General features: G+C 43.4%; 60 protein-coding genes (2 of these 60 cut by a window edge). 28 read left to right on the top strand and 32 right to left on the bottom strand.

Annotated elements, in window-relative coordinates:
• Positions 1-1,015, top strand: the 3' portion of a protein-coding gene (locus ITG10_RS17400; RefSeq protein ID WP_248386579.1) for a hypothetical protein. Its footprint begins 206 nt before the window's first position; the window shows 1,015 of its 1,221 coding nt (coding positions 207-1,221); its start codon lies off the left edge, out of view; it ends in the stop codon at positions 1,013-1,015.
• 79 nt (positions 1,016-1,094) lie between these two features.
• On the opposite strand, the gene ITG10_RS17395 is transcribed toward ITG10_RS17400, so the two are convergent.
• Both ITG10_RS17395 and ITG10_RS17390 read right to left on the bottom strand, forming a co-directional pair.
• Positions 1,095-1,697: a DUF2971 domain-containing protein gene (locus tag ITG10_RS17395; RefSeq protein ID WP_248386578.1), complete on the bottom strand. Its 603-nt coding sequence runs from the start codon at positions 1,695-1,697 to the stop codon at positions 1,095-1,097.
• Positions 1,698-2,034: 337 nt separating this feature from the next.
• Positions 2,035-2,634: a porin family protein gene (locus tag ITG10_RS17390; RefSeq protein WP_017629979.1), complete on the bottom strand. Its 600-nt coding sequence runs from the start codon at positions 2,632-2,634 to the stop codon at positions 2,035-2,037.
• A gap of 1,001 nt (positions 2,635-3,635) precedes the next feature.
• On the opposite strand from ITG10_RS17390, the gene ITG10_RS17385 reads away from it, so the two are divergent.
• On the top strand, positions 3,636-4,004 hold the full coding sequence (locus tag ITG10_RS17385) for a regulator (RefSeq protein WP_248386577.1): 369 nt from the start codon (positions 3,636-3,638) through the stop codon (positions 4,002-4,004).
• Between the two features lie 220 nt (positions 4,005-4,224).
• Here ITG10_RS17385 and ITG10_RS17380 read toward each other — a convergent pair whose 3' ends face one another.
• From ITG10_RS17380 to ITG10_RS17330, 12 genes are all read right to left on the bottom strand, one after another.
• Positions 4,225-6,672, bottom strand: a complete 2,448-nt coding sequence (locus ITG10_RS17380) for a S8 family peptidase (RefSeq protein WP_248386575.1) — start codon at positions 6,670-6,672, stop codon at positions 4,225-4,227.
• A gap of 21 nt (positions 6,673-6,693) precedes the next feature.
• Positions 6,694-7,686: an ATP-binding protein gene (locus ITG10_RS17375; protein ID WP_248386573.1), complete on the bottom strand. Its 993-nt coding sequence runs from the start codon at positions 7,684-7,686 to the stop codon at positions 6,694-6,696.
• Positions 7,687-8,198: 512 nt separating this feature from the next.
• Entirely contained in the window at positions 8,199-8,768 is a 570-nt protein-coding gene (locus tag ITG10_RS17370) for a DUF2726 domain-containing protein (RefSeq protein WP_248386571.1), read from the bottom strand.
• Positions 8,769-8,856: 88 nt separating this feature from the next.
• Positions 8,857-10,002 (bottom strand): zonular occludens toxin domain-containing protein, encoded by a 1,146-nt coding sequence (locus ITG10_RS17365; protein WP_248386569.1) that lies wholly within the window; start codon positions 10,000-10,002, stop codon positions 8,857-8,859.
• Positions 10,002-10,316: a DUF2523 family protein gene (locus ITG10_RS17360; RefSeq protein ID WP_248386568.1), complete on the bottom strand. Its 315-nt coding sequence runs from the start codon at positions 10,314-10,316 to the stop codon at positions 10,002-10,004. Before ITG10_RS17360 ends, ITG10_RS17365 begins: the two co-directional genes overlap by 1 nt.
• A gap of 3 nt (positions 10,317-10,319) precedes the next feature.
• A complete protein-coding gene (locus ITG10_RS17355; protein ID WP_248386566.1) occupies positions 10,320-11,927 on the bottom strand; it encodes a methyl-accepting chemotaxis protein in 1,608 nt (535 codons plus the stop codon).
• 154 nt (positions 11,928-12,081) lie between these two features.
• A complete protein-coding gene (locus tag ITG10_RS26350) occupies positions 12,082-12,216 on the bottom strand; it encodes a membrane protein (protein WP_016786325.1) in 135 nt (44 codons plus the stop codon).
• Positions 12,217-12,228: 12 nt separating this feature from the next.
• Positions 12,229-12,471, bottom strand: a complete 243-nt coding sequence (locus ITG10_RS17350; protein ID WP_248386565.1) for a single-stranded DNA-binding protein — start codon at positions 12,469-12,471, stop codon at positions 12,229-12,231.
• 18 nt (positions 12,472-12,489) lie between these two features.
• A complete protein-coding gene (locus tag ITG10_RS17345) occupies positions 12,490-12,828 on the bottom strand; it encodes a DUF1293 family protein (RefSeq protein WP_248386564.1) in 339 nt (112 codons plus the stop codon).
• Positions 12,816-13,928 (bottom strand): replication initiation factor domain-containing protein, encoded by a 1,113-nt coding sequence (locus ITG10_RS17340; RefSeq protein WP_248386563.1) that lies wholly within the window; start codon positions 13,926-13,928, stop codon positions 12,816-12,818. The genes ITG10_RS17345 and ITG10_RS17340 overlap by 13 nt, the downstream gene beginning before the upstream one ends.
• Positions 13,918-14,118 (bottom strand): hypothetical protein, encoded by a 201-nt coding sequence (locus tag ITG10_RS17335; protein ID WP_248386562.1) that lies wholly within the window; start codon positions 14,116-14,118, stop codon positions 13,918-13,920. Before ITG10_RS17335 ends, ITG10_RS17340 begins: the two co-directional genes overlap by 11 nt.
• Before the next feature lie 2 nt (positions 14,119-14,120).
• Complete coding sequence (locus ITG10_RS17330; protein WP_248386561.1) at positions 14,121-14,417, bottom strand: hypothetical protein; 297 nt, start codon at positions 14,415-14,417, stop codon at positions 14,121-14,123.
• A 124-nt stretch (positions 14,418-14,541) separates the two neighbouring features.
• Between ITG10_RS17330 and ITG10_RS17325 the strand changes: the two genes are divergently transcribed.
• Positions 14,542-14,910, top strand: a complete 369-nt coding sequence (locus ITG10_RS17325) for a DUF3693 domain-containing protein (protein ID WP_248386560.1) — start codon at positions 14,542-14,544, stop codon at positions 14,908-14,910.
• Positions 14,911-15,060: 150 nt separating this feature from the next.
• Here the strand turns inward: ITG10_RS17325 and ITG10_RS17320 are convergent, their stop codons facing one another.
• From ITG10_RS17320 to ITG10_RS17310, 3 genes are all read right to left on the bottom strand, one after another.
• Positions 15,061-16,785: an ATP-binding protein gene (locus ITG10_RS17320; protein ID WP_248386559.1), complete on the bottom strand. Its 1,725-nt coding sequence runs from the start codon at positions 16,783-16,785 to the stop codon at positions 15,061-15,063.
• On the bottom strand, positions 16,785-17,969 hold the full coding sequence (locus tag ITG10_RS17315) for an FIST N-terminal domain-containing protein (protein WP_017632468.1): 1,185 nt from the start codon (positions 17,967-17,969) through the stop codon (positions 16,785-16,787). The genes ITG10_RS17320 and ITG10_RS17315 overlap by 1 nt, the downstream gene beginning before the upstream one ends.
• A 115-nt stretch (positions 17,970-18,084) precedes the next feature.
• Positions 18,085-18,450 carry a hypothetical protein gene (locus ITG10_RS17310; protein ID WP_017632469.1) on the bottom strand — a complete coding sequence of 122 codons (366 nt, stop codon included), beginning with the start codon at positions 18,448-18,450 and terminating at the stop codon, positions 18,085-18,087.
• 258 nt (positions 18,451-18,708) lie between these two features.
• Between ITG10_RS17310 and ccoN the strand changes: the two genes are divergently transcribed.
• The 10 genes from ccoN (at position 18,709) to uspE (ending at position 27,687) form a co-directional block, all read left to right on the top strand.
• Positions 18,709-20,136 carry a cytochrome-c oxidase, cbb3-type subunit I gene (gene ccoN, locus ITG10_RS17305; protein ID WP_050645360.1) on the top strand — a complete coding sequence of 476 codons (1,428 nt, stop codon included), beginning with the start codon at positions 18,709-18,711 and terminating at the stop codon, positions 20,134-20,136.
• 11 nt (positions 20,137-20,147) lie between these two features.
• Positions 20,148-20,768 (top strand): cytochrome-c oxidase, cbb3-type subunit II, encoded by a 621-nt coding sequence (ccoO, locus tag ITG10_RS17300; RefSeq protein WP_004742292.1) that lies wholly within the window; start codon positions 20,148-20,150, stop codon positions 20,766-20,768.
• Positions 20,769-20,777: 9 nt separating this feature from the next.
• Positions 20,778-20,954: a CcoQ/FixQ family Cbb3-type cytochrome c oxidase assembly chaperone gene (locus tag ITG10_RS17295; protein WP_004742291.1), complete on the top strand. Its 177-nt coding sequence runs from the start codon at positions 20,778-20,780 to the stop codon at positions 20,952-20,954.
• Positions 20,954-21,928 carry a cytochrome-c oxidase, cbb3-type subunit III gene (gene ccoP, locus ITG10_RS17290; protein ID WP_017632471.1) on the top strand — a complete coding sequence of 325 codons (975 nt, stop codon included), beginning with the start codon at positions 20,954-20,956 and terminating at the stop codon, positions 21,926-21,928. Before ITG10_RS17295 ends, ccoP begins: the two co-directional genes overlap by 1 nt.
• Before the next feature lie 85 nt (positions 21,929-22,013).
• On the top strand, positions 22,014-22,493 hold the full coding sequence (locus ITG10_RS17285) for a FixH family protein (protein ID WP_248386558.1): 480 nt from the start codon (positions 22,014-22,016) through the stop codon (positions 22,491-22,493).
• A 5-nt stretch (positions 22,494-22,498) separates the two neighbouring features.
• Positions 22,499-24,871 carry a heavy metal translocating P-type ATPase metal-binding domain-containing protein gene (locus ITG10_RS17280; RefSeq protein ID WP_017632472.1) on the top strand — a complete coding sequence of 791 codons (2,373 nt, stop codon included), beginning with the start codon at positions 22,499-22,501 and terminating at the stop codon, positions 24,869-24,871.
• Positions 24,871-25,107: a cbb3-type cytochrome oxidase assembly protein CcoS gene (gene ccoS, locus ITG10_RS17275; RefSeq protein WP_017632473.1), complete on the top strand. Its 237-nt coding sequence runs from the start codon at positions 24,871-24,873 to the stop codon at positions 25,105-25,107. Before ITG10_RS17280 ends, ccoS begins: the two co-directional genes overlap by 1 nt.
• Complete coding sequence (locus ITG10_RS17270; RefSeq protein WP_086711448.1) at positions 25,097-25,771, top strand: sulfite exporter TauE/SafE family protein; 675 nt, start codon at positions 25,097-25,099, stop codon at positions 25,769-25,771. The genes ccoS and ITG10_RS17270 overlap by 11 nt, the downstream gene beginning before the upstream one ends.
• 86 nt (positions 25,772-25,857) lie before the next feature.
• Entirely contained in the window at positions 25,858-26,604 is a 747-nt protein-coding gene (locus tag ITG10_RS17265) for an FNR family transcription factor (RefSeq protein WP_017632474.1), read from the top strand.
• Between the two features lie 132 nt (positions 26,605-26,736).
• Positions 26,737-27,687 carry a universal stress protein UspE gene (uspE, locus tag ITG10_RS17260; RefSeq protein WP_017632475.1) on the top strand — a complete coding sequence of 317 codons (951 nt, stop codon included), beginning with the start codon at positions 26,737-26,739 and terminating at the stop codon, positions 27,685-27,687.
• A 121-nt stretch (positions 27,688-27,808) separates the two neighbouring features.
• Here the strand turns inward: uspE and ttcA are convergent, their stop codons facing one another.
• From ttcA to ITG10_RS17240, 4 genes are all read right to left on the bottom strand, one after another.
• Complete coding sequence (ttcA, locus tag ITG10_RS17255; protein WP_017632476.1) at positions 27,809-28,702, bottom strand: tRNA 2-thiocytidine(32) synthetase TtcA; 894 nt, start codon at positions 28,700-28,702, stop codon at positions 27,809-27,811.
• A gap of 311 nt (positions 28,703-29,013) precedes the next feature.
• The gene (locus ITG10_RS17250) at positions 29,014-29,664 is read right to left on the bottom strand and encodes a DUF2987 domain-containing protein (protein WP_017632477.1); all 651 of its coding nucleotides are present in this window, start codon (positions 29,662-29,664) and stop codon (positions 29,014-29,016) included.
• 120 nt (positions 29,665-29,784) lie between these two features.
• A complete protein-coding gene (locus ITG10_RS17245; protein ID WP_017632478.1) occupies positions 29,785-30,636 on the bottom strand; it encodes a glucosaminidase domain-containing protein in 852 nt (283 codons plus the stop codon).
• A complete protein-coding gene (locus ITG10_RS17240) occupies positions 30,629-31,444 on the bottom strand; it encodes a hypothetical protein (RefSeq protein WP_017632479.1) in 816 nt (271 codons plus the stop codon). The genes ITG10_RS17245 and ITG10_RS17240 overlap by 8 nt, the downstream gene beginning before the upstream one ends.
• Before the next feature lie 329 nt (positions 31,445-31,773).
• Between ITG10_RS17240 and potA the strand changes: the two genes are divergently transcribed.
• From potA to ITG10_RS17210, 6 genes are all read left to right on the top strand, one after another.
• Entirely contained in the window at positions 31,774-32,889 is a 1,116-nt protein-coding gene (potA, locus tag ITG10_RS17235) for a spermidine/putrescine ABC transporter ATP-binding protein PotA (protein WP_017632480.1), read from the top strand.
• Entirely contained in the window at positions 32,873-33,730 is an 858-nt protein-coding gene (potB, locus tag ITG10_RS17230) for a spermidine/putrescine ABC transporter permease PotB (RefSeq protein WP_017632481.1), read from the top strand. The genes potA and potB overlap by 17 nt, the downstream gene beginning before the upstream one ends.
• Complete coding sequence (potC, locus tag ITG10_RS17225) at positions 33,730-34,500, top strand: spermidine/putrescine ABC transporter permease PotC (RefSeq protein WP_008217945.1); 771 nt, start codon at positions 33,730-33,732, stop codon at positions 34,498-34,500. Before potB ends, potC begins: the two co-directional genes overlap by 1 nt.
• Before the next feature lie 147 nt (positions 34,501-34,647).
• The gene (locus ITG10_RS17220) at positions 34,648-35,682 is read left to right on the top strand and encodes an extracellular solute-binding protein (RefSeq protein ID WP_017632482.1); all 1,035 of its coding nucleotides are present in this window, start codon (positions 34,648-34,650) and stop codon (positions 35,680-35,682) included.
• Positions 35,683-35,908: 226 nt separating this feature from the next.
• On the top strand, positions 35,909-36,946 hold the full coding sequence (locus ITG10_RS17215) for an extracellular solute-binding protein (RefSeq protein WP_248386556.1): 1,038 nt from the start codon (positions 35,909-35,911) through the stop codon (positions 36,944-36,946).
• Between the two features lie 85 nt (positions 36,947-37,031).
• Positions 37,032-37,832: a GGDEF domain-containing protein gene (locus ITG10_RS17210; protein ID WP_026084250.1), complete on the top strand. Its 801-nt coding sequence runs from the start codon at positions 37,032-37,034 to the stop codon at positions 37,830-37,832.
• Positions 37,833-37,953: 121 nt separating this feature from the next.
• On the opposite strand, the gene cobB is transcribed toward ITG10_RS17210, so the two are convergent.
• The 11 genes from cobB to ITG10_RS17155 form a co-directional block, all read right to left on the bottom strand.
• Positions 37,954-38,688 carry a Sir2 family NAD+-dependent deacetylase gene (cobB, locus tag ITG10_RS17205; RefSeq protein WP_017630927.1) on the bottom strand — a complete coding sequence of 245 codons (735 nt, stop codon included), beginning with the start codon at positions 38,686-38,688 and terminating at the stop codon, positions 37,954-37,956.
• A 257-nt stretch (positions 38,689-38,945) separates the two neighbouring features.
• Complete coding sequence (locus tag ITG10_RS17200; RefSeq protein WP_248386555.1) at positions 38,946-40,166, bottom strand: ammonium transporter; 1,221 nt, start codon at positions 40,164-40,166, stop codon at positions 38,946-38,948.
• Between the two features lie 377 nt (positions 40,167-40,543).
• Positions 40,544-40,960, bottom strand: a complete 417-nt coding sequence (locus ITG10_RS17195; RefSeq protein ID WP_017630926.1) for a hypothetical protein — start codon at positions 40,958-40,960, stop codon at positions 40,544-40,546.
• Positions 40,944-42,017: a formate dehydrogenase subunit gamma gene (locus ITG10_RS17190; RefSeq protein ID WP_248386554.1), complete on the bottom strand. Its 1,074-nt coding sequence runs from the start codon at positions 42,015-42,017 to the stop codon at positions 40,944-40,946. The genes ITG10_RS17195 and ITG10_RS17190 overlap by 17 nt, the downstream gene beginning before the upstream one ends.
• A gap of 13 nt (positions 42,018-42,030) precedes the next feature.
• A complete protein-coding gene (gene fdh3B / locus ITG10_RS17185; RefSeq protein ID WP_004742271.1) occupies positions 42,031-42,639 on the bottom strand; it encodes a formate dehydrogenase FDH3 subunit beta in 609 nt (202 codons plus the stop codon).
• 11 nt (positions 42,640-42,650) lie between these two features.
• A complete protein-coding gene (locus tag ITG10_RS17180) occupies positions 42,651-45,506 on the bottom strand; it encodes a formate dehydrogenase subunit alpha (RefSeq protein ID WP_017630658.1) in 2,856 nt (951 codons plus the stop codon).
• Positions 45,507-45,516: 10 nt separating this feature from the next.
• A complete protein-coding gene (locus ITG10_RS17175) occupies positions 45,517-45,717 on the bottom strand; it encodes a twin-arginine translocation signal domain-containing protein (RefSeq protein WP_017630659.1) in 201 nt (66 codons plus the stop codon).
• Positions 45,718-45,795: 78 nt separating this feature from the next.
• Positions 45,796-46,434, bottom strand: a complete 639-nt coding sequence (locus ITG10_RS17170; RefSeq protein ID WP_017630660.1) for a molecular chaperone TorD family protein — start codon at positions 46,432-46,434, stop codon at positions 45,796-45,798.
• 9 nt (positions 46,435-46,443) lie between these two features.
• Positions 46,444-48,111 (bottom strand): 4Fe-4S dicluster domain-containing protein, encoded by a 1,668-nt coding sequence (locus ITG10_RS17165; RefSeq protein ID WP_248386553.1) that lies wholly within the window; start codon positions 48,109-48,111, stop codon positions 46,444-46,446.
• Between the two features lie 301 nt (positions 48,112-48,412).
• The gene (locus ITG10_RS17160; RefSeq protein WP_017630661.1) at positions 48,413-49,081 is read right to left on the bottom strand and encodes a DUF3306 domain-containing protein; all 669 of its coding nucleotides are present in this window, start codon (positions 49,079-49,081) and stop codon (positions 48,413-48,415) included.
• On the bottom strand, positions 49,071-49,535 hold the full coding sequence (locus tag ITG10_RS17155; RefSeq protein WP_017630662.1) for a DUF3305 domain-containing protein: 465 nt from the start codon (positions 49,533-49,535) through the stop codon (positions 49,071-49,073). The genes ITG10_RS17160 and ITG10_RS17155 overlap by 11 nt, the downstream gene beginning before the upstream one ends.
• A 398-nt stretch (positions 49,536-49,933) precedes the next feature.
• On the opposite strand from ITG10_RS17155, the gene ITG10_RS17150 reads away from it, so the two are divergent.
• The 9 genes from ITG10_RS17150 to cydX all read left to right on the top strand — a co-directional run.
• A complete protein-coding gene (locus tag ITG10_RS17150; RefSeq protein WP_248386552.1) occupies positions 49,934-50,758 on the top strand; it encodes a formate dehydrogenase accessory sulfurtransferase FdhD in 825 nt (274 codons plus the stop codon).
• A 372-nt stretch (positions 50,759-51,130) separates the two neighbouring features.
• A complete protein-coding gene (locus tag ITG10_RS17145) occupies positions 51,131-52,072 on the top strand; it encodes an MBL fold metallo-hydrolase (protein WP_017630664.1) in 942 nt (313 codons plus the stop codon).
• Between the two features lies 1 nt (position 52,073).
• Complete coding sequence (locus ITG10_RS17140) at positions 52,074-52,388, top strand: hypothetical protein (protein ID WP_017630665.1); 315 nt, start codon at positions 52,074-52,076, stop codon at positions 52,386-52,388.
• Positions 52,389-52,471: 83 nt separating this feature from the next.
• Positions 52,472-53,338, top strand: coding sequence for a DUF692 domain-containing protein (locus ITG10_RS17135; protein ID WP_026084224.1), 867 nt, complete (start codon positions 52,472-52,474; stop codon positions 53,336-53,338).
• On the top strand, positions 53,331-54,098 hold the full coding sequence (locus tag ITG10_RS17130; RefSeq protein WP_017630667.1) for a DUF2063 domain-containing protein: 768 nt from the start codon (positions 53,331-53,333) through the stop codon (positions 54,096-54,098). Before ITG10_RS17135 ends, ITG10_RS17130 begins: the two co-directional genes overlap by 8 nt.
• A complete protein-coding gene (locus ITG10_RS17125) occupies positions 54,095-54,703 on the top strand; it encodes a DoxX family protein (protein ID WP_017630668.1) in 609 nt (202 codons plus the stop codon). The genes ITG10_RS17130 and ITG10_RS17125 overlap by 4 nt, the downstream gene beginning before the upstream one ends.
• A 108-nt stretch (positions 54,704-54,811) precedes the next feature.
• Complete coding sequence (locus ITG10_RS17120; protein WP_017630669.1) at positions 54,812-56,428, top strand: cytochrome ubiquinol oxidase subunit I; 1,617 nt, start codon at positions 54,812-54,814, stop codon at positions 56,426-56,428.
• A 9-nt stretch (positions 56,429-56,437) separates the two neighbouring features.
• Positions 56,438-57,574, top strand: coding sequence for a cytochrome d ubiquinol oxidase subunit II (gene cydB, locus ITG10_RS17115; RefSeq protein WP_017630670.1), 1,137 nt, complete (start codon positions 56,438-56,440; stop codon positions 57,572-57,574).
• 25 nt (positions 57,575-57,599) lie between these two features.
• Positions 57,600-57,671 carry the 5' portion of a cytochrome bd-I oxidase subunit CydX gene (gene cydX, locus ITG10_RS17110; protein WP_128644359.1) on the top strand. 39 nt of this gene lie beyond the right edge of the window, so the window shows 72 of its 111 coding nt (coding positions 1-72); its start codon is at positions 57,600-57,602; its stop codon lies off the right edge, out of view.

Below are 57,671 nucleotides of genomic sequence, written 5' to 3'. Positions count from 1 at the left end.
ACGTATTTTATTACGTTGCGAACAAGACCGAGTGAATGCACGTCGCGAGAAGGTGGCAGCTAAACAACAGACATTGCGATATGTGATTGACGATGTCAGCGATGCGGCATCGGCATTAATGTTAGAAAAGCTGCAAGGAACCTTAATCAGTTCATTGTTTTCAGAATTACCAGACTACAATCAGTTCGCTAGTGTTGCCTATTCACCGTCTTTAAACTTTTCTAAACTCCATGAAATATCAGCGAAAAGTAGACCGCTGAGCTCAAGTTTAATCGAGTTTGTTTCTAACCGTGAGTTTACTGAAAAGTACGGCAAGAAGTCTAAAGTTATTCTCGATCCTAAAGTGGCAGCACGCCAAATTGGCATTGAGAATTGTCGCTTATTATTCCCTCTGTTAATGAGCCAGCAATTGATTAAGTGGAACGATGGCAACATCAAACACATCACGCCAAAGGTGTGGCAACACTTAGTCGTTACCTCCAATGCAACACGAATTCGTCTTCAAGAAACATCGGTTAAAGAACCCAATGTAGGGATTCTGCTTGGTGTCTTGAGAGTTCTACCTTTATTTTTGATTTGTAACCATTTTTCTTCGACGTTTGAAGATGCACTGGTGAAAACCATGATCGGGTACCGAGATGCAAGTGACAAGCATGATGAATATTATGCTTGTACTGAAATTCTTCCCAACACTCAGTTTCTTGAGTCCATGGTAGAGCAGTTAGAACTTAAACTACTTAAGAAGCTCGTTGAATTCATAGATTGGAGCCCAAGTAATCAATTTATTAAGAGGGCACTTCTTGAGGAAGTGAATGACATTCCTGTACTTGAGAGAACAATCTATGGTGCGGCTTTGGCCCAGGGAAGAAAGTTCTCTATTTTCGAAGCTTTAGATAACAGCGAATTATTTAACGTTAAGCACCGGCCTTACTGGTTTTCTACCGTTCAAATGTCTTTGGCAACGATCGAAAAAATGCAAGATCGAGTGTTGGGAAAGTTGACGAATACTATGTAGTTAAGAGAGCCGCATTGAAAGTGTGGCTCTCTTTTGTTGCACTGTCACTTTCTAGTGCTCTGAATTACATAGATTAAGTCTAACTGAGGACTTCGAACGTACATGAATCTTGCTTGGCTACAGCCTGTTTAACGGGGATTCCAAGGCTTTGACATGTCATCAGGACCTTGAGCTTTCTGTCTGCAGGGGCGTGCTCAGAAAGGATAACTGCGCTTAAACACTCTTTATTTAGATACAACTTGTTTCCGGTGATCTCTTCATCGGGTAACACCCAACGAAACTCCTTTTCGTAACACCAGTTCGAATGTTTAACTTTGAAGATGTCCGTACCCAGTTTTGCAGTTCTTGACTCACTTAATGATGCTAAGCTGAATATGCTTGGGTCGTCTTCATATTGGACCTTAAAGCAGTTGAGGTTCAGATCTCCGTTATAGTGATTGAGGTCATACTCGATACACATACCTTTAAAGTTGTCGCCGTATTGCGACCAAAGTATTGGGTGGTTATTCGATTGAGAGAAGCACATAACCTTGAAATTATTCTGAAGTTTTGTGTCGCGCAGGAGGTTGAATTCAAACGGGTTATTAAAGGTTTTAGCGTAATCAAACCATAACGAGCACTCAGATATCGACTGTATATTTCTATCGTGGAGCGATCTGAACTTATAAAGTTTAGGCAACATATCAAACACCTAGTTTACAAAATTGCCTGATGTTAACACTTTAACCCACAATAGAAGCCTGAACGCATAGCATTTGATTGCTTAATCACTTAATTTATTCGTATAACTGTTTGATAGATCAAAATTTAAACACTAAATGGTGGTCTGTTTAAGTCTTTGTTTTACTGTGTGGAACTAGGCTATAAATCTCTCGGATCTTTCGAATAAGATACAACGTAACGTTATTTATGGAGAAAGTTAGTCTATAAAGTCGAAGTCGAGTAGGGAAAGTGAACGTTTAAAAGCCGAACTCAAAATATCGGCTTAATTTGAAATAAAGCTTAGGATTGAATCCAGATTAGAAATGGTACCTTGCACCGATGTAAGCCGTTTGAGATGAAACATCGACGGAGTCTATTTCAACACGCGCATTTCGGTAACCAAGATGAATATCGATATGGTCTGTAATGATCGCACCAAGCTCACCGCCAACCTGATAAGCCGCTTCAGATTCCGAACCTGACATTCCGAACGCTTTTGCTTCCATATCCATAGAACCAACGCCAGCTAATAGAGACACATACAGATCTAATACGTCACCTTTAACAATAAACTTAGGCTTAATATTTACAAAGAAAGCTTGTCCTTCAACATCCATTACATCGCTATAGTTAACTTTTCCGATTTTGCGGTACTCGGCCTCTAATCCCAGTTTAACAACATCGTGGGTATTGAATTCGTAGCCGCCAACTAAGTTATAGCTGAAGTCTGATAAGTCAGATGAATCTTCAATTGCGCTACCACGGTATTCTAATTCCGTTTCATTATAAAAGCCGACGTCAACACCTGCATAAAAATGACCATTTTCCCTAGAAGAGTTCTCGTTGTCACTTGCAAACGCGTGTGAGCTGACACCAAAAGCGGTGAACAAGGATAGGGCGATCATACTGATTTTCATATTAAGCCTTTTAGATAATGAGTTATTTTTAATTCCAGAAGATGTTAACAAACAAAAGAGACACTAGTTAATGAGAACCTGTCTAAATGTCTGATTTTAAAGAATTAATGGTAATAGATATGTCAGTATCTCAGTTGTAAGACAAGTTATGTTAGTCTAGAAAGTGCGAATAGGATTCGTGTTGCGTTGTAACTTTTTAACTGAGACCGAAAGCTTAGGTCGAAATGGAGTTACTTAATTAGGCTTGTTACTAACAACAAGGCTTAGCAAAAACTAGGAAGCTACTGATCATAAATGATGCTGGTTGATAGAACTTGGTAGTTAACACAGTCTTCATAGAAGCTTGCTAAAGAATCGTTGGGTTTTCTCGAGTACTTATTAGCTCTGTGAAAAGAAGTAGCCAGCTTTCTTAGTTCGTTTGTAATAAGGGTTCAGTAAGCAATTTTTGATCTGAGTAATTAGTTTTAGAAATAGAGTTTATTTTTTGTTGTTGGCGTTCAACGTATCGATCTAAGTTCCGGACTAATTTGAATCGGCTATGGTGGTTGGACGCTGCAGAATGATTGTTCGTTAGAAAATATAACTGGATGATGGACCGGTCAAAACAGAATTCAGCGTGTGGAGTTAGCAAGAAACACGGTCGCGTGTGTGAAATCTGGAATAAAACCAAGAGCGATGTACACAAGATTGGCGTACAGTACCGCGAGTGATAGGTGTAAACAGAAGCAGCCGTAAGTTAGAACATTCAGAACAGATGTTCTCGATGATATAGTTTGTGTTCCAAATGAGATAGTCGTTGGCCAGACATATAATTATTAGCTTAAAGGCCTCATAGAGAATACAGGCGATTATAAGAAGCTGATTTACCAAATTTAAAGGAGAAACGATGATAACAATTCCCTTAGAATTGACCACATACCACTGCGTATTATGTCTGATTATGTTTAATGGTGCATATCTTATAAAATCAGTGCAACCTCTTGTATTTAGAGGTTTTATCATTGAAGTATCGCGAAATGAGTAAGAATTACATTTTTCGAGAGTTAGAGTGCCAAATGACGAGGGAAGAGGTCGCTGAACTGTGTTTTAAAACTGTGAGAACCGTCACAGGTTGGGATGAGGGAAAGCCAATACCTCCCGAGTGTAAACGACTTATGCGGATGGCCAAAGGTAGAGAACTTAGCGTTAGTGAAGATTGGATGCAGTTCAAAATGTTGTACGACAGTATGGAGCTGCCAACAGGCCAAGTGGTGAGGCCACAACAAATATTGGCAGGGATTGCATTATTGGGTATTCAATCAGAGTTAGAGATTAAGACTTCAACACACTTACTTAGCCTTGCTAGAGCGATAGCCAACATAAAGAAATAGCATTAGAAAAGTATGGTTCTGATGAAGTAAGTTCAAAGCTTAATTAATGAAAGCTAATGTGATGTGACTTTTATTGGTATTGTGATTGTGACTGGGGCGCAACGTTCCTTGTCTAAGTATCCAGTCCTCCTTTTTGGTCATATCAAGGAGAAAGAAGCCGAACCTTTATCGAGAGGGTTCGGCTTTTTTATTTGACCTAAGCTATCACTAAAACAGCTTTCTATGTTTGGATTAGGTTTGTAATCTGATTATCAATGCTGATGAGGTTTTGAATCTCGTTATAAATAGCAAGATTGTTTTCCGGTGTTTCAATTGATACCACCAAACTATACTTGGCCACACTCAATTGACGATTTTCAGATTTTAGTTCTTTCCACCAACCAGAAACAGGGAAGATAGCTAAATATTTTTTCTCTGATAGTTCTCTTGCTGTTCCAGACCATGTATCTGAGTGAATAGAGCCATTGCTTCTTAATCTTTGGCCCAACATCCATTGCGATGAATCACTTTCAGTTTTGTCTATGTGAGGATTATCATCTCGGTACTTCTTATTGATACGTGATGCAAACTCTTCCTGATTTTCCTCAGCAGAATTTAGTTCGAACCTCAACCCATGAGAACAGTATTTATACTTATTTGCCCATCCTCTTTCTCCGGGGTTCGGCTCGATGAAATAAGACAGAGTGACTTTTAGTTTTACATCCTCATCATCGAGTTTCGAGAGTTCATTTGAAGGCCAAGGTAATGAATACAATGCCATTTCATTCATTTTGCCGTCAGACGTGTACGGTTGAATCGTATCTTCTATGATTAAGTTAACATTTCGGTCGCCACTACGTAGGGCCTTGGTCAAATTTGGATACCCGTACCCACCTAGCCTCAGCAGCGATTCGACATCAGACTTATTCTTAAATGGACTAAAACGTGATTTTAGTTTTTCTGGCCACTCTGCACTATGGACTATTAGGGCACGTATTGTTTCCGGCCAGTAGTCAGGATATTGTGACCAGACCTTTGAAGTAAAGTTAGTTGCGAGGGCAGTGGCGGCACTGGTTTCTCCAAAATAACTAAAATAGTCACCATTAGAAAAGTCATGTGAAACTGCTAAGATACTGAGGTCTTCGAACTCAGAGCTGAAATCCATTACCGGATCATATCCAAAGTTTCCTCCCTCAAACACAACCTCTGGTTTTAGTGGAGATGTCTTATGCCAAGAGTGGCTTGAGGTTGACGTAGGCCCTATATCAGAAAGTTCACTAAACAACTCGTAACCAGGCTCATTCAACAATGCTTCACTTGACCAATATCCAACAGTTAAAGCGTTATAAGCATTTGCGGGTTCTTGGATACTGGCATTTTGGTTCGTTGTTGGCAGATCTCTTGGAGAGTCCAATAGTAAGTTACCAGCAGAAACAACAAATAGCCTCCTCGTAGAGTCATCAGGACACTCTGATGCCAATTCGTCGACTTTCGCAGACCAACTAGAAGGGGCCCCTAATAATGAGTAATCTGCGGATGTTGTCGCTAACGTATAAATACGATTTTTAGAGGGGTTAATAGAATCAATGTTATAAACAACATCACTTGTAATGAGTCCATATAAGTCTGGGTCATTTTGAGAAAACCCCGAGATAATCTTCCCTGACTCTATTTTCCCCGTAATTTCTATAGAAGAATTGTTCAGTTGATGCTTCAAATCTCCTAATACGGATGTACCTGCCATCCATGTACCATGTCCAAATTGATCGCCCGCTGGCCAATTTGGATCGTATGAGACTTGTGAATTAGGGTCAGAAATAGCGACCAACAGAGGATGCTGAATATTAACACCGCTATCTAAAATACAAATTGGCACTGCATTGGGAGACACTTTGTATGAAAGATTCTGTTGCCAACTTAATTGCTCTGTGACGGGTGCGGATAGATAATCAGAACAAACAGTTGCCGCAGGTCTCACTTCAACTATCAGATTACTTAGTCGATGAAACAACTCTAATTGTTCGATCGTGCCCGTTACAATCTTAACCACTCGGTCTTTAAAAGTAATACACCCGTTCCCGACTGTTAGAGAAGCAGCTCTATTTGCTATCTCAATTTTCTTTTCAATTTCGTTGATATCGGATTCTTTTGAACTAAACCAAAGTTCAAAGTTAAAGACACCGTTTACGTCGGTAGGTAGAGGCTTCGTACTAAACCAAAGTTCTTTAATAGAGGTTGAAGAAATTTCTGAGATAGATTCAATTAAAGGTTGATTCTTTGGACGGTTTGACTTCGAAACCTCATGGCCATACTGCGTTATTTTTTCTGAAAACTTCTCAAGGTTTTTTAGTGGTAAAGATATGTTTGCAGTACACACACCATCGATAGTGTTTACGGATAATAGCTCAATTGATTTATTATCTAGCGACTCTAGCTTTAGGCGATTTTTGTTTCGTACGTTCTCTTTGATAGATAGCAACACATTTTCAGGTGTGTTTTCTTTACCAACTATGACCTCAGCTTTTGCTAATAAATCTTTACTAGACACAACAGCATTGTCGAAGGAACTTCTGATTTGTTGGTAATGTAAATCTCTATTTGTTCTAAAAGGTTTGTTAGGAATTACAGGTGATATGGCTCTATAGTCTAAAAGAGACTTGGAGGGGTTCAACTTTATGTGTTTTTTCATTTAACCTAGCCTAGGTATATATCAATTTTGATAAGATTTTCTTTCATTTAGTAGTGAGACTAAGTCGCTTTGTTCTACTTGTTGTATGTTATTTATCAAAGCAAGCTTAACTGCATCATCACAGCTTTTCTTTATCTCCGCATAACTTAAACCATCAGCAGAGGCCATCAACTTATCACAATCATTGATTTTCAAATCGAACGCAACAAATCGTGATGAGATTAGGTCCATTATTGAGTCATGGGTTGGCCGAGCGTACTCAATAACGTCATCAAACCTACGGTAAAGCGCATGATCGAGTATATCTTTATGATTGGTAGCTGAAATAATCAAGCTATCAGATTGGTGTTCGTCCAATAACTGAAGAAATGTGTTTAATACCCGTCTGACTTCACCAACATCATTAGTAACACTTCTCTTTGTGCCTATAGAATCAAATTCATCAAACAGGTAGACACCTTTATGAGTACTTATGTACTCGAAAATACTTCTTAACTTAGCAGAAGTTTCACCCATGAATTTAGTCATTAATGAGTCCATTCTTACAGTAAATAATGGCAAATGGAGTTCGTGGGCGATCACGCTAGCAGACATTGTTTTCCCTGTACCTGGAGGCCCATAAAGTAGAAGGTGTCTTCTCGGAACGAGACCATATTGTCTAATTTTTGTTGAGTTTCTATTTTCATCTAGAAATCTAACTAGCTTCGCTTCAATTTCTTGAGACAAGATGATGTTTTTAAAGGTAAGAGTTGGGTGACTTACAGTAAAGAGGTCATTGGTGTGCGAAAGGTCAATTCGAGATGAATTCGAAGATACAACTTCCGGAGCAATTGACTTAGGGGAGTTGAGTGCAAGCTTGGCGTTCTCTACAAGGTTACGTAATTCTTCTGCAAACTTAGTATGACCAATTTTCGACTCATGCGCTGAAATTTGTAAGACTACGGACAGAAATCGTTTCTCGTCTTTTTTAATGAAGTGTCTTACTAATTGCTTTATTTGGTTTGCGCTTGCCATGGTACATCTCAATATCACCGTAATAAACTGTATTATAAGCAACTATCAACAATTTCTCTCCCTATAAAAGTATAATTTTTTGAAATCCATTGGATTCTTTACCTACCAAGATAAAAATGCGTTAAATGTTATAGGCGACATAACCTTGATTGTTAAAAGAACAAAGAAAAAGTGCTAAGTAGGCTATAAGTTAGGTCGAATTTACCCCCGTGATACAACACGGGGGTTGTTGTTCCGCAGCTCGTTGGGACCCTCCCGACGAAACGGGTCCCTCCCAACGAGCTGCGAAACAAGCATACCGAAAGCATCAACGTTGGAAGTTCTATGGGTTGCAGTAGCAAAAAGCCCCACTGGTATTGTGAGGCTCTGCTAGGGTGATCTTGGCATTGAGGAAGGGCGGTGATGTGGTTTCAACAAGACAGCTACGCTTCGCTGCTTATCGGGCATTTGGGGCTGTATACCCAAGAACTACATCGAGTGCCCTTATCCCTGCGGGGCTTGTTCATCGATATCTATTGAGTATAAATACTTTCAGGCTCTGGCGTATCGCTCACCCCATAGAGCTCATTTTCTAATTCGAAATAGTCATACTTGTTTTTGACTTTGAAGTGCTTGAGTTCAACCCCTGCGGACGCTGCGGCCATATCAACTAACTTATCTCTTGCTATTCTGTCTGGTCGGTTATGAGTTGAATCATCTAACTCAATCAGACACTTTACTTCAAGCGTCAATGGATCACACAGTACGAAGTCCACATGTTTTTTGGCAATCGCGTTAAACGCTCTCCACCATGTCTTCTTATCATGAGCTCCTTTTTTTGGTGTCATCAAGTCAGCAATTCGTACCTTAGTAAAAACGGTGTGCTTGCCCTTCGTTACGACGATTAATGCTTGATAAAAGGTTAGCTCATTCGATGTGACAAGCTTGCTGATAGGTTGATACTCATAATTAGACGTAGGGTTATCAATACTTGTTTTAGGAGAAAATATATTGCGTGTAAGTAATCCTACTAATCTCCATAAAAGCACAAATGCAAAAATCAGCATTAGGGTAGGTAAAATTAAGTTAAGCAAATGCTCCATGTCACAGGGCTCATAAGATCAAAGAATTAAAATATCTTATCAGTCAGGAGATTGTGTGAGAAATATCAATAATATGACTGAGAAGTCATTAGATTTTGACCGCCTTACTGAAATCGAAAGGATCATTAACAGGGTTATCGTCCTTAGGCTCAACACACGTCAAAATCTTAACCGAATCACCCCAAGTCACTCGATAAACACAATCAGCTAAAACCTTAAAACCATATCCCATTTCGATTAGCTCCGACTGATTAAAAGTGAATAGCTTACTGTCATTCTGACGAACCTCGATATAGATACGAACAAAAGAGTTTTGAAAATCGACTAGGTTTTGAGAGATGTCTATCCAAGCTGTCTGACGAGAGTATCCCGTAACCAATAATTCAAAGTCACTAAGAGGACCAAAACCTGAAGACTTTTTTGCGGGCTTAACGGTTTGACCTGGGACGCCGTTGGGAACTGAAACCTGGGCAGGTTCAACAGCATTGTTTTGTTCAGAATCTAGAACCGGTTCTAATTCCTTATCACTACCAGACCACGCGTAAATATTAAAAATGATACCCGACACAAGTAATAATCCACCCATCCAAAATGGCCACCGATGCCAAATTGGTTTGATGTCGTTACTCATGGCCTCGGCGACGCTACCACTACTTTGTGTATGAGACTGATAGAAAGGAAAAAACGCTTTCTTATATTTGCGCTGCTCTTCATTGACGACTTCAGTTGTTGCACCAATCCTTACTTTTTTGGTGTAAGTATTCTTACTACCGAAAGCGGTATTCTTGGCACAGTAGTAAGTCATTTCAACCATATCGCGAACATCTTTGTGAATCTTCCTTAGATTCTGTGTCAACAAGATGATGTCTATACCGTAGTGACCATGAAGAGAATAGAACTCGAGTATTTTGCTATCTAGCTGCTTATTTGGCAGAACCATATGAGCTTCATCAATCACAAACAGGGGCCCCTTGTTATCGGCATCCCTCCAATCGTTTATGTAGTCCTCAAGCTTTGAAAACGGTCTATCCATGGAACCGTATTGGTTTAACTGACCGTCCACAACTTCAATCAAATCCAATACGTCATTACCAAAGACTTTCTGAAAATAGGGCACATTTAAAGTCACATTGGTCACGACTTTTCGACCAGCTTTGATAGCCGGAATAATATGAAAAGCGACACTCTCATAACTTTTCCCGCTGCGTGGTCGTCCTGCGATACAGTAAATCATTACGAACCTAACCTTGTGAATGGGATCAATTGTAAAATCATGCGTAAAGCAATGGCCGATATAATTAGGCTCAAACATTGAGGTAGGCCAACCGCACCCATGACCCAAGCCACGTTAGGCGGTATTGATTGCAAATACTGTCCAACATCAACAGGTTGAAACGCATTAACCGCCCAAGAAAGACCAGAATTAACCGCTGACATAAACTGCTCGACAATCCAAAAAACCATGTCTTTTAGCATGTCTACTAAGCTAAGAATCAACTTATAAAGGAACTCGATGAGCTTATTAAATAAAGTAACAATCCAATCCATAACCTAACCCCCAAAGATAATCTGACGACAATAGAAAGCCGTAGACGCTAAAAAAATGAAGCGAAGGAAACCAAATATCCAATCCAAATCGATGTAGTCGTCAAAAGAGAAGTAGCCGTAGAAGGGAACAGGCAAACCGAAGTTTGGACGTTTCGCACCGCTTAAATCGATGTTGCCAAAGTTAGATACGAAAGGGTCTACAACCGAGGTTTTCATAGTTTGTAATTGCGACTCTAGAACATCACTCAAATCCCCCTCATAAGCAGAATCGTAAAATCCCTGACAAGTGCCTCCTTGAATGCAAGTACCGTCTATACCTGCTTTGGAAGCATCCACGCCTTTCAATAAATCACCAATATCAGTGATACCAGTAGCCAAACCGTCTAACTTACCGGATATTTCAGCGAGCTCTTCTCCATTATTACCGCCCTCAATGCCGTCTATTTTATCTGATAGGGCACCTATGCTTGATTCAACACCGGACAAATCAACCGTTGATGTACCAGATGAGATAGCAGCTATCTCGTTGCTAAGTTGAGTAAAGCGGCCATCCATATTGGCAAGTTTTTCGTCAACCGAACTAAGACGACCAGCCATCGCACCAAGACCACCCATTGTGTTATGAGCATCAACCGCAACTTCATCAAGAGTAGAGTCTATGGTCTTTAGAAGCTTCTGATTTGCATGTGCTTTTGCCGCATTGCGCAACTGATTTTTTTGCTGACTAGTCAAGCCTCCGCCACTAACTTCAATGCCGTCAATAGCGTCTAAAATTTCGTTATTCTTATCGGTATTCTTGCGAGAAAATTCATCAGCTCTACTAGCAAAACTACGAACGTCAGAGAGATCATTTATCAGTCTGAAAACGTTAGTGTCGAGATCATCAAAATTCAATTCCACCTTATCAAATTCACGCTTAATTAAATCAGAATTATCGACACCACCATCGATGTTATTAATAGCGTACTCCAAATCTTTTAGCTCTTTTCGAGTCTCGACTTCTTGAAAGGTCATTGTTTTGCGTAGGTTCTCAAGCGTCCTTGTAAACTGCTTACTAGTATTACCCTCAGCCATATGATTAATAATTCTCGTCAAATCTCGATTGGCATTAGCAAGACTGTAGATAGCTGTATTAGTGCTCTGGCACTTAGGGTCCTGAGCATCACACTTTACAAACTCGGGTCGACTTGCTTTGTACAAATCAAAAAAAGGATCAAGTTTGTCGGGTATCCCGTTATTGTCTTCATCAAGCTCCGCGTTGTCGTTAAGAGTGGGGTTAGGGTCAACACCATTTACAAGCCCGTCACCGTCCCAATCTTCATCATCATCAGGTATCCCGTTATTATTTAGGTCGCCGTCCTGATCAACCTGAGAACCACAATTAAAAATGTCCGTATCAGCATAGACAAAACCACCAGTGCAATATGTATCGTTAGTGGGTGGGTTATCGTCACAAATTAGGCTACCGTCGGGCAAAATAGAACGTGAAGGTGGAGTGTCTGAACATAACTTAACTTTCATTTGCGAATAGGGTCCGCCATAGCTCAAATCCGAAGCGTAAGCACCAGAAGCTAAAAGCCCAATCAATGACGCTAAAATCATTCTCTTCATAAGATAAACCTGTAAAAAAAGAGGCCGAAGCCCCCTTTGTTATTAACCTTGAAAATTCTGAGCGGCTAGAAAACCAGACAAGCCACCCAAAAGAGCAAATACCATAAGTATCAGGTCATGTATGGCAATCAACACGCTCAGAAACCCCCATCAGTTAAGCAGACTTAACAGCACGTTTAGCAAGGCCGATTGCCTTGTAAGCCATAGTAATTCCGATGATCGCCACACCCGCAGCACCTACTTTAGTTGCGACATCAGCGAAATCCACAGCAGCCCAAATAGCTTCCATAATTTTGTATCCTTATAAAATTTTAACTAACTTAATAGCCATCTTAATGGCGTATGACATAGCGAAACCGCTGACGAAAACTAGTGAGAAAGCCCCACTAAAAACCGCAGTAGCTTCGATTGCAGAAACCTGAGTAAACCCCATCAAATATTCATAATCACTAGCCGTAATAACAATGACTCCTGTACAGGATTCAACTGACGTATCAACAAGAGCTAGAAAACCATTTTCATTTGCTAAAGCGCACTTAGGCATAACAATTCCGAATTCAATTTATTTTTTAAGCGAGGCGTCGAAGTGTTTTTGAACTTCAGCATCAGTAGGAACAAGCTTGTTAACCAAGATATCCAATGGATCATGTGGGTTAGCACCAAAGCTCAATTCGTATTCACGGTTAGCAACAAAGGCGCGCGATTGGATGAGCTGACGCGCGTAATCCACATCAATTTTCAGAGCTTGTTTGTTGTAAGGGATGTCAGTTGAGAAACCGATGCCAGTTTGTTGAAACTTCTCGTTATCGACTTCTTCAACAGCACGTAGGACAGACAGCTCGGCGAACTCCATATTAGATTTAGGGAAACGCTTGATAGAGATACCAGTTATTGTAGGCATATTCTTGACTCCAAAATTTCAATTTTCTGTTTAGTGTATTCGTCAGGAATGCCTAACGAGGTTTCAAAGTTGGCGCGTCTATGATGCGTAGGAATGAGCATTCCAAATGCTTCACCCAAGTCACCCTCAGTCATAGCCACAACTTCAGATAGCGCTTTGCCACACTGGCGACGAACCCAAGCAATACGAGCGAAGAACTCAAGACCTGCTTTCTTTTTGTTAAGCTCAATCTTCATTGGTTCGGCAGGGTCGATACTGGCCGAGAAGTCACACAGACCAGCAAAGGCCGAAGCAGGCGAGGCGAGTAGTGCCAAATCGCACTTCTTCAATTCCACTTCATTGCGATACCAAATAACTTCTGGGTCAGCGATGTTTTGCTCGAATTTTTTGTTGTACACACGCCAGTAGATTGCAGAGGTACGAGAGCCAACAAGAACGGCTTCCTCTGATAATTCACCGGATTGTGAAACGCGCTTATGAGGAACCATTGTCGGGCCACGACCGCGAGAAGCAGTACGAAATGCTCCCTCATAAAAACATTTCTCAGCATACTTACAGTCAAAGATTCCGGTGTAGTCATCCACACAGAGATCTAAACGGGCTAGGCGAGTGATACCCAAAAGTGACAGCCACCAATGCACCTTTTTGTGTGTGGTGAAGTCGAACAACTTAGCGCAACCCGTACCATTGATTTGCACGTAGACCGTGTCATTGTTGCCGCCAATACCGACCAAACCACATTCAACCGTTCCAGTAGAATCGTAAATCACCATCGAATCTTCATAGCCATGCAAGCCTCGGCCACGCATAGGAGACAGACGGAAGTTAAAAACTTTCGCCATGAACTCATCGAACCTATCACCTAAAACCTTACGACATTTGTTACGGTGTAACTCAATTGATTTCTCTATAGCTTCTGGTGAGTTAAGACGACCGTTAACGCTTTGCTTTTTGAACTCAGGAAACTGCATGTTGATAAAGTCTTGTTCGTTCGAGTTATCCAAGTGTCTAAGCGAACCGTATGAAAACGAAAACGCTAAGTGATCCACTTGAACCGGACGAATCTCATCATGAAACTTATGTGGTTTTTTAGATGGCATGGAAAACACCTTTAACCAAAAGCTCTTGATAGTTATCGTCAGTGATTTCGACAATCTGAAATGACACCATGCCGTAATGAACCTCCATAAACTGGAAGAACTCACGCTGAGTCTTAAAGAAGTTATGACCCCAAGGGAAATAGGCGTTAATGCCATGGTTGGGTTCGTTGTCGAAGTAAATGGAATCCATGATTAACGTTCCAAACCGAAGAACGCGCAGAACTGTTCAAGTTCTTGGTCGTTGTCAAACGTGAAAGTGAAAGCGTCAGAGCAACTAGGCTGAGAACTGATAAACGACACCGTATGAAAAATTTCTTCGCTAATAGTGCGTTGACCAAACTCAAGTTCGCTAGCTAGGAACTCAAAACAGATTTCTAATGGTGAGTTATGAAGAGACACGGATGCGTGTGTAAAATCTGGGTAGTTAGAGAAGCTAACGTGTTCAGATTTTAAAACAGAGCCGTATTCAATAGATTCAATTTGGAACATAACAGCACCTCGATAAGTTGGGTTGTGATTAACTTAGGAGGATTATAGGCACGATTTATTGTGCCTGTTAAGCACGGAAAATCATGCCTGATCAGCTAGAATGTAGGCAAAGGGAGAACTCAACATGTATCAAAACGACTTGTTAGATGCCTATAAAAAGGCGAAAAACTACATACAAGATAAGCAAATTGCCCACGATTTGAATCTACCAAGACAACGGATTGGTGAAATGCGAAAAGGAACTCGCTATATATCTGATTCTGAAGCAGTTTTTCTTGCAGAAAGCGCAGGAATTGATCCGGAGATGGCATTGCTGGGTTGTCACGTTGACCGCAACGAAAATCCACAGATTAAACAGATGTGGGAACACATAGCAAAAAAGTGCAACGGGCTAGGATTAAAAGCAATTTCAATGACTTGCGCAGGATTAGCGTTGATGGCAGCCACCCCAAATAAAGCACTAGCCAACTGCGTATTATGTATATTATGTTAAATTGCCTGTGGTGTTTATAATGCAGGTATCTTTATGTGATGCCCTGCCTCTTGTTTCTGCTCTGAATTAGCGTTCTATTTAACAGTAAAGCTATTTACCATAAAATACCTAATAAACATATTTCCTAATCTTCGATTAAGAATACGTTTATTAGATCTCAAGCATTAGTCGATCAATAGCTTCTGTGATCTCTTTGGTTCTTACTGGCTTGGTAACGAAATCATTCATACCAACATCTAAACATGAAAATCTGTCTTCTACTGATGTGTGTGCTGTTAGCGCGACGATTGGTGTTTGGATGTTTGCTTCTCTCATGTATTTGGTTGTGGTCAATCCATCCATAACCGGCATCGACACGTCCATTAAGATAATGTCGATTGAATCGTTGCCTCTTTCAATAAAGCCAATTGCTTCTTCACCATTGCTTGCGATGAAAACCTCGTGGCCTTGTCTTGTTAGGATTAACTTAATCACCATTTGATTGGTCGGATTGTCTTCCACAACTAAAACTGAGTATCGGCTTCTTAGTTCTCGTGTACAGTCATCTTGTATATTGTCAGCGAGATTGTTCGTTACTCTGGTTAGCACTGGTAACTGTACTTCAAATCTAGAGCCTTTCCCTGGTTCACTCTCTACAGATATACGTCCACGCATCAGTTCAACAAGTCGTTTGGTGATAGCCAAGCCTAAACCAGTGCCCCCAAATCGTCGTGTGATTGTGCTATCGGCTTGAACAAATGGACTGAACAAAGAAGCAAGTTGCTGCGAGCTAATGCCAATCCCGGTGTCTTCTACCGTTATATAGAACGAGCTTTGCTGGTATTTAATAGACACATGTACATGTCCTTGTTCAGTGAACTTAATCGCGTTGCCAATTAGGTTAAATAAGATCTGCGCTAATCGGCTTGGGTCAAGATAATGAAGTTCACCTTCTGGGATATCGCTGGTTACGGTTAGCGCTAATCCTTTATCGTCTGCCGTCTTCTTTTGTTCAGACAAAACAAACGTTACAGTGTCTCTTACGTTGCTCCATTGAGGCGACAACGAGAAACATCCAGATTCGATTTTTGAAAAGTCCAATACGTCGCTGATAATCGCTAACAGCAACTCAGACGACGTGCTCATATTAAGAAGTATAGACTGTTGCTCTTCATTGAGTGATGTCGATTTCAGCGTATCGATTAGGCCTATAATCGCGTTCAACGGAGTTCTTAATTCATGACTCATCATGGCTAGGAATTCAGACTTAGCCTTGTTGGCTCTTTCTGCATCTTTCCTTGCTGTGACTAGCTCTGCGGTACGTTCTCGAACTGTGGCTTCAAGCTTTTCTTTGTTTTCAATATCGAAAACTGCACGCTCAATCAGAGGTCTAAAACGGTTTAGCGTCGCTTTGGTTTCAATGCTGAAATGTTTGGTATTGGAGTGGATAAAGATGATCACGGACTGTGTGAGCCCGCTATCAATTCCGGTAATCAGAACGGAGTTAATCTGGTCGAGAACAATGGGGTGCAAAGAGTTGAATTCACCCAATGATTTAGGCTCAAAAAGGATGGCGCATTCTCCATTGATGACTCGAGATAGCTTACCGCAATCCGTCCAGTTCATCTGGTCGAAGACTTTGTTATTGGTTAACAGGGTCTTGAAACTACCTTCGTTCCCTACCCTTGATACCACGATAAAGTCATCAAACTTAATGTATTTTTTGAGTACAAACTCAAGGCTAGAGAAGATCTCGGAGATGTTACTCGCCTTACTGATTGCAGAGATGGTTGATAGGATTACCCTATTCTCTTCAGCCAGCTTTCGCTCGCGGGCTTTCAGTTTTTGCAGTTCAATACGTGCTTCTTGTAGCGCTTCTTGACCTTCCGATCCCATTACTTCTTTAACCTATAAAACGTTGCTGACGACACCATTAAGTTTCCGTGTGCGTTCTCACCACCAGAGAGCCTGCCTTGTTCACCAAAAGTGAATGGGCATATGTATGGAAGCCCATTAAGTGCTTGATTTATTTGGTCACAAACCTCGTCCATGTCTTGCTTAAGGTTTAGCATTGGGCCTGCGCAAAATATGTTGATTGCTCCGAGCTTCTCTTCAAGATCCATGTCGTTGTAATAAGAAGAATGAATGATATTGGCAGCACGGCTTATTAACTGTTGTTTAGAGCCTTGCATCAAATAGATTTTGTCGCCTTCACTGATGTCAGTGAAGAGCTCGATCCCATTGCACTCTGTTTCTCTAATCGAGTGAGACAGCTTGAAATATGGGTAGTCATAAGACGAACCGACCTTTCTGCCCAATGGATAAACAGATGATTTTTCAAAGATATAGCCATCATCGCTGCCACCTATATGGAAGTTTGTCCATTCGTTATAAACGGTGACCGCTGGTCTATGGTCTATCTCTAATAAGATCCTGTTTCGTACTTTGGTCACGGTACCTGAATAACGCGTTGGAGTGTGACCTGCGCTAAATGAGGAATAGATAGATTGGGATGCAAATACGACGGTTAAAGACACACCATTGATAGAGAGTGACTCTTCGGTAAAGATGCTCCAATTTCCAGAAACCTGATTGTCCGCGGCACTGCCTCCGATAATGGGTACCTCTGTACCGAATTTGTTATCGATGGCCGCCATCACCTTCTCTTCGTTCCCAGGTGTGGAATGCAACAAGATAAGATCGGGGATTTCACCTTCACGGTTGGCGTTTTTAAGTGCTCTATCTATCGCGCTAAAGGTGCTTTGTTCTATAGATTCGCCAAAATGCTCGATTCCCGTGCCATAGGCGTTGATACCTGAGTCATAAATGATGAGGACGCCAATTACTGGGCCTGAATGGAACCCAGTTTCGGTCATGATACCGTGACAAGTGGTACAACCATGGATAGGAGTGTTAGGGAGAGCATCTACGAAATATCTCTGCACAGCGAGCGTGGAGTACTCTTCTGTGCAGTAACAAATAAGACAGGCAATATTGTCAGGGTTTTCGACCCCATTGAGCAACTCATCTACCGCGATTTTATCGTCTAGCGAATAAGAGACTTTTGATAGAAATTTCATAGATTTCTGGAAACTTTATTAATGTTGTCTTTATAACACTTTAATGCATTGTGTTTCACTGATTTGGTACATATTTCTATCAAAAGCGCCGAGGTGTGTCCAAGTTTTCGCTCTATTACTCTTTAGAGAGGTTTACAGAAAACGTGCTTATCTGTTGTGGAAATGTAACTGTTATTGAGGAACTATTATCATCGGTTTGTAACAGCCAATTTGAAGGCCCTTTCTCTTCCAATATTCCGCTTTCATTGTAGTTAATGATAAATTTGCCAGTTTTAGATGTTTCGATCGAATAGCCTAGGTTATCGGCTGAAATTAAAACATTATGATTATCAATACCAAATTCACAAGGTTTTGAAACTATACAGTTTACTGTTTCGTTATTATCGTATGTTACTGTTCTCCAAGTAAATGCAGCTATTAAAATAACCAACATGACGATAATTTGAACAAGCCTGCCTTTTGTTAGCTTTTGTGCCGCCATTATAATCTTTACTCCTTGTTACAAAGTTCAAAGTTTTTAAATAAAAATCCAATTCCAGACCAAGCGTAAGGTTACTACTCTGTCATTGATTTGTTAATTCAAGTATAGTGTCGCGTTGAAAATGCCACTTTTTTTTAAAATCAGCAAGTGGAAATAAAGCCCTGAATAGGCTGCATTTCCTTTTCTAATTTGGGTGGCATTACGACGTGAGTCGTGTTGGAAGTAAAGTGTAGTAAATAAGAAATTGGAAGCATGCAAATGAGCCAAGAAAAGCAGCTTGAACAAAACTACAACTATACGGTCGTCCGTCAATTTACCCTCGTTACAATTTTGTGGGGTATTGTCGGTATGGGCGTTGGTGTTTTGATTGCCGCTCAATTAGTTTGGCCACAGCTAAACTTTGATACGCCGTGGTTGACGTACAGTCGTTTACGTCCCCTGCATACTAATGCGGTTATTTTTGCGTTCGGTACAAGTGCGCTGTTTGCAACATCATATTATGTTGTGCAACGTACCTGTCAGACGCGTCTCTTTGGTGGCCCTCTCGTAGCCTTTACCTTTTGGGGTTGGCAAGCGATTATCCTGTCCGCTGCAATTACTTTACCGTTAGGTTTGACCTCTGGTAAAGAATACGCAGAACTAGAATGGCCAATCGATATTGCTATTACTCTTGTGTGGGTAGCTTATGCGGTCGTGTTCTTCGGAACTATGATTAAGCGTAAAACATCGCACATTTACGTAGCAAACTGGTTCTTCGGAGCCTTCATCATCACGGTTGCCGTGTTGCACATCGTTAACAGCTTAGCTGTTCCTGTATCTGCGTTTAAATCGTACTCGATTTACTCAGGTGCAATTGATGCAATGGTGCAATGGTGGTACGGACACAATGCGGTAGGCTTCCTATTGACAGCTGGTTTCCTTGGTATGATGTACTACTTCGTTCCTAAACAAGCTGGTCGCCCTGTTTATTCTTACCGTTTGTCGATCGTTCACTTCTGGGCTCTTGTGTCTCTGTATATTTGGGCTGGTCCTCACCACCTACACTACACTGCACTTCCTGACTGGACTCAGTCTCTAGGTATGGTTATGTCTTTGGTTCTGTTTGCTCCTTCTTGGGGTGGCATGATCAACGGTATTATGACTCTATCTGGCGCGTGGCATAAGCTTCGCTACGACCCAATCCTACGTTTCCTAATCGTTTCTCTATCATTCTACGGCATGTCGACTTTCGAAGGCCCAATGATGGCAATCAAAACGGTTAACGCACTATCTCACTACACGGACTGGACTATTGGTCACGTTCACTCTGGTGCGTTAGGTTGGGTTGCAATGGTTTCTATCGGTTCGGTTTACCACTTAGTTCCTAAACTATTTGGTCAAGAGCGTATGTACTCTGTATCTCTAATCAATGTTCACTTCTGGTTAGCAACGATTGGTACGGTTTTCTACATTGTTGCAATGTGGATCTCTGGTGTGATGCAAGGTCTGATGTGGCGTGCAGTTAACTCTGACGGTACATTAACTTACAGCTTCGTTGAATCTGTAGAAGCGTCTTACCCGTTCTACTTTGTACGTTTCCTAGGTGGTTTCATCTTCCTATCTGGTATGTTCTTAATGGCATACAACACGTACAAAACTGTTTCTGCACCTAAAGATAGCCTTAAAGCTATCGCTCAACCGGCTTAAGGAGATTTAGAATGAGCTCAAATTCAAATAATCGCCATGAGTTGGTAGAAAAGAACGTTGGCCTACTAGCGATCTTGATCGTTATTGCTATCAGTTTTGGTGCTTTAGTAGAAATTACCCCTCTTATCTTCCAAAAGCAGACAACTGAACCTGTAGAAAACCTACGTGTTTACTCTGCTCTGGAAATGGAAGGTCGTGATATCTACATTCGTGAAGGTTGTAACGTATGTCACAGCCAAATGATTCGTCCTTTCCGCTCTGAGACTGAACGTTACGGCCACTACTCTGTAGCTGGCGAAAGCGTTTGGGAACACCCATTTCTATGGGGCTCTAAGCGTACTGGTCCTGATCTAGCACGTGTTGGTGATCGTTACTCTGATGAGTGGCACCGTGTTCACCTTATCGACCCTCGTGAACTTGTTCCTGAATCAAACATGCCTGGTTTCCCATGGCTTGCTGAGAATGTACTTGATGGCAAATTGACTCAACAGAAGCTTGAACTCTTCCGTAATCAATTTGGTGTTCCTTACACAGACGAACAAATTGCTAACGCTAAACAAGATGTTGAAGGAAAAACAGAGATGGATGCAATCATCGCTTACCTTCAATCGCTTGGCCACGCAATGAAATAAGGAATAATTATGGACATTATTACATTTCAAAGTGTTTGGACCGTGACTGTTTTTGCTTGCTTCATCGGCATTGTTTGGTGGGCATACGGCAAAAACCGTAAATCACGTTTCGACGAAGACGCGAACCTAGTGTTTGCTGACGACGAGCCAGCAACAAGTTCTAAAAATGAAGGAGTGACAAAGTAATGAGTACATTCTGGAGTATCTGGGTTAGTGCGATTACGATTGGTACCCTAATTGGTTGTGCTGTCTTACTTCGTTGGTGTTTTAAAGATAAAACAGGCGTTGAAGAAGGTCATGATATGGGCCATGAATACGATGGTATTCGTGAGCTTAACAACCCACTACCAAAATGGTGGACATACCTTTTCATCAGTACGATTGTTTTTGCTGCGGTTTACCTTGCTCTATACCCAGGCCTTGGCAACTTTAAAGGTCTACTAGGTTGGACAAGTTCAAACCAAGAAGTTCGTAGCATTGAAGAGTCTCGCTCTGCAATTGCTGCTGCGCAAGCAAACAAACAGTTAGATGCGTACGCGAAAGAGCTTGATGATGCAGACACCTACTTCGGTGAAGCATTCAGAAAGCTTGCTCTCGACGAAAATGGTTTACGTTCAATCCCTGACATTGCATCAGATGCTGACGCAATCAAAGTGGGTCAACGTTTATTCTTGCAAAACTGTTCTCAGTGTCACGGCTCTGATGCACGTGGTCAGAAAGGTTTCCCTAACCTAACTGACGACGCATGGCTATATGGCGGCGAACCTGAGGCTATCGTAACAACAGTTATGCACGGTCGTGTTGGTCAAATGCCAGGTTGGAAAGACGCGCTTGGCGAAGAAGGCGTAAAAGAAGTAGTTAGCTACACTCTTAGCCTTTCTGGTCGTAGCGTAAACGCACGTGAAGCAGAAGCTGGTAAAGCTCGCTTTGTAGTGTGTGCTGCGTGTCACGGTACTGATGGTAAGGGTAACCCTGCTGTTGGCGCTCCTGACCTGACTGACCGCGATTGGTTGTTTGGCGATTCACGCGCAGATGTAACTGAAACAGTTATGTACGGACGTTCTGGCGTAATGCCTGCTTGGAAAGACATTCTAGGCGAAGACAAAGTACAACTGGTTTCATCTTACGTGTGGAGCTTAAGCAACTCGGATAATAAGTAACATTTCAATAACAGCCTCTTTCTAAGAGGCTGTCTTTCCTTTATTTTATAACCCCTTCTTTTTATTCTTTTTTGAGATATTTTTTATGGTAAAGCCTTGGTATAAACAGTTTTGGCCGTGGTTCTTAATCGCGTTGCCAGCAACAGTAGTTATTTGGACGATCATGACGGTTATTGTGTTTACACAGAACTCTGTAGACCTAGTGACTGAGGATTACTATAAAAAAGGAAAAGGCATTAATGTCGATATTTCGAAAGTAAACATCGCTAAAGAATTAGGCCTGTCAGCTTTAGTTAACGAGAAAGGTAACTCGGTTATCATTACTCTAGATAAAGGTAAACTTGAACACTTCCCTGCGATTAACGCGATGTTCGTTCACAGAACGCTACCTGACCGTGATTTCACTCAACTGCTTACTGCAGATGCGCGAGGCAACTACACCTTGACTCTAGACCACGAAATGCAAGGTCCATGGTTTATCGAGCTGTCTCCGCACGATTCAGAATGGTTAGTGCAAGGTCGTATGAACTTCCCTATTGAAACTCCCACTCAACTAACGAACTAAAGCTTATGTGTGAATCCTGTTATCACTGCGGTGAAGATGTACCAGCGGAAACGGATTTTAAAGTAGAGATCTTAGGATCGACTCGTAAGATGTGTTGTCCGGGTTGCGAAACCGTAGCCCAGACAATCGTTGATAGCGGTTTGGTTTCTTACTACCAATATCGCACCGCTCCTGCTGAAAAAGCTGATCTAGTGCCAGAGCAACTGCTGGCACTCAGTCATTACGACAACGAAGATGTTCAATTAGAATTCGTTCGTAACTCCGAAAATATCTCTGAAGTGACATTGTCACTAGAAGGTGTCTCTTGTGCCGCCTGTGCATGGCTTATTGAGAAGCAAGTCTCTTCTAAACAAGGTGTTGGTAGCATTCGTGTGAATACCACCACTAACCGTGCGCTACTTAGCTGGGATAACACGCAAGTTAAACTGAGCGAGTTGTTATCTGCAATCCATACCTTAGGCTACAAAGCGGCGCCTTTCGAGGCAGACCAACAAGAAGCGGCCTACCACCGCTCAATGAAGAACTACTTGTATCGCCTTGGTGTGGCTGGCCTAGCTACCATGCAGGTGATGATGCTGGCAGTAGCGCTATACCTTGAAGTGTTTGGTAATCTTGAGCCTGAGTTTAAAAACTACTTCCGTTGGGTCAGCTTGATCTTCGCAACACCGGTTCTACTCTATTCTGCGTTGCCTTTCTATATCAATGCATGGCGAAGCATCAAAGGCCGAACGTTAGGTATGGATGTGCCTGTGTCGATTGCTCTTTTGTTTGCCTACGTGGCGAGCTTGGTTGCAACCGTGACAGAAAAAGGCGAAGTGTTCTTTGAATCGATTTCGATGTTCACCTTCTTCCTATTGCTTGGTCGTTTTCTTGAAATGCGCGCACGTCGTAAAGCGGCTGCAGCCAGTGGTAACCTGCTTAAGTTGGTTCCTGCAATGGCGACAACGTTAGACGGCGAACAAGTTCCAGTGAAAACCTTAAAAGTAGGCGATCAGATCCGCGTACTTCCGGGTGAACACATTCCTGCGGATGGCAAAGTGCTGTCTGGCCGAATCCACATCGATGAATCTATGCTGACTGGCGAATCTATCCATGTGGTGAAAAACGAAGGCGATACCGTCTTTGCTGGCACATTGAATGGTGATGAATCGTTTGAATTGGAAGTGATGACCTCTAAAGCAGATTCAGTGATTTCCAATATCGTGCGTCTGCAGGATGAAGCGCAACTGTCTAAGCCTCGCATCGCAGAGGTTGCGGATGTGGTTGCTCGATACTTTGTCGCGGTGATTCTGATTATTTCGTTCGGCACCTGGTTTTACTGGCACCAAACACGTCCTGAAGACGCGTTTTGGATCATGCTTTCGGTACTTGTTGCGACTTGTCCGTGTGCTCTATCGCTTGCTACACCAACAGCGATTACTTGTTCAACCTCTCGTATGGGTAACTTTGGTATTTTGCTCCGTAAAGGCCACGTATTTGAGACCTTGTGTAAAGTGAATCACTTAATCATCGATAAGACGGGTACATTGACTGAGGGTGATATTCGTATCAGCCAAGTTGAGACCTTCTCAGAGCTTGATAAAGAGACATGCTTACAAGTTGCTGCAAGCCTTGAACAACACGCGAACCACCCTATTGCTACAGCGTTCAAGAGCTATGTTGCAGAGGATATCGAAGTAGAATCGGTTAACAATGTGATTGGCTCGGGTATTACTGGTGAGTGGAATGGTCAAGAAGTAGCGATCGGTAGCAGTGAGTTCATTCTTGGTGAATCTCAGCCCTCCGAAAGCAACGGTATCTACCTGTCATTGGCCGGTCGCCATATCGCGACATTTACTTATGAAGATCCGATTCGCAAAGAAAGTATCGAGTTCATTAAGCAATTCAAAGAAGCGGGTATCAAAACCACCTTGCTGACTGGTGACTCGTTGATTAACGCAAAGCCTGTTGCTGAAGAGATTGGTATTACCGATATCGTCGCGAACGCAAAACCTGAAGATAAGTTGGCTTACCTCAACTCTAGAGACGCAAGTGACATCACAATGATGGTTGGCGATGGAATTAACGATGCCCCTATTCTTGCGGGTGCTCACCTTTCTGTCGCTATGGGCGGCGGTACAGACGTGGCTAAAGCATCTGCAGACATGGTGTTATTGGGCGACAAACTCGATAGATTACTGAAGTCGCGTACTTTGGCGCTAAAAACGCGTAAGATAATCCGCGAGAACCTTGCATGGTCGTTGGGATATAACCTGCTTATTCTTCCATTGGCTGTCGCTGGTTTGGTTGCTCCTTACATCGCCGTTGTAGGCATGTCTGCTAGCTCTATTATTGTTGTGTCTAACTCGTTAAGGCTTTTAAAAGAGCAAGGTAAATAATGGAAAGTTTATACATACTCATTCCAATCGCGATCGTACTTGTATGTATCGCTGTCGGTATCTTTCTATGGGCCGTTAAGAGTGAACAGTTTGAAGACCTTGAGCGCCAAGGTCATAACATTCTGTTTGATGAAGACGAAAAGGCTCACAATCATTCGGACAATAAGCCTGTTAAGAATGAAAAAGCTAATACAGAAAGCCAACCTAACTTAGATAAAAAGAATAATGACGCCTGATTGGATCGGAGCTTTTGTAGTTGGATTGATCGGCGCGGGCCACTGCATGGGAATGTGTGGTGGTATTGCGTCGCTACTTTCGATCGGTAATGCCAAACCTTCCCCTGTTATCCCTCTCCTATATAACCTTGGACGCCTATTAAGCTATGCCGTGATTGGTGGTGTAATAGGTGGAGCAATCTCTTCGATTGGCCAGCTCAGCGATTTTAATGCTTTGCTCGGTTGGCTTCGTCTGTTTGCTGCTGTCTTTATGATCATCTTAGGCTTATACATTGGCAAATGGTGGTTCGGCTTGTTGTTCTTTGAAAAAGTCGGCCAGAAGCTTTGGCGTTATATCTCTCCCATCGGTAAGTCTTTTCTTCCGCTCAAACACCCAAGTCACGCCCTACCTTTTGGTTTTATCTGGGGTTGGCTTCCATGTGGCCTTGTGTACTCAATGCTGACGTGGGCTGCGGTATCGGGAAGTTGGTATAACGGAGCAGGCATCATGCTTGCCTTCGGTTTAGGGACGCTTCCAGCGATGCTGACGGTTGGTATGGGCGCTAATTTCCTCAAAAAACTGCAACAAGCTGACTTATTCCGCCAACTAGGCGCAATTTTAATCCTCATTTACGGTTTCTATACCGGTTATATGGCATTGCAGCTCATTATTTATACCGTATAGCCATTCTTTAAATCCGGTTTTTTTACTACCCAACTGGATAAAGGAATGCTAAAATATTGACGTATATCAAATAGTGAAAGATTGTTATGATTTCTGAAAAGCCTGTGACGAAACGTGTTCAGTCTGGCGGCTGTGCAATCCATTGCCAGGATTGTAGTATTAGCCAGCTCTGTATTCCGTTTACTTTGAATGAATCTGAACTCGATCAACTTGATCAGATCATTGAGAGAAAAAAGCCTATTCAAAAAGGCCAAGAGTTATTTAAAGCCGGTGACGAGCTTAAATCTCTATATGCTATTCGCTCTGGAACGATCAAGAGCTACACGATTACCGAGCAAGGTGATGAGCAGATTACTGCATTCCACCTAGCGGGCGATCTTGTTGGCTTCGATGCGATTACTGGTGACCTACACCCTAGTTTCGCACAAGCACTAGAAACTTCTATGGTATGTGAAATCCCATATGAGATTCTCGATGACCTATCAGGAAAAATGCCTAAATTGCGTCAGCAAATTATGCGTCTGATGAGTAACGAGATTAAAGGTGACCAAGAAATGATTCTGCTTCTTTCTAAGAAGAACGCGGAAGAGCGTCTTGCTGCATTCCTTTACAATCTTTCTACTCGCTTCTCTCAACGTGGCTTCAGCCCACGCGAGTTCCGCCTAACGATGACTCGCGGCGATATTGGTAACTACCTTGGTTTGACTGTTGAAACAATCAGCCGTCTTTTAGGTCGTTTCCAAAAAGCAGACATCTTGAGCGTTAAAGGCAAATATATCACTATCGAAGATCACGATGCGTTGATGGAACTTGCTGGCGTTTCAAAAGAATAGTCTAGATATCAATGATGTAGTTCAATAATGAGCTACATCATGTTTCTCTCTTAAAACCTCTTTTATTTCTCTTAATCTCCCCATAACTACGCTACATTATTTATATGTTCGGTCTGAAAAGTAGGCTTAGTTATGAGTATCTATAACAAAATTTTAGTTGTCGCAGACATTAATCACGATGAGCAACCTGCTCTAGTTCGTGCTATCCAACTTGCTAAGAAAAGCACCTCAACAAGCCACATCACTTTCTTCTTGTCGATATACGACTTCTCGTATGAAATGACGTCTATGCTCTCTGTCGATGAGAGAGACGCAATGCGTAAAGGTGTGATTCACCAGCGTGAAATCTGGATGAACAAAGTCGCAGAACCTTACCTTGATGATTCCATCGAATTTAACGTTCAAGTGGTTTGGCATAATCGCCCGTACGAAGCGATCATTGCTGAGATCTACAGTGGTGGACACGACATCTTGATTAAAGGGACGCGTAAGCATGACACCTTAGAATCCGTCATCTTCACACCAACTGATTGGCACCTGTTGAGAAAGTGCCCTAGCCCTGTGCTACTGGTTAAAAATGATTTCTGGCCTGATAACGCGAAGATCTTTGCTTCGGTTCACGTAGGCTCAGAGACAGAAGCTCACCTAGAACTTAACGATACGATGGTTGATAGATTACTTGAAATCACAGGTCGTTTGGATGCTGAACCACTCTTGGTTAACGCTTATCCTGTGACACCGGCGAATATCACTATCGAACTGCCTGAGTTTGACCCAACGTCTTACACTGACGCCGTTCGTGGTCATCACTTAACAGCAATGAAGGCACTACGCCAGAAACACGGTATGTGTGAAGAGCAAACTGTTGTTGAGCAAGGCTTACCAGAAGATGTGATTCCACGCGTCGCGTCTGAAAATAACGCTGCTATGGTAATTCTAGGTACAACGGGTCGTACTGGCTTGTCTGCCGTGTTTATTGGTAATACCGCAGAACATGTGATCGATAAGATTAACTGTGACGTGTTGGCTCTTAAGCCATCTGGTTACGTTAGCCCGTTAGACCCTAACCTTTCGAAAGGTTAAGCCGTTTAAGCCCTGAACTTCACGACAAGTTCATCTCATAAAAAAACGCCTCAAGCAGTGCTTGAGGCGTTTTTGTTTGTCTTTTGCGAGTGTGTCTATCACTCTACATCGAATATTCTTATTATACGTTCGTCACGTCGATGAACATTGACTCATCGATGTTAGAAGATGAGATCTCAGCTTCTTGGAATTCGTACTCTTCACGTTCACCGCTGCGGTCTAGTGGAAGGTTCACGAAATCAAACAGTTCGCGGTCAGCCAGTTGGCTTGGGCTTACGTTCTGAATTGATTTGAAGATTTTCTCAACACGACCCGGTGTTTTCTTGTCCCAATCAATCAGCATCGCTTTGATGTTCTGACGTTGTAGGTTCTCTTGTGAACCACATAGGTTACAAGGAATGATTGGGAATTCTTTGTGTTCTGCGTATTTGATTAGATCCGTTTCACGACAGTAAGTCAGTGGACGAATAACAACGTTACGACCATCATCAGAGCGAAGCTTTGGTGGCATTGCCTTTAGACGTGCACCGTGGAACATGTTCAGGAACATAGTTTCAACGATGTCATCAAGGTGGTGACCAAGTGCGATCTTAGTTGCACCAATCTTTTCAGCGAACGAGTACAAAGTACCACGACGCAGACGAGAACATAGGCCACACGTTGTTTTGCCTTCTGGCACCTTCTCTTTAACGACTGAGTATGTGTCTTTGTCTACGATGTAGTAAGGAATGTTCAGCGTTTCAAAGTATTCAGGAAGAATGTGCTCAGGGAACCCAGGTTGTTTTTGATCTAGGTTTACCGCTACAACATCAAACTTAATAGGTGCTGCTTCACGTAAACGTAGCAAAATGTCTAGCATCGCAAATGAATCTTTACCGCCACTAATACATGCCATTACTACGTCATTCTCTTCGATCATGTTGTAGTCGATGATGGCATTTCCAACATTTCTTCTCAGACGTTTCTGAAGTTTGTTGAATTCAAGTGTTTCTTTTCTATTATCGTTTTGGTTCATTGCGACTCTCACACCGTCGTATTACCGACTGTAGATTGCTAGTGGGACTGTTTTAGGGCGTGGATTATACGGATTTTTATTTCAGGTTGAAATAGTAACGGCAGGATAAACAAGGCGAGTAATAGAAAGATTCGGTTTTATCTTGCGATAAGGGCTGTGATTTTTCGAGAAGCTATAGGATTTTGAGATAAATTGGCATTCACAAATGCGAATCACATTGTTGGTAGAAAAAGAAAAGCAGCCTATTCCTGCAAGGTTCGGCTGCTCTTCATTGTGCTGTTTAAGCTCTAGTGATAAGTGTTCGGCAAACTCTATTGCGCAGGAATGTAAGGTAATACGCGAATAGTGGGTTCCGGTAACGTGATGCTGTCACTTCCATTCAGTTCTTCTAGGGTGAACTTCGCACGCCCTTGTGTGATTGGGATTTGCTTACCGTTAGACAGCGCGATGTTACCTTCAAGCTTGTTATCAAATTCCAAGGTTAACCCTTCAACATCCGGCGTGAACCAACTAGAGAACATGCCGCTGACGTCTTCTAACATCGCTTGCATTTGCGGTAATAGGCTTTCCAGCTGCGTTACCTCAACTGTTCCTGCTAAAGGCTCTTGTGTCATGACAACCAAAGAATACGCACACTCTTGTTCTTGAGTTTGAACAAAGATAAGCGGGTTTGCTGAACGAAGGTTTTGATCGACAGGTAAAAGTAGCTCATGTGTTGGAGATACTTTTAGCTCTTCGTAGTGCTCTTCTTTTTCCATCCACGCTTTGCTGATGTGGCAGATGGTTTGAGCTTGCTGATCCACAAAGAAGACTGCAACTTTGACGTCATCGTGCCCTTCTTTGGTATTGTTTTTAAGTTGTGTATAGAGCTTAGAATACGTGAACATGTATTCTTGCGCTGCAGCGGGTAAAGAGACCCCAAGACTTAGTGAGGCTAATAAAGCGAGTGCTGTCTTTTTCATTATTATAATCTTGTTGAAGTTGAGCGTTTATAAATAGAAAGAGCAGCCATGAGCTGCTCTTTATGTAATGCCGATTGGTTTAGCCTACTATGAAAGGCAACCAACTGATATCAAATCGAGTTACTTTTTCCAGTATACCTCGTTGTGACGGATCATAGCTTGTAAATCAGTCACATAGTCTGAACCTCGCTCAGAATATTTTAGCAACCCATTGGTAAGCTCTGTAGCGGTGCTCGTCGTAAGCAAATCATTACCTTGTGCCGCAAGTTTGGCGCGGATTGCTCTTAAATCAGCATAAGCACGATTTCGGTTCAGGTTCATGAAGTAACGGTGCACAGACTCTTGGCTTGAAGAGAATGTTGCCACTTCATGAGAGCTACCTTCGTTACGTTGTAGCGGAACAAGACCACAACCCTTGGTGTAACACCAGTGCCCGAAATAGTTGTTCGCTTGGGTCGCAAAGCGCGATGTACCCCAAGCCGACTCATTGGCCGCCTGAGTTAATACAAGCGCTTCAGGTAGCACATTTACACGGTTCAGTATCTCTGTAAGCCAAGCTTGCTCTAAGCCTGACGAAGGCACAGGCAAGCTGTACAACTTCCCTAGCCTTTTTGCGTATGACACATCTTCCGAGTCAATGTTCGAAATGCCAGCGTCAGAAACCTTAGTCAAAAACGCACGCTCTTTAGTGATGCGTTTGTTTTCGATATTGATACTTGGACGTAAATACGAAAAGAAGGAGTCTTTTTTCTCGTTTACATCTTCAATGGCAGCAAAGTTCGGTGTATTTGAAGCCACGGTTAAGTTGCCGAACTGCTGTTCAGAATCTTGGCTTGTCTTATTTGCACGACGTCGCTCTTCTTCTTGCTGGTAAAGAAGTGGCCCAACTAATGAGATCGAGCCAACAAGGGCAAGTGCCGTCACTTTTAGTGCAAGAGATTTACTTGAGCTTGCTTGAACGTTATTACGCATCGAATACCTGCGGGTTTTTATTGTTATCGTCGTTATTATCGTCATCACTCTTCGGGTGCTCAGAAGCAATCACCTTAAGTTTGATGCCAAACATTTCGCGGTAAAGAATCCCTTTCACATGGAAGAAGAAAGGCAAAACGAAGATCAGGCCAATGCCGTACATCATTGCAGCGACGATGAACATCAACATAATGAGCAAGTAGATAGATGCAACGGTGAAGATTTTCTTATTCACAGCACGTAATGAAAGCAGCAGCGATTGCATTGGCGGCACTTTCTTGTCACAAATCAGCAGAATTGAATGGCTGAACGCAAGCGAGAAGTAAATCGACAAGAACGGCAGAATCATACCCGCGATGCCTTGCAGCATTAGGCTAAACAGAGTCACCAGAATAACAGGAACCGTGAACTGCAAACCTTTACCAATATGACGCACTTTAGTTTGTAGGCCAGCGGCGTGGCTCATCGCCATCAAACAGATGCCTGCATAGATAGGTGCGCTGATCACTTCATAGCTGAAGTTGGCAATAAAAATGGATTCAACGATTTGTGGCGTAAACGCCTCTGGATCGATAACCGCATCTAAGATAACCGCAGGGTCACCGAGTTGCAGTTTTAGTGCGATATAAAAGATAGCCAGTTGCACGATCATCAGAGCAACAATCGCAGGGGAAAACGAAAGAAAGTGACTTATCGTATGTTTCCAAGCTTCTTGGAATACAGCCGTTGCTTTGAGCTCATAATCGCCGGAAAGTGCACGGTTGATACTACCGCCCAAATTAAAATCTTTTTCGATGTCGTTGTTCATATTGATACCTAGGTGCGCCAATTAAACTAAGCGACCTAACTTATTGATAAAAAATTACCTTCATTATACTCATATGTCGGATACAAACTAAAATATGAATCTGTAACAAGGCTTGCTTTTGCGTCTTAATGGTTAATAATTAGACACTTGTCGGGGTGTAAACCCAGTAAATAACAGTATGGTAAAGGATGTTTACTTTTACCTGCGAAATTTTTTATCTTCGAAAGGTAAAAAATGCTTTGAATTCACGTTTTTGGTGATTATGATGCGCGCCTTAAAGGTGTATAGCAACAGGTCTCAAATAGAACCAAGGTGGAGAAAAACAGACGTTGAACGCTAAAAAATCAGTAGGAAAGCCAGTAGTACAGCTAACTGGCATTAGTAAAAGTTTCGATGGTAAGGAAGTCATCGGCAATCTTGATTTAAACGTAAATCATGGTGAGTTTCTCACGATTTTAGGCCCATCAGGTTGTGGTAAAACAACCGTACTAAGAATGATTGCGGGTTTTGAAACAGCAGATAGTGGTCAAATACTATTAGCTGAACAGAACGTAACCCAAGTTCCTGCTGAACAAAGGCATGTAAACACTGTATTCCAAAGCTATGCCCTATTCCCGCATATGACCGTTTTCGACAATGTGGCATTTGGCTTACGCATGCAGAAAGTACCAAGCAGCGAGATTGAACCTCGTGTAATGGATGCTTTAAAAATGGTGCGCCTAGAACAAATGGCACAGCGAAAACCACACCAGCTATCTGGTGGCCAACAGCAACGTATCGCAATCGCTCGTGCTGTCGTTAATAAGCCAAAAGTTCTTCTATTGGATGAATCTCTATCTGCTCTTGATTACAAGTTACGTAAACAGATGCAAATCGAGCTCAAACAATTACAACGCCAACTTGGAATCACGTTCATTTTTGTAACGCATGACCAAGAAGAAGCGCTGTCTATGTCTGACCGCATTATTGTTATGCGTGATGGCGTGATTGAACAAGATGGTACGCCAAGAGAGATCTACGAAGAGCCTAAGAATCTGTTTGTAGCTCGCTTCATTGGTGAAATTAACGTATTCGAAGCGACAGCGAAATCTCGTTTAGATGAAAAACGCATTGTTGCGACAATCGAAGGTGAAGAGTCAGTTATCTATTACGATAAAGACGTAACACCGGGTCAAAAACTGCAAGTATTGCTTCGCCCTGAAGATCTTCGAATTGAAGAAATCAAAGAGTCTGAGCAACGCGGTATTGTTGGCCACATTGTCGAGCGAACCTATAAAGGCATGACATTGGATTCAGTGGTAGAACTTGAATCTGGTATGCGTGTCATGGTTAGCGAATTCTTCAACGAAGATGACCCTGATGTTGATCACTCACTGGGCCAAAAAGTTGCAGTAACTTGGGTTGAGAGCTGGGAAGTGGTATTAGAAGATGAGCAAGAAGTTTAATTTACAAAACGCGATTGTTGCTTTAATCACAGGTTGGTTAGTGCTGTTCGTGATGATTCCAAATATCATGATCATCGGTACTAGCTTCTTAACTCGTGACGAAGCGAACTTGATCGAGATGACCTTCACTCTCGATAACTACGTGCGTTTGGCTGACCCGCTGTATTTTAAAGTGCTGATGCACTCTTTCTATATGGCGATTGTCGCAACCCTACTTTGTTTAATCATTGGTTACCCGTTCGCTTACATCGTGGCAAAAATGCCGGCGAAATGGCGTCCAATCATGTTGTTCCTAGTGATTGTGCCATTCTGGACGAACTCTTTGATCCGTACTTACGGACTAAAAGTGGTGCTGGGTACTCAAGGTGTGTTGAACAAAGGCTTGTTAGCACTAGACATTATCGATAAGCCGCTACGTATCATGTACTCAGAAACAGCAGTAATGATTGGTTTGGTGTATATCCTACTGCCGTTCATGATTCTGCCGTTGTATTCAGCGATTGAAAAACTGGATGATACGTATTTAGAAGCCGCGAAAGATTTAGGTGCGAACAAACTGCAAACGCTATTGAAAGTGGTACTACCCCTAACGATGCCTGGCATCATCGGTGGTTGTTTATTAGTACTTCTTCCTGCGTTAGGCATGTTCTACATCTCTGACCTATTGGGCGGCGCTAAGAACCTATTGATTGGTAACGTGATTAAGAGCCAAGTGCTCAACGCTCGAGACTGGCCGTTTGGCGCAGCAACGAGTATCGCACTGACCATGGCAATGGCTGTGATGCTATATGCCTACTACCGAGCAGGTAAGCTATTGAACAAGAAAGTGGAGCTAGACTAATGGGTCGCACAGTTAAGTTCAGCTTTATGGCGCTGGTATACGCTTTTCTATACCTACCTATTATCGTATTGATTGCGAACTCATTTAATGCCAACAAGTTTGGTATGAAATGGGGTGGCTTCACCACTAAGTGGTATGACGCGCTGATTAACAACGACAGCCTAATGCAGGCTGCGTGGCACTCGATTAACGTCGCGGTGTTCTCAGCAACAGCTGCAACGATCGTCGGAAGCCTGACAGCAGTAGCCCTATTCCGTTACCAATTCAAAGGTAAAGGCGTAGTCAATGGCATGCTGTTCATCGTAATGATGTCACCAGATATCGTAATGGCGATTTCGCTTCTTGCGCTATTCTTGGTAATGGGGGTGCAACTTGGGTTCTTTACCCTACTTGCAGCGCACATTACGTTCTGTCTGCCGTTTGTTGTTGTAACGGTCTACAGTCGCTTGAATGGCTTTGATGTGAAGATGCTAGAAGCAGCAAAAGATTTAGGTGCAAGCGAGTGGACGATTCTAAAACAGATCATCCTTCCTCTTGCTAAGCCAGCGGTAGCTGCGGGTTGGTTATTGAGCTTCACTCTGTCTTTGGACGACGTGATCATCAGCTCTTTCGTAACGGGCCCAACGTATGAAATCTTGCCACTGAAGATTTACTCAATGGTTAAAGTGGGTATCTCTCCTGAGGTAAACGCCCTAGCAACTGTGATGTTAGTGGTGTCGTTAGTTCTGGTGATTATTTCTCAGTTACTAGCGAGAGAGAAGATCAAGTAAGTCTCCTAGTCTATACAGAGATGAACTTGATAAGAAGTTAACAAACTTCATGTTCTACAAAGTGTTAATCATAAACAGAATGGTAAATTGCCATTCTGTTTTTCTATCTACTGCCTTAGGGCAACGTTTAGTTTGGAGCTAACGTCAATGAAAAAATGGGCTACTCTATTAGCTGGTAGTGCATGTGCGCTTTCAATGTTATCTGCACCGTCTTTTGCAAAAGATAACAAAGAATTGGTATTCATGAACTGGGGACCTTACATCAACAGTGAGATTCTAGAACAGTTCACTGATGAAACTGGTATTAAGGTTATCTACTCGACTTACGAGTCGAACGAAACCTTGTACGCAAAGCTAAAAACACACAACAAAGGCTACGACCTAGTTGTGCCGTCGACTTACTTCGTATCTAAGATGCGTGACGAAGGTATGCTTCAAAAGATCGACAAAACTAAGCTGAACAACTTTAAAAATCTAGATACCAACTACCTAGATAAGCCGTACGACCCAAATAACGACTACTCTATCCCACACGTAGTTGCTATTACTGGTTTGGCTGTTAACACAGACATGTACGACCCAGAAGATTTCCAAAGCTGGGCTGACCTATGGAAGCCTGAGCTTGAAGGTCAACTGATGATGATGGACGACACTCGTGAAGTGTTCCACATCGCACTGCGTAAACTAGGTTACTCAGGTAACACAACCAACGAGAAAGAGATCGACGAAGCTTACGCTGAACTGCAAAAGCTAATGCCGAACGTTCTTGTGTTCAACTCAGACAACCCAGGCGCGCCTTACATGTCTGGTGAAGTTGGTCTTGGTATGCTTTGGAACGGTTCTGCTGCTGCAGCGCAAAACGAAGGTTTACCTATTAAACTGGTTTTCCCTAAAGAAGGTGGCATCGGGTGGGTTGATAACTTTGCAATCAGCTCTGGCGCGGTAAACGTAGAAGCGGCTCATAAGATGATCGACTTCCTACTTCGCCCTGAAATTGCTGAGCAAATCTCTCGTGACACTGGCTACCTAACGGCAGTTAAAGCGTCTAACGAGAAGTTTAAAGACAGCCCTGCTCTGTTCCCATCTCAAGAAGACCTTGATCGTGTTGAATGGCAAGCTGCGGTTGGCGATAAGACAGTGAAGTACGAAGATTACTTCATGAAGCTTAAAGCCGGTCAGTAAGCGAGTTCGTTATCTAGTTGCTCTGGTCACCAGCTGCTAATAAGTCATTGGTTTACTTAACAAGGCTATCTAGATAATCAACAAGTTAAAAATAAGAATATCAATGAATAGGCAGCTTAGGCTGCCTATTTTGTTATATCGCTGCTATAATCTAGCGCGATTTTAAAAATCCTTTTACTTTGGGTTCACTACCCAGCTCCAAATCAAACAAATGAACGGAACAGTAATGAAAAAAACACTGTATACCGGCGCATTGTGTGCTGCTACTTTACTTTCTACACCCTCTTTCGCAGCTGACCAAGAACTGTATTTTTACAACTGGTCTGAATATATTCCAAATGAAGTACTAGAAGACTTCACAGAAGAGACTGGCATTAAAGTCTACTACTCAACTTATGAGTCTAACGAAAGCATGTACGCTAAGTTAAAAACTCAAGGTACGGGTTACGACTTAGTGGTTCCTTCTACTTACTTCGTTTCTAAGATGCGTAAAGAAGGCATGCTTCAAGAGCTTGATAAAACTAAGCTAAGCCACTTTGCTGATTTGGATCCAAATTACTTAGATAAGCCATTTGACCCAAGCAACAACTACTCGATCCCTTACATCTGGGGCGCAACGGGTATTGGTATCAACTCAGATATGCTAGACAAGTCTTCAGTGAAAAACTGGGGCGATCTGTGGGATACACAGTGGGAAGGTCAATTGATGATGATGGATGACTCTCGTGAGGTTTTCCACATTGCACTTTCTAAACTGGGTTATTCTCCAAACACAACCAACCCAAAAGAAATCAAAGAAGCGTACGAAGAACTTCGTAAGCTAATGCCAAACGTATTGGTATTTAACTCAGATTTCCCAGCGAACCCTTACCTAGCGGGTGAAGTGTCTCTTGGTATGCTTTGGAATGGCTCTGCTTACATGGCACGCCAAGAAGGCGCAACGATTGACATTATCTGGCCAGAAAAAGGCGCTATCTTCTGGATGGACAGCCTAGCAATTCCTTCAGGTGCTAAGAACATCGAAGCGGCTCATAAGATGATCGACTTCCTTCTTCGTCCAGAGAACGCAGCTAAGATTGCTCTAGAGATCGGATACCCGACGCCAGTTAAAACGGCTTACCCTCTTCTTCCAAAAGAATTTGCTGAAGATAAGAACGTTTTCCCACCACAATCAGTGATGGATAACGGTGTTTGGCAAGATGAAGTTGGTGAAGCGAGCGTTATTTATGACGAGTACTTCCAAAAACTTAAAGTAAACAACTAGATTGTTACTGACAGGTTAATAAAGCGGCGTAAGCCGCTTTATTTTTATCATATACTTTATATACGATGGCATTAAACAATATGGAGTGCGTTATAATATGCCAGCGAACCCTATACTATTGGTTGTGACTCTAATGCTGCTTGCGTCATTCTTGATGCTTGGCCTGAGTTCATTCATCCATATAGACTCTAATTACGACCTGTTTTTCGAAACGAACACGCTGGTGATCACCGTGTATATCTACTACGTTGCTCGTCACGCTATTCGCCCTCATAAAATCCTTCGCTGCGGCGCGCTGCTTCTTATATTCAATCTATTCTATGATGTGACCACAGAGCTGAAACATCTCGATGAATGGGCAGACAGAAATGAATTGCTCGATACCTTTCTTGAAGATGGTTTACTGCAGATCGCTTTTCTACTTATCGCCTACGGTATTATCGAACTTACGACTCAACTGAAAGATCAAAGTAAGCAAGATGAGCTAACAGGTTTGTACAACCGTAAGAAGTTCGATGCCATCAAACTCAAAGAATTCGAGCTTATCTATTTCGACTTAGACGGCTTAAAAACGGTGAATGACCGCAAAGGCCATAAAGTTGGAGATCTGATGATCGTTCGCTTTTCTCAAGCCTTAAGCCAATCAGTATTAGAAGATGAAATGGTGTTCCGTGTCGGTGGTGACGAGTTTGTTGCGACGGCACAACTAGGTCGTGGTGGTGAATTCGTCAGCCAAGTCAGCAACCTACTCCATGGTGAAAATATTTCTTTCTCTTACGGCATAGAAGTTACTTGTCAGGAGAACTTTCAACAGGCGCTGGATAAATCAGATAAGGCGATGTATGAAATGAAAAAAGCGCAGCGTTCTATTCCAACAGGTTCTTAAATCTCTTAAATAAAAAATGGCTTCACGAACAAAAAAGTAAACACTTATCTAACGTGCTGAGTGGCCATTAGATACGTATTTGCTTTTCGTTGCTGTTACTTTTTAGAGACGAATACCTTTATTAAGCCGTTAACGATCCTTTCTCACTACAAAGAAGCTCACCGACTAGCTTGGGTACTTCGATGCTCGCTTTACCGTAACGCTTCTCTTCAAATTCGCTCTCTACCGCGCTTGGCTCAAGGTTGATTTCTATCGTATGTGCGCCATGCATTTTCGCGTCATGCACAAACCCAGCTGCTGGATACACCACGCCTGATGTACCGATTGAGATAAACAGATCGGCCTCTTCTAGTGCGGAATAAATATCGCCCATTCTCAGTGGCATTTCACCAAACCAAACAATGTGTGGCCGCATTTGCGCGGGAATCTGACAACAGTGGCAAAGCTCGCCTGTCTCGATGTTCTCTTTATGGTCGATAACCTGATTCGACTCGCTACAACGTGCTTTAAGCAGTTCACCATGCATGTGGATGATATTGTTGCTACCGCCTCTCTCATGCAGGTTGTCGATGTTTTGAGTAATGATGGTAACTTTGCCATCAAGCTTGTCTTCAAGCTCTCCTAGCGCCTTGTGGGCTGAATTTGGCTGAATGTTCTCGCTTTGCAGGCCGTGACGACGCTTGTTGTAAAACGCTTGTACCAAATCAGGATCTTTTGCAAAGCCTTCAGGTGTCGCGACATCTTCGATTTTATGGTTTTCCCATAATCCGTCTTGTGCTCGGAATGTTTGAATCCCCGACTCTGCAGAGATACCAGCGCCAGTAAGAATTACGATATTTCGATATGGGAAATGCATATAACGTCCTTTTAGATATGTCACTTTGTAACAGCTTAGCACTGTTCAAATTCCAACAATAGTTTTAGGGATTAGACCATAGTCTTAGGCAACTGAATTCATTGGCTATTTGTGACATAACTCGCTTGATAGCTGTGACCGTTCTTACTCAAACTCTCAGTTTTACTTTTGACAGAAACAAAAAAAGCGACCGAAGCCGCTTAGTTTTGTTTAACTGTTATGTACTTGATGAGCTTTAACTCATCAAGTGAACGATATTAGTCTTCGTTGATAGAAGAGATCTTATGGATTGAAAGATCCGCACCGTTGAACTCATCTTCTTCACTCAAACGTAGGCCTGTTAGCTTGCTGAGCATGCCATAAACAATCAAAGCGCCAATTAAAGCAACAGCAATACCCGCCAGTGTCCCAACCACTTGAGAAGCAAAGCTTACACCACCTAAGCCCCAGAATGTTTGTGAGCCGAAGATACCCGCTGCAATGCCACCCCAAGCGCCACATACGCCGTGTAGAGGCCACACACCCAATACATCATCAATCTGTGTTTTGTTTTGCATGTAAGTGAACAGGTAAACAAACAATGCGCCTGCCGCACCGCCAGTCACTAACGCGCCTAATGGGTGCATTAAGTCTGAACCTGCACAAATCGCTACTAGACCAGCCAAAGGACCATTATGAATAAAGCCTGGGTCATTCTTTCCTGCAACAAGCGCCGCCAGAATACCGCCAACCATTGCCATCAGTGAGTTCATCGCCACTAGGCCGCTGATGCCGTTGATTGCTTGTGCAGACATCACGTTAAAGCCAAACCAACCCACACATAAGATCCAAGAACCTAGTGCTAGGAAAGGAATGTTCGATGGTGCGAAGTTTGTGTGTTTACCTGCGCGGATGCGACCTTTACGCATACCAAGGAAGTAAACCGCAACCAATGCAATCCAACCGCCAACACCATGAACGACCACAGAGCCTGCGAAGTCATGGAACCCATAGCCAAACTGACCTTCTAACCAATCTTGGAAGCCAAAACTACCGTTCCAAATGATGCCTTCGAAAAATGGGTAGATGAAACCGACCGTAAACAGTGTCGCAATCAAAATTGGATAGAAACGTGCACGCTCTGCGATACCACCAGAAACAATCGCAGGAATTGCGGCTGCGAAGGTCATCAGGAAGAAGAACTTAACCAGTTCGTATCCATTACCTTGCGAGAGCGTTTCAGCGTCGGCAAAAAAGTGACCGCCGTAAGCAACCCAATAACCGATAAAGAAGTAAGCGATGGCGGAGACACCAAAGTCGGAAAGGATCTTAACCAGCGCGTTGACTTGGTTCTTCTTTCGCACGGTACCGACTTCGAGAAACGCAAAGCCAGCGTGCATCAGGAAGACCATGATTGCGCCGAGTAATAGGAATAAAGTGTCTGAACTTTGGGTAAGGGTTTGTACTGCACTATGAACTTGAGTCACCGTTTCACTCATTAAAGCATTCTCCTTCGCTTTATCTGATTTGCACTGATATCGTGCGATTCAATGTTGTAATTAATTAAAGACTCAACAGTAAACGCAAGATGTGTTCCAAGTGTGAAGGGTAATTTTCGTGCAACAGATTTTGTTTTTAACTTATTGATTATTAGAGTCTAAATATTTAGGTGCACTTTTATGGTTCTTAAAAGCCAAAAAAATCACAACGACAATTGCACCAAATAAGGGAGTTGCACCATATTGAAGCGGTCAATAAGTAGGTTCTGATGCAGATAGCGGCTGACAACTATTTACGGTTCCGGAGACTTAAAAACAAAAAGCCCAGTGAAATGAATCACTGGGCTTTCTTTAGGTATGTCGTTAACGTATTAGCGTTACAGGTTTGGTCCTGTCGACGGGTTTTGCGGTAGGTTTTGACTTAAACGCTGCATGCCTTGATACATGCGGATAAACCAAACCACAATCGCAACACCGCCGAATAACATGCCTACATACGGGATGTAATAAGCGATGTCATCGATAATATGGTTTTGATACCAGTAATCGTTCACACCGATTAACACGCCATTAGAGGTCGCTACCGTGACGATAAGCACTACAAAGAACGTCAGGTTCAAGAAGAACGAGCGAATCAGGCCGTAGTAATGGGTATCCACTACTTCACCGTCTTCACCTTTATCTAAACGATAGCCCGCGTAGATGATGGCAACCACACCAGAGAGAAGGCAAGTAAATGGCGTAAAGTAGCTTAGTATGTAAGCGACCCAAATACCTTTATGAGGTTTGTTCATTCTTATTCACCCCTTCCGTTTTCTCTGTTGTTGCGTTAGCGCTTTGTTCAACGCCGTTTTTCTCTTGTTCCATCACTTCTTTGTACCAAAGGTCATGGTGCTCTTTAGCCCAAGTCTCATCAACTTCGCCTGTTACCATGCCTTCTAATGCCCCTTCCATACCGAACAAGCCGATGTAGATGTGGAACACGAAACCACAGATAAGGATCAAAGCAGCCAACATGTGGACTAGGTTTGAAAGCTCCATATCTCGACGCGTTTGACCGAAGATTGGGAAGTCTAAAACCAAGCCACTGATCGCAGCCACACTACCCATAACAATCAATAGCCAGAACAGTGCTTTTTCACCTGCGTTCGAAAACTCTGCAGATGGGTGAGAACCTTTATGTTTCCCGACCATACCACCCAGTTTCATGAACCACTGGATATCGACCATCTTGAAGATAGACTTGCGCCACCACTTGATAAGAACAGCCATCAACAGCACATAGAAAATCGGGCCGATGTAGTTATGGTATTGCTTAGCCAGTAGAACGATGAAGCCCCATAGATCCGTTGGGATATAAGGTTTCAAGAAGTGTTTACCGTAAACCAACATCAAACCACTGAACGCCAGTGTTAAGAAGGTAAACGCCATGCTCCAGTGCAATGCGCGATCAAGTCGAGACCAACGTTTGATCTTACGTCCTGTTTTTGGTGCACTTAGCATTAGCGGGCCAATCACAACGTACATCAAAGTCACAAAAGCAATACTGCCAAAGATAGCGACAGCACCGGCTGGTGACATCCACTTCTCTTTCAATATGTACCACGTTTGACCTGGAGTACTGATTAACACACCGTGCTCAGCTGATTGAGATGTGGTGTAACCTTCCTCACCATTTCTTACTTGTCGCCAAAAATCGGCACCAGCAAGCTGTGTGATTTCTCGTTGAGCAGAGCTCGATTGAGTTTGTGATGAGTTCGTCTCAGATGCATGACTCATAGGAGAAAGCATTGTTAGTGCTGCCAACATCGGCAGCACAACAAGGAAGAGACGCTTAAACATTGTAAGCATATGTCTCTCCTACTTAGCTCTTAGTCGCATCGTAAGAAAGGTCGTTGCCGTCTGTCCAACCTGCACCTTTCGCACCACGTTCAACAACACGCTGACGGAAAACATCAGAAACTTTCTCTGCGTCACCCGCTAGCAGTGCTTTAGTTGAACAAAGCGAAGCACACATCGGCAGTTTGCCTTCAGCAATACGGTTCGCACCGTACTTTTGACGCTCTTCAACAGAACCTGGTTCTGTCTCTGGACCGCCAGCACAGAAGGTACATTTGTCCATCTTACCGCGCTCACCAAACGCTTCCTGTTTAGGGAATTGAGGTGCGCCAAACGGACAAGCAAACAAGCAGTAACCACAACCGATACACAGATCTTTATTGTGAAGTACGATGCCGTCTTCTGTATGTTCAAAACAGTCTGCAGGGCAAACTGCCATACATGGCGCATCAGTACAGTGCATACACGCTACTGAGATTGAGTTTTCACCCGGTTCGCCATCGTTCAGTGTGACAACGCGACGACGTTGAATACCCCATTCCAGAGCATCATCATTTTCATTCTTACATGCAGTGACACAACCGTTACATTCGATACAACGCTTGGTGTCACAAAGAAATTTCATTCTAGCCATTTTAAGACTCCTTACGCTTTACGAATATTACAAAGGGTTACTTTCGTTTCCTGCATCAACGTGACAGGGTCGTAACCATAAGTGGTTGCTGTGTTAGCAGCTTCACCAATAACGTAAGGATCAGTGCCTTCTGGGTATTTAGAACGCAAATCTTCGCCTTGGAACTTACCACCGAAGTGGAATGGAATGAACGCCAGCCCCGGTTTCACACGACGTGTAACCATCGCTTTCACCTTAATACGGCCCTTCTCAGCCCCCTCAACCCAAACATCATCACCGTCTTTAAAGCCGATGTCGTTCGCGTCTTTCGGGTTCACTTCAACGAACATCTCTTGTTGAAGCTCAGCTAGCCATGGGTTTGAACGTGTCTCTTCACCACCACCTTCGTACTCAACCAGACGACCAGAAGTCAGAATAATCGGGTATTCGCCAGATTTGTCTTGGTCTTGAATCGACTTGTAAAGCGTAGGTACACGGAAAATCGCTTCTTTGTCATCCCACGTTGGGTAGTCAGCAACTAGGTCGCGACGTGGCGTGTAAAGCGGTTCACGGTGCAGTGGTACGCGGTCTGGGAATGTCCAAACAATCGCACGCGCTTTTGCATTACCAAACGGGATACAACCGTGCTTGATAGCCACACGTTGAATACCGCCAGAAACGTCGGTCTTCCAGTTTTTACCTTCAGCAGAGGCTTTCTCTTCTGCTGTTAGGTCATCCCACCAACCCAGTTGTTTCAGTAGTTTGTCACTGAACTCAGGGTAGCCATCTTTGATTTCGCTGCCTTTCGAGTAGCTGTCTTCAGCCAGTAGGCTTTGACCTTCAAACTCAACACCGAAACGAGTACGGAAGTTACCGCCGCCCTCTGCAACAGGCTTAGACGTATCGTAAAGGATATGTGTGCCTGGGTGTTTCATCTCTGGGTTGCCCCAACATGGCCAAGGCAGACCGTAAGTCTCACCATTCGCTGGGCCGCCTTCTGCAGCAAGCGTTGTTTTGTGGAACGTGTGCCAGTTTTGTTGGTGCTCTTTCAAACGCTCTGGGCTTTGACCTGTGTAGCCGATCGTCCACATACCTTTGTTGAATTCACGAGTAATGTCTTCAATCAATGGTTGGTTGTTCTCAACACGGATGTTTTTGAACAGCTGATCAGAGAAACCAAGCTTCTTAGAAAGAAGGTACATGATTTCGTGGTCAGGCTTAGATTCGAACAGAGGGTCTACGACCTTGTCACGCCACTGTAGAGAACGGTTTGATGCCGTTACACTGCCGTAGGTTTCAAACTGAGTCGTTGCTGGAAGCAGGTAAACGCCGTCAGTACGATCGTTCATTACCGCTGCAACCGTTGGGTATGGGTCAACAATAACCATCATATCCAGCTTCTGCATCGCCTTCTTCATTTCAGGACCACGAGTCTGAGAGTTCACTGCGTGACCCCAGTAGAACATCGCACGGATGTTTTCGCGTTGACGAATCTTGTCTTTGTCTTCAAGTACGCCATCAACCCAACGAGATACAGGGATACCTGCACTGTTCATTGGTTTTTGACCGCCATATGCGTTGTCGTCGAAACGGCCTTTGATCCAGTCAAAGTCTACGTCCCAAACTTTAGACCAGTGACGCCAAGAACCTTCAGACAAGCCGTAGTAGCCTGGAAGTGTGTCAGACAGTACGCCAAGGTCAGTTGCGCCTTGTACGTTATCGTGACCACGGAAGATGTTTGCACCGCCGCCTGATTTACCGATGTTACCTAGCGCAAGCTCAAGTACACAGTAAGCACGTGTGTTGTTGTTACCCGTCGTGTGCTGAGTACCACCCATACACCAAACGATACAACCCGGACGGTTTTCAGAAAGCAGTTTCGCTGTTTGGTAAACGTCTTGTTCGCTTACGCCTGTTACACGCTCAACTTCAGCTGGGCTCCACTTCGCGACTTCTTCACGGATCTCTTCCATGCCGAATACACGTTGGCGGATGAATTCTTGGTCTTCCCATTTGTTAGCAAAGACATGCCACAGCACACCCCAGATAAACGCAACGTCTGAACCTGGGCGAAGTGATACATAGTGATCAGATTTCGCAGCAGTACGCGTACGACGAGGATCCGCAACAACGATCTTACAGTTGTTCTTCTCTTTCGCGATCAAGATGTGTTGCATCGCTACTGGGTGAGCTTCTGCAGGGTTTGAACCAATGAACAGCATCGATTTACAGTTGTGCATGTCATTGAACGAGTTTGTCATTGCACCGTAACCCCAAGTGTTCGCAACACCGGCTACTGTGGTTGAGTGACAAATACGCGCTTGGTGGTCAACGTTGTTCGTGCCCCAAAGCGACGCCATCTTACGGAATGCATAAGCTTGCTCGTTGCTGTGTTTCGCACTGCCTAGGAAGTAAACTGAATCAGGGCCAGATTCTTTGCGAAGTTCTAGCGCTTTGTTACCGATTTCTTCAATCGCCTGTTCCCAAGAAAGCTTCTTCCACTTACCGCCTTCCAATTTCATTGGGTACTTAAGACGACGTTCACCGTGGCCGTGCTCACGAAGTGCAGCACCTTTCGCACAGTGCCCACCAGCGTTAAATGGGTGATCGAATGCAGGCTCTTGACCTGTCCATACGCCATTTTGAACTTCAGCGTAGATACCACAACCCACAGAACAATGAGAACAGATAGTACGTTTCACTTCTGTTTTCGCTTCTGGATCGACTGATTTAGCCTGTGCTTTCTTCATCATGCCCGGTGCGAATAGACTTGCGCCTACCACTGCGCCACCAGCAGCTAATGAAGTGTTTTTCATGAAGGCACGTCGAGACACGCCTAACTGATTGGTTTCTTTGCTCACACTATCGGAGCGTTTGACAAGTTTCATCCGTTATCTCCTAAAGTGTGTCGTAGTAATCGCGAATATGTTGCGTTTCACGATACCCAGTCTTCTTCACGTCTTCTTTCGAAATGTCAACAGTTTCTGAAGCGGTTGCCACTTTAGTTGTACCAGCGACAACGGCACCAGCTACGGCTGCAGTCGTCAAGCCTTTGAGTAAGTCCCTACGGCTTGTATTTATATCTTTATTATCTTTCATCATTGCTTCCTTACCTTACGGTAGATCTTTTTTTGGAGGCTTAATGCCCCTCTATCGATATAATCGCGTACTGCTCGATTACTCGTAATCAGTGACGTTTTTCACATCAATCTTTAATTTGTGCTTACTGCTTTTGGTATTAACGCTAAAACGCACTTGTTCTAACGTTAGGAATGCTTCACACAGTTGAGCGGCCGATTTGTAGAAGTTCGCGCTTTCTGCCCCTGCAAGCTGACGCGTGAAAGAGTTAAACCAAGGGCCAAGGTGCTTATTGAATACCGCCTGTTGCAGTGCTTCTTCCTCAGCCGTTAGCATCGCCATCACTTCACACAATGCTGCGATGTGATCTTCTGGCTCTTTGACTTGATCATCACGCTCAATGCCTAAAAGCTCTAAATCATGACGAATCTCTGCCAATGGTTTTTCCATCATGGCGCCAGTGCGATGCCAAGAACCAAATGGAACGACTTCTCCACGACCAATACCGATGAACAGGTCTTGATATTCGTCTTCAAGAGCTTCACGGTTTGATTCTGTTGCTGCTTGTTGAATAGCAATCCAAGCTTTCTGCATTGCGCTTTCAGACGCTTCAATATCTAGTGTCTTTAGAAAGTCGATCACCTCTTCAGAAGGTGCGCTACGAAACAGCGCAGATAGAACCAAATAGATTTCAGTTCTTAGTGTCTGTTCTTGTGCCTGATCCAAATTCGTTTCCAAGGCTAACTCCTAGTATTTCAATTGTTTCAATGGGTCTTGAGCCATTGAATCGAACATATCCACCACACGACAGTCTTCACACATCGCAATACGATTAATCGCTGCTTCATCTGAAAAGTGAGAGTGACCGCGTAACTTGTTCTGTAACATGTCAATCATAGATTGAGGTGCGAATGGTTTATGGCAACGTACACATTCCGCTGCTTTCTCTTCATGAATCACAACCGCTTTCTGACGCTCCTCTTTCACCCAGTTCATACGAGGCGTTAGAGTCAGAACATTCTCAGGACATGCTTTTTCACACAGACCACATTGAATACAGTCTTGTTCTACAAATTTAAGTGATGGAGATGCGCCGTCGGTATGAAGTGCTCGTGTCGGACACACAGCCACACAACTCATACACAACGTACAATCTTTGCTTTCACACGAAACCGTGCCATATGGCGCATTCGATGGAAGCTCAACAATGTTCTCAACTGGAATGCGAGCCGAAGACATAGCATCAAGTGCAGTGAATAGACGTTGGCGCTTATTACCGTGCAGATCGCCAAGTGCAAGGTCGAACGAATCCACACACAGTGTTGGAGGACCTTCACGTAGCGATTCCAAATACAGGATATCGATGGTTTCTTTTGGAATACCGATTTGGTCTAGCAGTTCCTGTGCGATCCCTACTTCGTTATTCAGAACACGAATGATCGTTTCTGGCATAAAGCGAGATGCTGCAAACAGAACCTGAGTCGCACCATTGACGAGAGCTGCAAACCAAGTATCGATACCAATAGAAGGCAGTTCTTCCACAACAATCGGAATCACGTTATCTGGTAGAGCTTTAAGCGCCATCACGTTGTAGGTTTCATGACGTGAGCTACAGATAAGTACGATAGGATCCAAACCGCCCGCTTGCTCGTAGTTAGCTAGCGTACGTTCAATGAATTTTTGAGTATCGTCAGGATTAGGCAATGCGTAAGAGATAGCTTCTGTCGGACAGCTCGTTGCACAAGTACCCACGCCTTGGCATAGGTAAGGGTTAATCTCGATCTTGTGACCTGTCTTATCTGAACCTTCACTTGAAAGTGCGCCAGCTGGACAAGCATCAACACAACGCTCACAACCTTTCACGCCACGAGAACTGTGCGCACAAAGGTTTGTGTCTAAACGGAAGAACTTAGGCTTATCAAACGTGCCCATTAACGTAGGAATCTCTTCCAACGCTTCAGCCAATTTAGGATAGCCGCGCCCAACTGGGTAATAACCAGGGACAGGCACTTCTTCAGTCATACAGCTGCTTAGGCATAAATCCAAAACCACATCGAAGCAGTCATGATTAATCGCCACTTTCGCTAGGTTATTGGTTAGGCCTTTGCTCTCGATAAGAACTTCGAACGTACCTAGGAAACCAGAAACTTGAACCGCGTTCGCGTAGTAAAGCTCTGACTCAGTATTCGTCGCTTTCACACCATCGGTTGAAAGCAGTGTCAGGCTTGTTAACTGAGGCAATTGCGCCGCAGCACTTTCGATGATCGCCGTTGGACCAATAATCAGCGTATTACCACCGCTTTCATAACTGACTGTCGGTGGAATCAGGTTTGTTAACTCAACTGTATTTTCAAATGCATACAGCCTTGCTTTCGCGTTATTTGAAGTTGCTTGTTCTAATAATTGTTTAAGCATTGCTCAGTTCCATCTTTGGATATGGATAATCTGTTCAACCTTCATTGTAGTTAGCGACAGAGAACTTGCTGAGTAATCAGTTAACAACTAACGGTCTCGCTAGCTATTCATTATCCAGTCAACCTTACTCAGGCTATCTACAAAAAAGTTGATAATGAACGATATTTAGCAAATGCCATGCCAATTTAATAATTCATTATTTTCAATGAATTAGCGTAAATTTAAGTCTGTTTGAACAATAAAAAAACCGCTTGGGACATTTTGTCGCAAGCGGATCATTGAGTGTTTAGTCAAAATGTACCTATTCTTTGTGTGGTATATTTTGTCCCACCTCTTTTAAGTCATCTTCTATAGATTCGGTGTCGCTATTATCTGATACTGTATTTTTATACAGTTCTTTTTCTTGTCCCGTGATTTCGTCACTTTCAACAAGCTCTGATTCCGCTTCTTCAACGTTACCAACTGAGTCTTCTTCTTTATTTTCAATATCTTGAGATGATTCCTCAGCTGGTTCTTCTTCAGTTTTATCTTTGACCCAATCACGTAATGTTTCAGCGACACCTTCGGAAAGTGACTTAAGATTGCTGTAGTCGTCATCATAATCATCTAAGCCATCACGTACATTAAACTCCTCTGAGAGAAATAATTTACGCAATGCGGCTTTTTTTACGCTTTCTGAGGCTTCTGATACCAATAGTTGAGCAACAGACAAATCTTCACTTGCTTCAGTGGCTCCATCTTGTGTGGCTTCGGCCTCTGTATCTGGACTGCTTTCTAATGACTCAGATGTTTCTACGTCAGGAGAAGAAAGCGTATCAGACGAGGTTTCAGAAGTTGGAGCCTCTGAGGACGCCACTTGAACTTCTTCAAGCTTTTGCTCGGCTTCTAATGTTTGTTCTGCTTGTGACGCTTGATCGGCAGAGTCGTCGAGTTTTCGTTGAGACCAACGGCTAAAGAAATTAGTTGCCATTTGATCTGCCCGCCCCTTTACGTTTCTTACGTCTTGCTTCTAATAACTCGCCATGACGACCGATAAAGGCTTCCATCCAGGCTTGTACAGGCAAAGGCATGTCGTAAGACAGTACTTGGTTATCTCCGTCCATATATTGCCCTGCAACGGTTTGTGAGGCTGTCAGCAATTGAATGATTGGCTTAACGCCTGAATCGACATTATCCATCACTAAGAAAAGCTTCGGTTGTTGAGAGCTTAAATTGAATCGATAGTCAGTACGTTCGTCTTTGTGTAACTGAAGCAAACACACATCTTGCGTATCGTCTTCTGGTGACAGTTCAAATCCGGTCAATTCCCATTGAGTGGTTACCCAGATGCCCGTTTTGATCTCTTTCTCTATTCTTTGGACACCGATAGGCCAAGCTGCTTCTGTTTTCTCATATTGTTCTTTGAATTCTTTTATCTCAGACATACTTCACCCAATTGATTTTCTTTGGTCTGAATGCACTTAGGACATTTTGTACTGAGCGCAATCATATAAGCCCTATAAAGCAATAAACACGCCAATAACCGCTAACCGTCATCAATAAACATCGCTGCTTTTGTTAGACAGTCACCCTTATAACGGTAGTCGATACGCGTAAATTCAGACAGCTCTACCCGTGAACTCTCATATTTTGCTCTATTTTAATCGAATGATTCATGTTTTCTCGAATAGCCGCTATTTTGGAATGAGAATTGCTAAATGCTTGAGTTAAAGCTAAGACTGACTAAGAGACAGAGAACGCATGTATTCTAAAGAGTCGTATGATGACTCTTGCCTAACTTCTTATCTCTTAAAATCGCTATCTCATTAAGTAGGACGTGACTGTGGTAAAACCAAACATAATAAAAACCAGTGAAAACCCACTTCAGACCATCGAAGTTGAAGTGTTTGATGAATATGGCGAAAAGCTAACGAAACAAATCGCGTGCGAGCGCCCTCTTACCGTGATGTTGAACTGGAAAGAGATCGTAACGCTGATGACATTAGGCTCGCGCCCAGAAGCGTTAGTCTTAGGCTATTTGAAAAACCAAAGCTTCCTGTCTGATCCAGAAGCGGTGGAATCTATCATTATCGATTGGGAAACCAGCTCTGCAGCGGTTATCACCAAAGAAGATACCAGCCAACTTGAACAAGCATTGAAGAAGAAGACGGTAACGTCTGGTTGTGGCCAAGGCACCATGTATGGAAACGTAATGAAGCAGTTGGAAGATTACCAAGTGCCTCAAACCAAGATTAAGCAATCTGAAATCTATACAGCTCTAGAAGCGCTGACTCATTACAACGACACCTACAAAAAAGCGGGTGCGGTTCATGGTTGTGCTGTTTGTAAAGACGACCAAGTGTTGTCGTTTGTGGAAGATGTAGGCCGTCACAATGCGGTTGATACCCTAGCGGGTGAGATGTGGCTTAACAAAGAAGATGGCGCAGATAAGATCTTCTACACCACGGGCCGTCTAACCTCTGAAATGGTCATCAAAGTAGCGCAAATGGGCATCCCTGTTCTGTTATCACGCTCAGGTGTTACACAAATGGGTTTAGACTTAGCGCAGAAGTTCGGCATCACTACGATCGCTCGAGCTAAAGGCTTGCGCTTCCAAGTATTTACTGGTGCAGACAAGATTAGCTTTGATGTAAAAGGCGATCAGTAAACCACCAGTAAGCGTCAAATAGTGCTTACCTAATGATTAATGGTGCAGTATCAGCTGCACCTTTTTTATTCTCTTCAGCTCCTATCCAAATTTAGCTTCTAATCAAATATCCCCCACTATTTCCTTAAATAACCGATAGTTTGTTCATAGTTTGAGCGACTCTCCCTATCGTAAATCCTCTTGATATCATCGTTCATAAAATCTGAACGTAAACTTCAAAATTACTGAATATGCCAAACATTAACAATTCTTTATCTTGTGCTCCGTGAACAGAGCGAAGCACGCACTCAACGTGCTGCTTGGCGAGAGTTTCACTTCTTTGAATGCTCACATCAAAGAAAACAAATAAGAAACAAAGAATTGGATAACAATATGAAACAGCCATTAAAAGCAATCGCGTTAGCGCTCGGATTGACGTTAGCAGCAAACAGTTATGCCATCGAAGTAAAGCCTGTTGATACAGATTTCACACTTCAGATACTCGGTTCAGGTGGTCCTATCTCGGATGACTTACGTGCATCATCTGGAGAGATCATTTGGTGGAAAGGAAAGTCACGCATCATGATCGATGCTGGCGGCGGTGTTTATCTCCGTTTTGGTCAAGCAGGCGCGAAGCTCGAAGACCTCGACTTCATGGGTATCACTCACTTCCATACCGACCATGTGAATGATGTGCCTGCGCTTCTTAAAGGTGGCTACTTCTTTGAACGTGAAAAGGCATTGGAGATTTCAGGCCCGGCCGCTGGTTCAGCGTTCCCAAGCCTAAACGGTTACTTCGCTGCGAATTTTGACCCTGACCACGGCGCATACGCTTACCTTGCAGGCTTATACGATGGAACAGATGGCCTCTTCCCGGTCAACCTTACCGATGTTGACTACAAATCTACAGTACCAACCGTCGTTTATGAAAAAGATGGTTTAAAGATCACTGCTCTGGGTATTCCTCATGGTGATGTGCCTTGTCTCGCTTACCGAATCGAAAGTGAAGAAGGCGTGATGGTAATTTCAGCCGACCAAAACGGTAGCAACCCTGCTTTCTTAGGCTTCGCTCGTGGTGCCGACATCTTGATGTTGCCAATGGCGATTCATGAACAAGCCGATGGTGTCTCTACTTTCATGCACGCTAAGCCTTCTGTAATTGGTGAAATTGCCAAGGAGATCAACCCAAAAATGTTGGTACTTAACCACTGGATGGGTCTAGGGCTCAAGCTTAAATCCGAATCAGTGAAAATAGTGCGCGAATACTACGATGGCCCAGTTATGTCTGGCCGCGACCTCGCAAGCTTCCCTATGTCTGCCGTAAAGGAGAAATAACATGAACAATAAAATTGCCCTTTCAATTGCCATTACTTCTGCAATTAGCCTTCATTCAGCGATGGCATTTGCTGATACGCCACCAGAAGCGCCCGTTGAGGCCAAAGCATCATCTGGTCACGGTGGTAAATGTGCAGCTGGTAAGTGTGGTACCGAAAAACGTTTTGAAAAAGCTGAGCTTACTAGCGACCCACAAGACCGACTGGTTCGAGCTAGAGATGGTAAGTGTGGCTTAACGGCAGAAGGTATTTCACCGAGTAAAGAACGCATCATATTGGCGAACAGTAAGGTAACAGGTGGAGTATGTGGCCAGTAGAAACGCATGAAACTAAAGCGTTAAAAACTAAGGCTCTAGCATCAAATAACCGAGCCCTTGCAAGTAGAGAGTTAAACCATAAAGTGCGAACCATTCAGAATACAGACAAAGGCATTGGACTGCGCAGTGAGCACATAGAACTGCTCGCTCGTTCCCCAAAGCACCCTGATATCGATTTTCTGGAATTAGCACCAGAGAACTGGATGAGTTTAGGCGGACTAAAGTGCGAACAACTACAGGATATAGCGAAGCAATACCCTTTGATCGCACACGGTTTAAGCTTATCCATCGGTGACTGCCAACCCCTAAACACAAAGTTTGTACGTCAGGTTGGTCAGTTTCTCGATGAACTGAATATTCAGGTATACAGCGAGCATTTGAGCTTCTCTCGAGACAACCAAGGGTATTTGTATGAACTGTTACCCGTGCCACGTCGAGCGGAAAATATCGGCTACTTGGCCGACAGAATCAAGCAAGTTCAGGACATCATCCAGCGCCCGTTAGTGATGGAGAACATCTCCTACTACCACAATTACGGAGATGAGATGCCTGAAGGTGATTTCATTGCAGAGATAGCGAAACGTAGCGGTTGTGAGTTGTTGGTCGATATCAACAATCTCTACGTGAACAGTCACAACCACCACTTTGAGGCTGCTGAAATGCTCAAGGCGTTGCCGAGTGATGCGATTCGCTATTACCACATTGCTGGTCATTTAGTAGAGAGTGATAAGTCGCTACTTGATACTCACGGTATGGAAGTACAGCAAGCGGTTATCGAGTTGGCGCGTTATGCCTTTGATCTTCATGGCAGCAAACCCTTGTTACTCGAACGAGACAACAACGTGCCGCCTTTGGTGGTGCTGACAGAAGAGTTACGAGATGTGCATGGTCAGATCTTGGATGCGGGTGTAACTCATCGCCCTGTTGAGCAGGAGTTGTTATATGCATAACCCACCAAGCTCAATGGTAAGGCAAACACAAGCTTTGGCCGCATTGATACGTTCGCCACTTGAAGACAATACCGTGTGTCGATACAGCGAATTCATTAGAGATAACGTATTTGCTGTATTGAACAACACCTTCCCGTTGTTTTGTCAGCAAGTCGATCAAGACCAACTGCTGATATTGGTGGATGAGTTTGTTGTCGTGCATTACGCCTCAGAGCCCGAGTTTCATCATATAGCAACTGAGTTTGTCAGCTTTGTTCAGCGTCGCACTCAGCCAATGTATATATCTAGTTTGGCTGCCACGCATCAACTTACAGACGATCAATTGGCAGTGTTGGAGTACGAATGGTGCGCCTTCTGCGTTGAGATTGATTCAACAAATGAAGTGCTACCGACATCGGCAGAGCAAGCCTTAGAAATAAGCGAACAGCACTACCGAATCGGACTTTCGGTCAATACCACGATGAAGCTCGTGCAGGTGCCTTTCCTTGTTCATGGTGAGTCACTGACTTTTCTAACACAAAGGCGACACCCTGTTTATTACGCGATTTATCGCGACTCTGACCAGCGTGTCAACACGATAAAACTAAGAGAAATAGATGTTGCGATTATCCAAATGATCCAGCAACACACAAATCAATCTTTAGCCGATATAAAACAAATAATTGCTCAGCAATTGGCGAGATTTGAATTTATTAATTGGGTCGAACACTTCAGTGACATTGAACTGATTGGCGTTCACTCTTTAGGAGAAAAATTATGATTAAGTCAGCCCTCAGCTGGTACGACGCTATTGTCGAAAAATGCAAACAATACGATTACTTAGTACTGCTTTCCGTGCGTCTCTATTTAATTCCGGTGATTTATGTCGGAGCACGCTCTAAAGTGCTGGGTTTCTCGGGAACCGTAGCATGGTTTGGTGCCTCGGCCGCGGACGGTGGTCTTAACCTTCCCTTCCCTGAGTTACTGGCATTCCTTGCGGCAGCGACCGAAGTGTTAGGTTGTATATGTATCGCGTTAGGTCTGTTTACTCGCTTTATCTCGATTCCAATGATTTTCATGATGAGCGTAGCGAGTGCAATGGTTCACTGGAAACACGGTTGGGATGCGATTGCGACTGGCGGTATGGAAGCAACTATTCGACTTAACGGCTTCATTGAATGGCTTTCTGTTAACTTCCCTGGTCGTTACAACTACATCACTGAGCTTGGCGACCCGGTAATGCTGAACAACGGTATGGAGTTCGCAGGTACCTACTTCGTGATGCTGTTAGTACTGCTTGTTTACGGTGGTGGTCGTTACGTGAGTGCAGATTACTGGTTACGTAAACAGTTCTCTAAGAAACAAAACAAAGCCCTTCGTTGGTAATAGCTTCTCTTCACACAGCTACATGCAAAACCCTTAATTAGTTCTCTCTAATTATCATTTTCTTTTCCATTATCTTACCCGTCACACTCGTGGCGGGAAGGAGTTTTTATGCTTACAGATGTCGTTGATCTGTCGCGGTTTCAATTCGCAAGTACCGCGCTTTACCACTTTATATTCGTTCCACTAACCATAGGACTTTCTTTCCTACTCGCAGTGATGGAATCACTGTATGTGATGACCAATAAAACCATCTACAAGGACATGACTAAATTCTGGGGCAAGTTATTCGGGATTAACTTTGCTATCGGTGTTGCGACAGGTTTAACCATGGAGTTCCAGTTTGGTACTAACTGGGCATATTACTCGCATTATGTTGGCGATATCTTTGGCGCGCCACTCGCCATTGAAGCCTTAATTGCGTTTTTCTTGGAATCTACCTTAGTCGGGATGTTCTTCTTCGGTTGGGACAAGCTCTCGAAGCGTCAGCATTTATCGGTTACATGGCTGACGGCGTTAGGCTCTAACTTCTCGGGATTGTGGATCTTGATGGCCAATGGCTGGATGCAAAACCCCGTTGGCGCAGAGTTTAACTTCGAAACCATGCGCATGGAGATGACGAACTTCATCGACGTTATCTTTAACCCTGTGACTCAAGTGAAGTTCGTTCATACCGTCGCAGCTGGCTACACCACTGGTGCATTATTTGTGATGGGCATCAGTGCTTATTACATGTTGAAAGGACGTGACTTACCGTTCGCTCGTCGTTCGTTTGCAGTGGCGAGTGCTTTTGGTATGGCAGCCATTGTATCCACGATAATGCTTGGTGATGAATCTGGTTATGAGTTGGGTGATGTTCAACAAGTAAAATTAGCCGCGATTGAAGCGGAATGGCACACCGAAGAAGCCCCTGCTTCTTTCACTCTGTTTGGTTTCCCAAACCAAGAAACGATGGAGACAGACTACGCGATTAAGATCCCTTATGTCATGGGTATTATCGCGACGCGGTCTCTAGATACACCAGTGATCGGCATTCACGATTTACTCAACAAAAATGAAGAACGTGTACGAAACGGGATCTTAGCTTACGGGCTGTTAAACAAGCTTCGCTCTGGTGATAAATCGCAACAGAACATCGATGATTTTGATGCAGTTAAGCATGACTTAGGTTATGGCCTACTCGTTAAGAAATACAGCGATAACGTGGTTGATGCTACAGAGCAACAGATCAAGCAAGCCGCTAAAGACACCATACCAAACGTAGCCCCACTGTTTTGGAGCTTCCGTATTATGGTGGTGTGTGGCGTACTGATATTCGCAATCATTGGTCTCTCATTCGTTCAAATTTGTCGTCGTAAGATCGGCACTAGCCGTTGGTTATTGAAGGCAACCGTGTGTGCTATCCCACTACCATGGATCGCTATCGAAGCTGGTTGGTTTGTTGCGGAATACGGCCGTCAACCCTGGGCAATCGGTGAAATCCTCCCGGTAAACATGGCAGCTTCCAACCTTCCGGTTTCAAGCCTGTGGATCTCTATCGGTCTGGTTTATGTGCTTTATACATTCTTCTTAATCGTCGAAATGTTCTTGATGCTCAAGTTTGCCAAGATGGGGCCAAGTGCGCTTAAAACTGGACGCTATCACCATGAGCGAACTCACACAGCCCTAACCACTTCGGTTGAAAACAACACTACGAATCAACTAGATAAATCTATTGATCTTCACTAAGGAATTCAGATGTTTGATTACGAAAATCTTCGCCTGTTTACATGGGCAATTATTGGCGTGTTGTTGATCGGTTTTATTATTACCGATGGCTTCGACATGGGGGTTGCAGCGCTACTTCCTGTTTTAGGGAAATCTGAAGTAGAACGACGCATTATGATCAATTCGATTGCGCCGCACTGGGATGGAAACCAAGTATGGCTCGTTACGGCTGGTGGTGCGCTCTTCGCTATATGGCCTGCTGTCTATGCGGCTGCGTTCTCTGGGTTCTACCTTGCGATGATATTAGTGCTAGCCACTTTGTGGTTGAGACCGCTTGGCATGGACTACCGCGCAAAAATTGATAATCCTCAGTGGAAAAAGGCGTGTGATCTTGCATTGATCATTAGTGGCGTTGTTCCTCCGGTTATCTTTGGTGTGGGCTTCGGTAATTTGTTGGTAGGCGTACCATTTGAGTTTAACGAGTTACTCATGATGTCGTACCAAGGTGGATTTTGGGATCTATTAACGCCTTTCCCATTGCTTTGCGGACTGGTGAGCCTATCGATGTGTGTGACACAAGGTGCGGCATTTTTACAAATGAAGACCACGGGTGACTTAAAACACCGAGCACAGCGAATCATTACATGTATGGCATTAGTGACTGCAGGGTTGTTCGCTGTTGGTGGCTTATACGCATACACCCTCCCGGGTTATTTAATCACTAGCCCGATCGTTACTGACGCTGTTTCGAATCCGTTGTTCAAACACGTCGTTAAGTTTGATGGTTTACTACTGCATAACTACCAAACCTACCCGCTACTTTGGAGCATCCCAGCTCTAGGTATCATCGGTATGTTGAGCTGTGCAGTGATGACTCGAATTAACCGCGCAGGTCTCGCTTTCGCATCTTCGAGCTTATCAATAGCAAGCATCATATTGACGGCTGGCGTTGCGCTGTTCCCGATGATCATGCCGTCTAGCTTGATGCCTTCTCATAGTTTAACGCTGTGGGACGGAACATCGAGTCAATTAACACTGAGCATTATCTCTGTCGTCGCAGTCATCGTAGTCCCTATTATCTTGGGCTACACAATCTGGTGTTACTACAAGATGTTCGGTCGACTAGACACCAAGTACATTCACGATAACAGTTCATCTCTGTATTAATTCAGGGCAGATAAGAGGATAACCTATGTGGTATTTATGTTGGGTACTAGGAATTTTACTGGCATGCGCATTCGGCATCATCAATGCGCTTTGGTTA

The sequence above is a fragment of the Vibrio sp. ED004 genome (assembly GCF_023206395.1).
GTDB lineage: Bacteria > Pseudomonadota > Gammaproteobacteria > Enterobacterales > Vibrionaceae > Vibrio.
This window is presented reverse-complemented; position numbering and strand designations above follow the sequence as displayed.

Excerpts from the sequence above, each read along its gene's own strand:
- ITG10_RS17325 (WP_248386560.1), top strand. The coding sequence starts at position 14,542 with ATGTATCAAAACGACTTGTTAGATGCCTATAAAAAGGCGAAAAACTAC.
- potB (WP_017632481.1), top strand. The coding sequence starts at position 32,873 with ATGAGCAAGAAGTTTAATTTACAAAACGCGATTGTTGCTTTAATCACA.
- ITG10_RS17285 (WP_248386558.1), top strand. The coding sequence starts at position 22,014 with ATGGTAAAGCCTTGGTATAAACAGTTTTGGCCGTGGTTCTTAATCGCG.
- ccoO (WP_004742292.1), top strand. The coding sequence starts at position 20,148 with ATGAGCTCAAATTCAAATAATCGCCATGAGTTGGTAGAAAAGAACGTT.
- ITG10_RS17120 (WP_017630669.1), top strand. The coding sequence starts at position 54,812 with ATGCTTACAGATGTCGTTGATCTGTCGCGGTTTCAATTCGCAAGTACC.
- ccoN (WP_050645360.1), top strand. The coding sequence starts at position 18,709 with ATGAGCCAAGAAAAGCAGCTTGAACAAAACTACAACTATACGGTCGTC.
- ITG10_RS17245 (WP_017632478.1), bottom strand. The coding sequence starts at position 30,636 with ATGCGTAATAACGTTCAAGCAAGCTCAAGTAAATCTCTTGCACTAAAA.
- ITG10_RS17365 (WP_248386569.1), bottom strand. The coding sequence starts at position 10,002 with ATGATTTACTGTATCGCAGGACGACCACGCAGCGGGAAAAGTTATGAG.
- ITG10_RS17395 (WP_248386578.1), bottom strand. The coding sequence starts at position 1,697 with ATGTTGCCTAAACTTTATAAGTTCAGATCGCTCCACGATAGAAATATA.
- ITG10_RS17380 (WP_248386575.1), bottom strand. The coding sequence starts at position 6,672 with ATGAAAAAACACATAAAGTTGAACCCCTCCAAGTCTCTTTTAGACTAT.
- ITG10_RS17345 (WP_248386564.1), bottom strand. The coding sequence starts at position 12,828 with ATGCCTACAATAACTGGTATCTCTATCAAGCGTTTCCCTAAATCTAAT.
- ITG10_RS17125 (WP_017630668.1), top strand. The coding sequence starts at position 54,095 with ATGATTAAGTCAGCCCTCAGCTGGTACGACGCTATTGTCGAAAAATGC.
- ITG10_RS17200 (WP_248386555.1), bottom strand. The coding sequence starts at position 40,166 with ATGAGTGAAACGGTGACTCAAGTTCATAGTGCAGTACAAACCCTTACC.
- ITG10_RS17390 (WP_017629979.1), bottom strand. The coding sequence starts at position 2,634 with ATGAAAATCAGTATGATCGCCCTATCCTTGTTCACCGCTTTTGGTGTC.
- ITG10_RS17190 (WP_248386554.1), bottom strand. The coding sequence starts at position 42,017 with ATGCTTACAATGTTTAAGCGTCTCTTCCTTGTTGTGCTGCCGATGTTG.
- ITG10_RS17280 (WP_017632472.1), top strand. The coding sequence starts at position 22,499 with ATGTGTGAATCCTGTTATCACTGCGGTGAAGATGTACCAGCGGAAACG.
- ITG10_RS17330 (WP_248386561.1), bottom strand. The coding sequence starts at position 14,417 with ATGTTCCAAATTGAATCTATTGAATACGGCTCTGTTTTAAAATCTGAA.
- ITG10_RS17340 (WP_248386563.1), bottom strand. The coding sequence starts at position 13,928 with ATGCCATCTAAAAAACCACATAAGTTTCATGATGAGATTCGTCCGGTT.
- ITG10_RS17165 (WP_248386553.1), bottom strand. The coding sequence starts at position 48,111 with ATGCTTAAACAATTATTAGAACAAGCAACTTCAAATAACGCGAAAGCA.
- ITG10_RS17250 (WP_017632477.1), bottom strand. The coding sequence starts at position 29,664 with ATGAAAAAGACAGCACTCGCTTTATTAGCCTCACTAAGTCTTGGGGTC.
- ITG10_RS17220 (WP_017632482.1), top strand. The coding sequence starts at position 34,648 with ATGAAAAAATGGGCTACTCTATTAGCTGGTAGTGCATGTGCGCTTTCA.
- ITG10_RS17140 (WP_017630665.1), top strand. The coding sequence starts at position 52,074 with ATGAACAATAAAATTGCCCTTTCAATTGCCATTACTTCTGCAATTAGC.
- ITG10_RS17295 (WP_004742291.1), top strand. The coding sequence starts at position 20,778 with ATGGACATTATTACATTTCAAAGTGTTTGGACCGTGACTGTTTTTGCT.
- ITG10_RS17240 (WP_017632479.1), bottom strand. The coding sequence starts at position 31,444 with ATGAACAACGACATCGAAAAAGATTTTAATTTGGGCGGTAGTATCAAC.
- ITG10_RS17195 (WP_017630926.1), bottom strand. The coding sequence starts at position 40,960 with ATGAACAAACCTCATAAAGGTATTTGGGTCGCTTACATACTAAGCTAC.
- potC (WP_008217945.1), top strand. The coding sequence starts at position 33,730 with ATGGGTCGCACAGTTAAGTTCAGCTTTATGGCGCTGGTATACGCTTTT.
- ITG10_RS17155 (WP_017630662.1), bottom strand. The coding sequence starts at position 49,535 with ATGTCTGAGATAAAAGAATTCAAAGAACAATATGAGAAAACAGAAGCA.
- ITG10_RS17145 (WP_017630664.1), top strand. The coding sequence starts at position 51,131 with ATGAAACAGCCATTAAAAGCAATCGCGTTAGCGCTCGGATTGACGTTA.
- ITG10_RS17215 (WP_248386556.1), top strand. The coding sequence starts at position 35,909 with ATGAAAAAAACACTGTATACCGGCGCATTGTGTGCTGCTACTTTACTT.
- ITG10_RS17360 (WP_248386568.1), bottom strand. The coding sequence starts at position 10,316 with ATGGATTGGATTGTTACTTTATTTAATAAGCTCATCGAGTTCCTTTAT.
- cydB (WP_017630670.1), top strand. The coding sequence starts at position 56,438 with ATGTTTGATTACGAAAATCTTCGCCTGTTTACATGGGCAATTATTGGC.
- ITG10_RS17350 (WP_248386565.1), bottom strand. The coding sequence starts at position 12,471 with ATGCCTAAGTGCGCTTTAGCAAATGAAAATGGTTTTCTAGCTCTTGTT.
- ccoS (WP_017632473.1), top strand. The coding sequence starts at position 24,871 with ATGGAAAGTTTATACATACTCATTCCAATCGCGATCGTACTTGTATGT.
- uspE (WP_017632475.1), top strand. The coding sequence starts at position 26,737 with ATGAGTATCTATAACAAAATTTTAGTTGTCGCAGACATTAATCACGAT.
- ITG10_RS17265 (WP_017632474.1), top strand. The coding sequence starts at position 25,858 with ATGATTTCTGAAAAGCCTGTGACGAAACGTGTTCAGTCTGGCGGCTGT.
- ITG10_RS17315 (WP_017632468.1), bottom strand. The coding sequence starts at position 17,969 with ATGAAATTTCTATCAAAAGTCTCTTATTCGCTAGACGATAAAATCGCG.
- ITG10_RS17160 (WP_017630661.1), bottom strand. The coding sequence starts at position 49,081 with ATGGCAACTAATTTCTTTAGCCGTTGGTCTCAACGAAAACTCGACGAC.
- ITG10_RS17270 (WP_086711448.1), top strand. The coding sequence starts at position 25,097 with ATGACGCCTGATTGGATCGGAGCTTTTGTAGTTGGATTGATCGGCGCG.
- ITG10_RS17175 (WP_017630659.1), bottom strand. The coding sequence starts at position 45,717 with ATGAAAGATAATAAAGATATAAATACAAGCCGTAGGGACTTACTCAAA.
- ITG10_RS17375 (WP_248386573.1), bottom strand. The coding sequence starts at position 7,686 with ATGGCAAGCGCAAACCAAATAAAGCAATTAGTAAGACACTTCATTAAA.
- cobB (WP_017630927.1), bottom strand. The coding sequence starts at position 38,688 with ATGCATTTCCCATATCGAAATATCGTAATTCTTACTGGCGCTGGTATC.
- ITG10_RS17130 (WP_017630667.1), top strand. The coding sequence starts at position 53,331 with ATGCATAACCCACCAAGCTCAATGGTAAGGCAAACACAAGCTTTGGCC.
- ITG10_RS17320 (WP_248386559.1), bottom strand. The coding sequence starts at position 16,785 with ATGGGATCGGAAGGTCAAGAAGCGCTACAAGAAGCACGTATTGAACTG.
- ITG10_RS17370 (WP_248386571.1), bottom strand. The coding sequence starts at position 8,768 with ATGGAGCATTTGCTTAACTTAATTTTACCTACCCTAATGCTGATTTTT.
- ccoP (WP_017632471.1), top strand. The coding sequence starts at position 20,954 with ATGAGTACATTCTGGAGTATCTGGGTTAGTGCGATTACGATTGGTACC.
- ITG10_RS26350 (WP_016786325.1), bottom strand. The coding sequence starts at position 12,216 with ATGGAAGCTATTTGGGCTGCTGTGGATTTCGCTGATGTCGCAACTAAA.
- ttcA (WP_017632476.1), bottom strand. The coding sequence starts at position 28,702 with ATGAACCAAAACGATAATAGAAAAGAAACACTTGAATTCAACAAACTT.
- ITG10_RS17335 (WP_248386562.1), bottom strand. The coding sequence starts at position 14,118 with ATGGATTCCATTTACTTCGACAACGAACCCAACCATGGCATTAACGCC.
- fdh3B (WP_004742271.1), bottom strand. The coding sequence starts at position 42,639 with ATGGCTAGAATGAAATTTCTTTGTGACACCAAGCGTTGTATCGAATGT.
- ITG10_RS17355 (WP_248386566.1), bottom strand. The coding sequence starts at position 11,927 with ATGAAGAGAATGATTTTAGCGTCATTGATTGGGCTTTTAGCTTCTGGT.
- ITG10_RS17180 (WP_017630658.1), bottom strand. The coding sequence starts at position 45,506 with ATGAAACTTGTCAAACGCTCCGATAGTGTGAGCAAAGAAACCAATCAG.
- ITG10_RS17310 (WP_017632469.1), bottom strand. The coding sequence starts at position 18,450 with ATGGCGGCACAAAAGCTAACAAAAGGCAGGCTTGTTCAAATTATCGTC.